The sequence below is a fragment of the Ferrimicrobium sp. genome (assembly GCF_027364955.1).
Lineage (GTDB): Bacteria > Actinomycetota > Acidimicrobiia > Acidimicrobiales > Acidimicrobiaceae > Ferrimicrobium.
The window spans coordinates 173,014-230,684 of record NZ_DAHXOI010000001.1; the positions used below are offsets into that span (position 1 = coordinate 173,014).

A 57,671-nucleotide genomic window follows, 5' to 3' on the forward strand; every position below is an offset into this window, starting at 1 on the left:
CCAACGAAACATCTGCAAGAAGTGTTCGCCTCGCGCGAGGTGATCCCGATGGTTGCCGCACTTGAAGGGGCAGGGTTGCGTCCGGGGGATCGAGTGACCGTGGAGACGCGAACCTCGCAGGAGGCGACGCTGGTCAACAGTTTTGGCCAATATCGCCAATCGATCCACGGGGCAACGCTCGTGGTTGATGTGAACGCGTTGCCCCCTTCTGAATTCGGTGACTTGGTTAGGCAGCGAAAAACAGTGGTGCGGAGTCCAGGAGTGTCGTTCCATGGATCGGTCGCGACGACGATGCTTGGATTGCGTAACGATGAGGGTAAGAGTCTTGTGCTGGCAGAGAGTTCGGTCGCTTTATGGAAGGCGTTTGTCGCTGATTGTGTCGATTGGGTACGCGCAGAATGCAAGGAAGATGTCGCCTTCGCTGCCTCCTCACCGGGGCTCGGCGCCAAACTACGCAGGGAAGTCGGCAGACAGATGCCCGAGGCGGTAGTCGGCCATATGGGTTCACGACCGTTGTTCCGGGGTGAGCCAGTGACGATGCCAGATGGCCGTAGCGGAAGAATCATCGCCGCCCAAGACCATCATCTCCAGGTCCTCATCGGTGAAACGACCGAGATGGTACCGATCCAGGAAGCGCGACCAGTGGGTTTTTCTGCAGAGTCCAACGATCGACGCCTGGTGGTGTTTGGCCCTCTCGGTGGGAAGGATATGGGAAGTATCGAGCGTGCCTATCTGTGCCAACAACAATTGAGCGAGCTGGTTCATCATTTGCGTCTCAGCACCGACGGCCATGGAGTGAGTTGGTTGGATGCACAACCCACGAGCACGATCTCACTGGCGCGACGCGCAGAACTCGCTAGGACAAATGGTCGTTTTCACGGAGAGAAGCTCTATCAGCTTCGTGCGGTCACCACGACGTTGAGTAGCATCTACGATCGGGCCCAAGAGCTCGGATTCGATGATCGCCGAGGGAGAGACCGTATCATGGATGAGCAGCTCGGATTGTATCGCGAACGGGATGCCTTGAGCCGCGGTCGCTCACGCTAGCGGAAACTCGAAACCTTGCAAAACGGTTGGTGGCGATGAAGCGAGGGGCTAGAGCGGCGAATTAGCATGTTTTGCATTGCGTAGCCGTTCCTTCTTGGTGGCGAGAAGATCAAAGGCATGAACAAGATGGGCCCTGGTTCGATTCGGCTCGATCACGTTGTCGACAAAACCCCGTTCCGCAGCAATCCAGGGGGTGAGGTACTCGTCCTCGTATTTTTGTTGATGGCGGAGTCGTTCTTCATTAGGCGCGCGCCGGTAGATGATCTCTACGGCTCCTTGTGCTCCCATGACAGCGATCTCTGCTGAAGGCCATGCGAAGGTGAGGTCGTTGCCGATCCCCTTGGAATCCATGACGATATATGCCCCTCCGTAGGCTTTGCGCGTAATGAGACAGATGCGTGGCACATTGCATGCGGCATAGGAGAACGCGAGTTCGGCACCGTGGCGAATCATGCCACGCCACTCAACGTCCTTGCCCGGCAAAAAGCCGGGTGTATCGACGAGCGTGATCATCGGGATATTGAAGGAGTCGCAGAAACGAACGAAACGAGCACCCTTCTGAGCCGCAGGAATGTCGAGGGTACCCGCCATTATTTTGGGCTGATTTGCCAGAATTCCAACGGTGCGACCCTCAAGACGGGCGAGTCCCGTTACGAGTTGGTTCGCCCAAGTGGACCGAAGTTCATAGAAGGTGTCGTGATCGACAATACCACTGACAAGGTCGCGGACATCGTAGGCCGCGGTTGGCTGTTCAGGGATAATCATATCAAGGTCGACATCGGCAGGGTCGTTGGAGTCTACTCTTGTTGGGAGTTCATTCGTGGAATCCGGGAGATAGCTCAGGAGTTTCAGGATTGACTCTTCGATATCACGTCGGTCGTTGGCGACGTCAAAAGCAACGCCTGAGCGGTTGAGCAGGACAGATGCACCGCCAAGTTCTTGATTTGTCACCGAGACGCCGGTGAATTCGACGACTGACTGGGGCCCACTGAGGAAGGCGAAGGAGTCCGGTGCCATGACGACGTAGTCGGCGAGTCCGAGGAGTAAAGCGGGGCCTGAGACTGCTGGCCCAGTGAGGCCGATCAGAATGGGCACTTGACCCGAACAGTGTGCGAGTGCGCGTGCGGCAATCCCCCAACCATGCAGCGCAGCGACCCCATCTTGGATTTTGGCACCTGAGGTTGAGAGTTCGCAGACGATCGGTACGCCAATGCTTGCAGCTGTAGAGGCGGCATGGGCGATGCGTTCTCCGTCGCGTTCAGAGAGCGCTCCCCGCCTTGTCGTTGCTCGGGATGAGATCCACATAACGCGACGCCCATCAAAGGTACGGAATTCCGATCGGGTGGAACCGGTCGAGGATGCCTTCAGTTCAAGATGGGGGCTTCTCCTAGCCATCGGTCTTTAGCTCCTTTGTTGGCCTTTGGGCGGTCCGTATGATGCGTTCGGCTGCTCTCCGGCCTGACTCGATAGCACTGTTGAGCGAAGGGGTCCCAAGATGGTCCCCGGCGAGAAGAACACGTTGACCTATCTCGTTGACGGTGTGTGTGCTCCGCGGAAGGGCAGCCTCGACAACGCCAAACTCGACGAAGTCTAGGTCTTGTTGATCACAGTTAAGGGCGAGTGCCAGCGCACTACGCACCTCGGCCGGGGGCGCCGTCGGATCGCAGGATGCGGTGATGAGGTGCCGTTCTGGATCGTGGCTCACGTAGCTGGGTGCGATGTCGCTCATGGGTGCAACGGTGTAGATAGGACTCCCAAGTGGTGGCAGCACGACGGCGGGTACGCCAAAGAGACGACGGTTGCTCAGCACATGGATAAAGCCAACAGAACGCATCGCTGGGAGATGGAGATCGAGTAGTGGGCCCAGCGCCGGCGCATCTACGGCCAAAATGATCCAGTCGGTGGACACCGTTGTTCCATTTTCAAAGGCCAGTTGTCCGCTGGCCACCGAGACTGCCCGGTGGTGGTAGTGAATTCCTCCCGGGAGAGTACGGGCGATGATGGCTGGCAATTGGGCCATTCCTTCGGTCGGCAAACTCGCGTAACCGTTCAAGAGGCGTCTCAAGACAAAACCGGCAAAACTTGCTGGCTCGACGAGATCGGGGTCGATGGTAATGCCGCGAAAGAGGGGAGCAAAAACGCTCTCATAGAGTGGGCGTGGTAGCAGCCCGCCGAGATCAGCGATCGTCGGATGTTGGGTGGTGATGAAGTGAAGGAGGGATTGCCAGTTCGGGAGCTGCAGGAGACGGGCCAGAGCGGAGAAGGTCGCTCGATAGGTGCCAGGGACGCGACGAGGGTCAGAGAGCAAAAGTGGCCCTTCTGAGCGTTGCAGATAGACACCCGGATAAAGATGCTGTAAGGGCAGCTCTGCGACTGAAACGAGTCGACGAAGTTCTGGATAGTCATCGAGGATGATCTGGAATCCTCGATCGAGGATCAGCCCGTCGACATGATCAGTCGCAACGCGGCCACCTGGGCGATCTGAGGCTTCGTAGACCTGGAAGTCAATGTGGTTGATCGCAAGGTAGTGTGCAGCCGCCAAGCCAGCCATGCCTGCGCCAACGATTGCGACCGTTGGAGATTCCGCCACTCGCCTCCCTCTCGTTATCGATGACCATCCCCACCCAAATCCCTCGCGAGCGCTAGGCAGCCGATGTCATCATTCACGCTAATGTCGGTGGGGCCGGCAAGCGTCCGGAGTTGGTAACGAGTCTTGCGAGATGAGTCGCTCCTGGCCAGGCTGCGAGCCGCTAGGGGCGTAATCGTTGGTGTCGGCCTCTAACCTGCTGAGAATAGAGACTGATGATGACCGGTGACGCGAGTAGGTAAGACGACGAAGTGCTATCAAAGGCCTGTAGTGCCTTGGCGATGAAGACCTCGACCCGCCGCGGGGTGCAGATAGTCATCGGTCTGGTTGCGCTTGTCGTGGCCGCTTTGGTGATCTACAGTGAGCGTGGGCAACTGAGCGGTACCGCCGCAGCGCTGTCGACCGCGGATTTTGGACTGATGGTGATCGGTTTCGCCCTCGAGGTTCTGTCGGACCTATCGTACTCGCTGATGACGTACTACCTCTTGCCAACCCGATTAGGCCGTTTGACACGACGGTGGTTTTTTGGAGCCTCTCTCGCGGCGATCGCCATGAATGATTCCATACCACTTGGTGCTGGTTTTTCTGTTGCGTATCTTTATCGCAAGCTTCGAGGCAGGGGTTGTAGCCCCCTTGAGGCGACGGCTGCGTTGCTCGCCGGGAATCTGCTCGCCATCGTTGCCCTTTTGGTCCTGCTTGGCCTGGTACTTGTCGCGCACACCCAGGCAACTGCTGTGCTAAGCAATGTCGATATTGCGATTTTGTTTGGATTGCTATTGCTAGCCGTCGCTGCGATCATCCGGATGGATCGAGTCCTCGTCGTGGCGATCCGGGTAGGCGCATATCTCCGTCGCATCGTACACGTGCAGGGTCAATCCAACCAGTCCAGTATTTTGATGGCGCAACAGCTCCGCTATCGGCCGCGCGCTATCGTGCAATCATCGCTTGGGGCACTTGGGAATTGGCTCTTTGACCTCGCCACCTTGGTTTTGAGTCTGGTCGCCGTCCATGCGCACGTTGGTCTTGTTGGAGTCACGGCCGCTTATGTGCTTGGGGCACTCGCTGCCAACCTTCCGATTACCCCAGGTGGGCTCGGAGTGGTTGAGGGGTCGATCACGGTTGCGTTGGTGGCCTTTGGTGGAGCCCCATCGTCGATGTTGGCTGCTGTCCTGCTCTACCGGGTAGTGAGCTATTGGTTGTGGATCCCCATCGGTTGGAGTAGTTATTTTCTGTTGGGAGGTCTGCGTGAGGATTAAGTGGTGGCGGCGGTGGCCGGTGGCACTCGTGTTGTCCGCGGTGGCACTCGCCTCCTGCGGAGGTGCTCGGTCGGTATCTGGCACCTCTGCAGCTAACTGCGTTGACGCGCTTCAGCGAGCACTGACGATGGCGCCTCATGACGATAGTTTTCGGGGACTGGCACAACTCAATGCTCGTGGGATGGCACACTTGGGGTTTGGAACGATTGCACCTGGCCAGTACTGCGTGATCATGTTTCTCAACAGGAACCTGTCGACTCGGAGGCGCTTTGTCCTCGAGCTCTATGGCTATACCGAGCGTCCTGTCTATTTAGTCGGTCATCTCCAGCACGTTCGAAAGGCTCCCAAATTACTCGATCTCGCCTGAGCGCTTTGGTGTTCAAGCCAAGAAGGCCTGTGTATGGTGGGGCTATCGCCCTGTCATAGGGAATCGGTTGAGCATCATCAACGGCGTGCGATGAGAAAACGCTCCGTGGTTGCGTGGGGATGGTGCTCAACGTCAGCGAGGGAACTCATGCGAGAAGTGCGGTACCATGCGTGACAAGCTTGACCTTTACAAAGTCGAGGACGATCACCCAGATGAGCGTTCCGATGAACACCAGGATGACAGCCTCGACGGGTACTGCGCTCATGAGCACTCCGGTCGTCGCGAAAAGACCGACGACGAGCGTGTCGACACCGGATGCTAACAAGAGGAAGGTCCCTGGTTTTGACGCCCACAGGTGTCCTCGCTCTCTGAGGAGGAGGACATTGGCGAGACCAGAGAAGACGAGCGCCACAAAGTCGAGGGTTTGTAGTTGCCGTTGAGACAGTCCGGCCAAGCTAGCGAAAGCGTAGGTGGCAAAAGAGAAGAGTAGCCATGCGAGCGCGATGATGCCACTGGTCCTCATCAGCGCTGCGACGCTCCAATGGTTGGGGTCTTTCGATGGGTGGACGTTGTCACTAGCCAGTGACATCGTTACGAGATCGTTTGCAAAGAGCAGCAGCAAGATGAGGAGAGGTGTCACCACGAGTTTCCCGAGCACGAGGACTCCAATACTGAGAAAGAGGGCCACTTGGAGGGTCTTTACGATCTTGTTGAGCGTGTACGTGAGCAGACGTTGGTAAACCGCCCGCCCCATATCGATGGCGTCAACCAGACCGGCAAGACCTGGAGTGGTAAGAACAAGACTGGCTGAGGCTTTGGCGACGTCGGTAGCGGTCGCTACAGCGATCCCAACCTCGGCCTGACGTAATGCGGGCGCGTCGTTGACCCCGTCTCCAGTCATGCCAACGATCGCTCGTTGCGTCTGATGCGCTGCGACCAGCTTGTACTTGTCCTCTGGGAAAACCCCCGCATAGACCGCACAAGTTGACTCACTGTTATCGGGTGAACAGACTTTGCCTGATAGGCCAAGTTGCGTTGCGATCGAAGCTGCCGTCTCCGGGGTATCGCCAGTGACCATTTTGACGGTGATGCCAAGCCCTGCAAGCTGTTGAAGAATCTCTACCGCATCATCGCGTAACGGATCGGCGAAAGCGATTAAGCCAAGCAATTTGAGGTCGGAGGCGACTCCCCCAGCGATGCCGAGGACTCTCGAGCCGCTGCGTGCAAGATCAACGAGTGTTCCCGTGAGCGTAGAGGGTTCTTCACCCCCCGTGATGAGCGTCTTGAGCACCTGAGGGGCACCCTTCAAGGCGTGGTGCTCCGATCCCGACGCATCGAGATAGGTTGACTCAGAACGTTTGGTCGCGGGGTCGAAGGGAGAAAAGGTTGCTCGAGGTACGGGTTTGATCCCAAGCTGCTGTGCCTTGGCCAGCGTGGCAAGATCGAGAGGATCTTGGGTGGATGCGTCCGATGCCATCGCTGCAGCAAAGAGCACATCAGCATCGGTGGCGTCCCCAAAGGTGACGATCGATTGAACCCTGAGTTCATTTTTGGTAAGCGTGCCAGTTTTGTCACTCAAGAGAACGGTCATCGACGCGGCCTCTTCAATAGCCGCGAGGCGAGTGACAAGGATGCCGCGACGCACGAGCTCCATCGCCGCGACCGCCGTGGCGAGCGTAAAAGTGGCTGGGAGCGCTATTGGAACCGAGGCGACGAGGAGGATGAGCGCGAACGGTGCTATGTGGGAGAGAGTGATTCCTCGTACGAGCGCATCCACGAGTACGAGGACGACGAGTACGATGTCGAAGGTGACGAGCCATTTCACGATGCCGAGCACCAGCACTTCAAGGTGACTGGCAGATCCCGCTGTCCTCACGAGGTCCGCGGTTTTGCCGAAGTAACTCTTCGCGCCCGTTGCGGTCACCTCGCCTGAGGCTTCGCCTCGTCGGATAATCGACGCAGAATAGACCGTGTCACCACAGTGATGTTCCACCGGGAGCGACTCGCCCGTCAGTGCGGATTGGTCAACCAGCAGTTCGCCATCGACGATTCGTAGATCGGCTGGCGCAAGATCGCCGATCCGTAGATGGATGAGGTCGCCAGGCACTAGATCGAGGGCCGGTACTTGTTGCCAAGATCCATCCCTAAAGACCCTGGCAGTGATCTGCAGTTTGGACTGGAGCAGTTCCAACGCTTTCTTGGCCCGACTTTCTTGCGAGAACGACAGCACTGAGTTCAACACGAGTAGCAAAGCAATAACAATGGCCTCGGCCGATTTGCCGAGCGCCAGTTCCAAGATGAGAGTCACCTCAAGCATCCAAGGAACAGGAGCCCAAAACTTCTTTAAGAATAGAGCAAAAGGATGTTCCTTGGGATGGACGATTGCGTTCGGACCATACTGTTTGCGTCGCTGTGCGACCTCGGCGGTGGTGAGCCCGTGAGTCTCGGAATCCGGTACGAAAGGTTCAGGCAACCGATCAGTGCCTCACAACCAGTACGGGAACTTCGGCATGGTGGATAAGCTGATCGCTGACGCTCCCGAGCAACAGTGCCGAGAAGCCACCCCTCCCTCGTGCCCCTACCACCACCATGTCGGCTTCCTTTGCAAGCTCGATGAGCGCGTAGGCAGGTTCTCCCTCCAAAAGATGCGTTTGAAACGCTACGTCTGGGTACTTGTCTCGCATGAACGCTGCGCCAGTCTCAAGGATGGCCTCGGCGGCGTGCGAAAGTGTCTTGAGGGTGCCCGCCGTTACGCCGAAGTCATAGCCACCGATCTCCCAGGCGATCGCGATCGCAACACTGGCCCCCCGTAGTTTTGCCTCTTGAGCGGCGTAGTCGAGCGCCTCCTGTGCATACTCCGATCCGTCGTAACCGACCAACACCACACCATTTTTGTCAAAGCTTGACGTCTCCATGTTCGGATCTCCGATCTTGTTACCCTGTCTCACAACCTAGGGCTGGTCAAGCCGTTTCACTAGGGGATAAGGTCCCTTGATGAGGAGACGAGGGATGGTGGGCGAGCTTACAGTGAGAAGGGAATCAGTTGAGTGATCGTTAGTCAAGCCGATTGCGGTCGCTGTTAGCAGCCATGGTTGGGGTAGCTGTCATCCAAGGCACGACGAGGCTCGCTACATCCATCCACAGACAGAATCCTTCGAATGTCTGTCAGTCCGTCGAGACGATCGGCTTTGTACAGAGCTAGTGGTCGGTAAAGTGAGGCTCCTGTGCTGCCGAGCTGCTCGCTGGTGGTGAGGTGCGCCTCACGGAAGACCTCGGGTAGCCAACCTCGCTGGAATGCAATTCGAGGGTGACTAGGGTTCGGTCACGACTAGAGGCTTCAATCATAACTAGGGTCGAACGGTTTGGTCGCTAAACGCTGTGGGCCATGGTACCCTAGGTCCGAACAGGGAGAGGAGCCTCTTGCCCGACTTGGCAAGAGGCTCCTCTGTGGTCGTTGATCGAGCCAGTTAGGAGTTCTCGTTTGCCTTCTCAAATGCTTGACGAAGGTTCTCGACTGTCTCCTCGGTGATGGAGTTACGAATCACCTTCGATGGGTGATAGGGTTCAAATGCGCGGGTCATCTGATCGGCATCTCCTGACACTCCAACCAGAAGAAGTGCTGATGTGCCCGGGGTGAGTTCGGACTTAACCTCGGCCACGAGCTTTTCGTCGATGCCTGATCGCTTCCACAGCTCTCCTATCGCAGCTCCTGCACCCATCCCCCCGAGCCAACCGCCGAAGAACCACGCCGGTGGAAACCACCAGAACAGCAAGATACCTGCGAGTCCACCCAAGAAGGCACCGCCAGCGACGGAGCCGTGAGGTGTTGAAAGCGTGGTGATGCCTGACTTGTGTTTCTCGACGACGGCGACGTTGTCAACCCAGGCATAACGCAACTCTTCGAGGGCGCGGACGGCGTCGAGCGCCTTTTGGGCGTCATATGAATGGTCGAACTTTAGCAAGATCAAATCCGGCATGTCGTTACCTCTTCTCTTTCTTTCTTAGTCACTCTAACTTCCTTCTCAGTTAGTCTAACTGCTTCCTCTACAGTTCTACTGTAGTTGGGTTTCCAGGAGTTGTGTTACCGATTTGTTTTGAGTATTCTCACAGTTGATTGTTCATTGTTTTGCTTGGTGCCGTTATGGCGAGTCACTATCTGAGCTATCAGGGCAGTAAAGTGCTCGATTGGACCGATGCTATCCTCGCGTGTGGGTGGTTGAAGGAAGCAGATTTGTGATGTTTCTGCGAGGGTTGGATACTACTTAGAAGTGGACCGACTGAAGCCTTTCATGGGCTCCATATGAAGCTACCGGTATTCGAAGGTCGATGCCGTGAGCCGCAAAATGTGTGACCAAGTTGACGAAGAGTTGGGTTGGCTGATCACGGATCTTGTGTTAGCTCATTCGATTCTCACGTGGTCTAGGCATCACCATCGCTTGCACGCGATGGTGGGCTTGTCACCCTGAGGTGATGGTACCTTCGTCGAGGATGCTGTTGGGATGAGCATAGGTCAGCAGTACCGTTGCCTGCCTGTGGCTGGTGATCATGATGGGAGGTTGGCGACATCTCCAGGTCGGTTATGGGGTAGTTGATGTTCGCAGTCGTAGGCGACGAATGAGCTGTCCGAGGGCCCTCGGGCCTACCCGGTTAGGGTACTTTGCCTCTTTGCTTTGGTTCTGAGCCACCTTAGTATGACCGACTGGATGGTTGGCAGTGAGAAGAACGAACAGCGTTGGTGAGCTGGACCATCATGAAGGGTTGGTGGCAGATGAAGATGAGGGAATGCGCGCGATAGCGCATAGTAGGCGTTAAGTGGACAGCGCGAAGCGATCTGTTCTCCGTTGAGCTACGAGTCGGTCTAGCTACGAGTGGATTCAGATGTTGAGGAGGAGTGAAGGATGGCCAAAGTCGTCGACAAGCCTATTGATCCAGTTGATCCAGCGATAGGAGGTGGCGGAGTCCATCCGCGGGGTATGGGTCTGACCTCGAGCACTGGAGTGGTTGTCGGTTCTATCGTTGGCGCTGGTGTATTTACCATGCCGGCGGTCATGGCAGGAGCGGGGACGAGTTCGATTCTTGTGTTAGCGGCGATTGCTGTTGGGGCAATGGTCTTGGCTACCCTTTTCGGTCAATTAACGCGCAAAGTACCGAGCTCGGATGGTGGTCTCTACGCCTATTCGCGCTTCGCCTTCGGTGATTTCGCGGGTTATATTATTGGTTGGGCTTACTGGATTCAAGCGTGGGCTGGCAATGCTGCCATTATTGCATCTTGGGTACTCTATGTTGAGGCTCTCCTCAGCATGACGCATCCGACACGATGGGATAACATCGTGATCGCACTGCTCGGTCTTTGGATTCCTGCGGCGATCAATATTGCCGGTATCCGGTCGATGGCGTGGGTACAGAATGTCACTGTTGTGTTGCGCTTCATGCCGTTACTCTTCGTCGGGGTGATTGGCTGGTTCTTCATTCATGGTAGTTACTTTGGTCGATTCAACGCTTCAGGCGGGAGCCTCTATTCTGCTATCGGCATTGCGAGCGGTGTAGCACTTTTCTCCTTCATCGGTATCGAAACCGCCGCAATCACTGCTCGTAGGGTTCGTAATCCAGAGAGAAATGTGGGGAGGGCATCGATACTTGGGACGGCGGCGAGTGCGATCGTCTATCTTCTTGTGAGTGCGGTGGTGATGGGATTGGTGCCTCATGGGCAACTCGTCAAGGATGGAGCCCCCTTCGTCACCGCCTTCCAGACAATGTTCGGACATGCGGCATGGGTTGGCAAGGCGGTCGCGGCGACGGCAGTGATCTCAGGATTTGGGGCTCTCGTTACTTGGACGCTTGTCACTGCTGAGGTCTCCTATGCAATGGCCAAGGATGATCTGTTCTTCCCGATCTTCAAAAAAGTTGATGCGCAACACACTGCGCGCATTGGTGTGCTGTTCGCGGCGTTCCTTCCAAGCGTTCTTCTGGTGTGGCGGTATCTCAACTCATCCGGTCTGACGGTCTTTGTCTACTTGGTGAACTTGAGCGTGGTGCTCGTTGCTATCCCCTATCTGTTCTCGGCGTCGGCGCAGTTGTATTTCCTGATCCATAGCCGACGCCCACTGCAGAAAATGCAGTTGTGGAGGGATGCGACACTCGGTATCGTCGGGTTTCTCTTCTCCATGTGGGTTACCTTTGCCTCAGGTTACTCAGCGGTATATCAGGCGATGGTATTGATACTTGTCGGAGTTCCTCTCTTTGGATTGCTCAAGAACGTTGGCAAGCGTGGCCAGGTCGCGGATGGGGCTACCGATGATCTCGTGATAACTGAAGGAAGCGAGGAGGAGGTGAGAGCATGAAAGAGGAGAGGGATTTTCGTCCGTACGTTGGCTCAGAGGTGGGCACGCTGCAGAGCGTGATTCTTCACCGCCCTGGTCTTGAGCTAGCTCGTTTGAGCCCTGAGAACATCAACGAACTGCTCTTTGACGATGTGATCTGGCTGAAAAAAGCGAAGGAAGAGCATGACGCGTTTGCCGAAGCCTTCCGTGATCGGGGAATCAACGTTCTCTACTTTCACGACCTTCTTGCCGGGGCGCTCGAGGTTGATGAGGGACGGGCATTTATGCTCGATCATATCTGCACTGAGGATCGGTTCGGATCAGTGCTCGTCGAGGTGGTCCGCGATTTTCTCGAGGAACTGAACGCAGAGGAGCTAGCGGCCACGGTCATCGGTGGTATTCTCAAGAGCGATCTTGGGCGAGTACGCCGACATAGTATCGTTTTGAGCGCTCTCAGCAACGACGATTTTGTTCTCCCACCTCTGCCAAATCATCTCTTTCAGCGCGATAACTCAGCGTGGATCTATGGAGGAGTCTCGATCCACCCGATGGCTAAGGAGGCGCGCCGTCGCGAGACGATCAATACCCGGGCGGTCTATGCCTACAATCCGGTGTTTGCGGGGAGTACGTTCATCACCTACCTCGGCGACGATGATCGCGACCATCAACCCGCCTCAATAGAGGGTGGGGATATCCATGTGATCGGGCATGGGTCGGTGCTAGTAGGCATGGGAGAGCGAACGACTCCGATGGCCGTTGAACAGCTTGCAACGCGGCTGCTCGCAACGGGTCAGGCGGAGCAGATTGTCGCCGTACAGATTCCGAAGTCGCACGCAACGATGCATCTCGACACCTTGATGACCATGGTTGATCATGATTGCTTTGTCGTCTATCCGTATCTCGACCATCACCTGCGGAGTTGGACGATCTCAGCTGACGAGAGTGGTAGGCCAGTCATTCACGAGAACCGCGATCTTTGGGCGACGCTGGCAGAGTTACTAGAGGTTGACCGTCTCCGTATCTTGAGGAGCGATGAGGATGTCCGAGCGGCAGAGCGTGAACAGTGGGATGATGGGAACAACTACCTGGCAGTGGCGCCGGGTGTGGTCATGGGCTATGAGCGAAACGTCGCGACAAATACCATGTTGCGTAGGAGTGGGATTGAGGTGATCACGATCGCAGGGAGCGAGCTTGGAAGGGGGCGTGGCGGTCCGCGTTGCATGGCTTGTCCTGTTGAGCGTGATGCGGTAGAGAGCTAAGGGAGTCCGAAGATGAATTTATATGGTCGTAGCTTGGTCAAGGTCGATGATCTAAAGGCGAACGAGTTTTTCTACCTCGTCAAGTTGGCCACCACCTTGAAGCACGCGAAGCAAAACGGTGTCGAGGTGCCAGAGCTTGTCGGCAAAAAGATCGCGCTGATCTTCGAGAAACCCTCTACTCGAACGCGATCGGCATTCGAAGTCGCTGCCCTTGACCAGGGTGCACATCCTGTCTACATCGGTCCTGGTGAGAGTCATCTCGGAGTCGAAGAGTCGCCAGCGGACACGGGAAAGGTCCTCAGCCGAATGTACGATGGAATCGAGTTTCGAGGGTTCACACAAGAGAGTGTCGAGAGGTTAGATCAGGCGGCTGACGTGCCGGTGTGGAATGGCCTGACTGATAGGTGGCATCCCACGCAGATGCTCGCAGATGTGCTGACCATGACGGAACATACCACCAAAGAGTTCGGGCGCGTTGTGTTGACCTACGTCGGCGATGGGCGCAATAACACTGCACGCTCGTTGCTGGTGACAGGTGCTCTGTTGGGTTTCGAGATCAGGATTGTGAGCCCAAAGGAGCTCACACTTGAGGACACCTCTGTGCTCCTCGCCAAGCAATTGGCCGAGAACTCCGGTGCGCGACTGGTCATGACGGAAAATATCGAGTGGGGACTGCACGGGACTGACTTTCTCTACACCGATGTCTGGTTATCCATGGGTGAGCCTGAGGAGGCATGGAAAGAACGCATTGACCTTCTCCGGGAGTATCAAGTGAACGAAGCCATGATACGCGCGACCCATAACCCAGAGGTCAAGTTTATGCATTGTCTTCCTTCGTTGCATGACCAGCATTCGGCGACAGGCGCCCGCCTGTCCAAGCTTGTGGGCACCGATGGGGTGGAGGTGACCGACGAGGTCTTCTCCTCTCAGGCTTCCATCGTCTTTGATCAGGCTGAGAATCGGCTCCACACCATCAAGGCGTTGATGCTGGCTTCGCTGCGTGGTCATTGATGCGGCTGGTGGTAGCGCTAGGAGGCAACGCGTTGCTTCGGCGCGGCGAGCGACCTGATGCGACCACCCAGTCGCATCACGTTGAGGAGGCTGCTGTCTCGCTCGGAAGATTGCGCGTCGGCAACCAGCTCGTCATTACCCACGGCAACGGCCCGCAGGTGGGGTTATTGGCGCTTGAGAGTCAGGAGGATTCCTCGCTCAGCTCTCCCTACCCACTCGACGTTCTTGGTGCACAGACCCAGGGGATGATCGGCTATTGGATTAGTAACGACCTTGACAGCACCGCTGGAGCCTCGGGTACCTGTACCTTGATCACTAGGGTGGTGATCGATCCGAACGATGCGGCCTTCACCGACCCCACCAAGTTTGTGGGTAGGACCTATGACGCTGAAGAGGCGAGAAGACTGGCCTCAGAATTTGGGTGGGAGGTCAAACGTGACGGTGATGCTTGGCGGCGGGTGGTTCCCTCTCCCTATCCGCTGCGCATCGTCGAGCTGCCGGTGATCGAGGGCTTGCTATCGATGGGCCTCACCGTCATCTGCGCCGGTGGGGGCGGGATCCCTGTCATGGAGGGACCCCAGGGAGGATTGCTTGGAGTTGAGGCGGTCATCGACAAGGATCTCACCAGTGCAAAGTTGGCCATCGCGTTGGAGGCGGATGTGTTGATGATCCTTACCGACGTCAATGCGATTTATCGTGACTATGGAACGGAACATGCCACAGCCTATCGAAGGCTATCACTTACCCAGCTTGCGGGGTTGGACTTCGCGGCTGGATCGATGGGCCCAAAAGTCCGTGCCGCCGAGGAGTTTGTGCGACACACTGGCCGTAGGGCCGTCGTCGGCGCGCTTGAGGATGCTGATACGCTTCTCGCTGGTGAGAAGGGAACCATGATCATCTCAGGCTGAGGGTGCCTCCTCACCAAGGCCCTAAGTCCCGCCCTTGCTGTGTCCAAGGCCACTGGGTATTGCCCCGTTCGATCCCTAAAACGAGTAGGTGAAGCCCGGGTGGGCCAGGGAGTGGAAGGAGTGATCATGACCAAGTTCATGCATCATCAGACAACGACACCAACCAAGACGGTCGATGTCACCAATATCGAGGAGCCACGAGCGGCTCGTTGGCTCTTTGCCAGCAAGGCCGCCTCATGGATCTGGCTGATCGTACGGCTCTGGTTGGGCTATGAGTGGATTAACGCAGGTGCCTCCAAGCTCTGGGGAGCAGAGTCGGCGGCGTTCTGGAGGAGTGGCCTTGGTGTCAAGGGCTTTACCCTTGGTGCTATCGCTGAGTCCAAGGGACCCCATGCACAGGTCTCCTATGGCTGGTGGGTCGCGATACTGCGTCATGGGGTGCTCCCACACTATCTGTTGGTAGCACGCGTCGATGCGATCGCAGAGTTGGTGATCGGGATCGCCTTGGTTCTTGGTGCCTTTAGTGCAATCGCTGCCTTCTTTGGCCTTGCATTGAACTTCACCTATGTCTTTTCCGGTGCTGTCTCAACGAACCCCGTCTTTATCATCCTTGGCATCGGCATCGTACTGGCCTGGAGGAACGCTGGGTGGCTAGGACTTGACCGTTACCTGCTTCCACGGATGGGAACCCCATGGCAGCACCAACGTGCTCTCCCAACTCAAGACCCAATCAGTCGAGACTCAACCAACTGAAGACCCACAAACCGTAATCCACATCCCCAAGGCACACACCAACTCCCCCTCATCTACGAGGGGGAGTTGGTGTATAGCGTTCTAAGAGGGACCGCAGATGGGCAATGATTGGGGGAAGCGTTTGGTGCCAGTCTCCGATGATGGTGAGATCCACTCCTGGGTCGCCCAGAGGAGGTGACTGTGTCAGGTTCACCGTTGTCCCGGCCTCGCTCACGCCAGTCAGATGGTTGTGGCTCCCACGCGTTCCCACCCCGATGTAGAGCCGTGGCGAGATGGAGCGTCCAGTGATGCCTATCTGGCGTGATCGTGGCAGCACTCCGCGGTCGGCAATCTTTCTTGTACAGCCTAACTCTGCGTTAACGGTGGCTGCCAGTTGGTAAATGTCGGCGAGTTCGTCGTTCGCGACGCCGGCACCAACGGCCAAGACGAGCGGTGCATTCGCGAATTGAGCGACGTCCTGGGTTTCGGGGGAACCAGTGAGGGAGACGCGGCCTCGTTCGGGGACGGTGAGTGCGGATCGCGTGGGTTCGGTGTGAACAAGCCGGTCGACGGGGGATACTCCCCGAGGGCGCAACAGCGCGATGCCTATCGTAGTGGTCGTTGAGACCTCGGCGACGGAGGCCACCGACCCAACAGACTTCCAGCCGGTGATGGTGGGAGGTTCGGTGATGGTCAATTGGTCCAGATCGGTGAGGACGCCGGCATTAAGGGTCGCACCAAGGCGGCCACCGAGTTCTCGGCCATAGGAGGTCGCCGGTGCCACCACCAGTTGCTGTGGGTGATTTTGCAGCCACGCAGCGATGACTGGTGCGAGATCGTCCTCCAGTCGGCTTCCGCTGAGGTCAATGAGGTGATGAGCACCGAGCAACGCGTGTGGCGTCGTCTGGGGAGTGGTGGCGAATGAGAGAACCGTGAGTTGAGCGTCGTTTGATGCACATCCATTGAGCAGGTAAGTGACCAGCTGCTCATTGAGTGCTGGCTGATCTGGGTCACAGAGATAGGCCACGCGTGCGAGTGATAAAGTTGTAGTTGGTTTGGGAGTCGGTGATTGATCGGTCGCAAGCAGTCGGTCGCCGAGCAACGCGAGTGCCTTATCGAGTTCGGTTGCCCCGTCGATGACAATATTCAATCGTTGCAGTGATACATGCTGGATGCGATTCACTCGTGTTCTTGAGCTGGGACTTCCGTGGGCAAATCCCAGGTTGTCGGCATCGAGCCGTTGGATGGCCGTAACGGAGACCGCTTCGATTGCCTCAGGGGACGCCTTAGCTGGTGCACAGATGCGTTCGGCGACGGCGACTACGGCAGGAAGGGTGACGCGTATCGACCGGACGCCATCATCGAGTTCGGTGCTCAGCAATAGGGAGTCGTCGTGGAGATCGAGCTGCTTGGCAGCCCCTGCATAGGGCACGCCGAGCAATTCGGCCAATTGAACTCCTACGAGACCGGTGTTTGCGTCGATCGCAAAACGGCCAGTCAGAATGAGGTCGTAGGGATGTGACCGCGTTTGAATGAATCGGGCGAGTACCTCCGCTGTCGCTAACGCGTCAGAACCAGCAAAACGCGGATCGCTGAGAAGATATGCGTCGTGTGCCCCGACGGCAAGTGCCTCTCGTAGAATCTGAGTCGCCGATGGCGGCCCCATGCTGACTACCGAGCAGGTGCCTCCGTGTTGGTTGGCAAGCGTCACTCCAGTGGCGATAGCTCGCCGACAAAAAGGATTCAATCCCTGATCTTCGGGGGGTCGGAGCATCCTGCCTGAGGCATCAAAGTCGGCAAAATCTGCCTGGGTCACCTGCTTGATCGCAACGAGGATACGCAGTCCATTCATCGATACAGCTCCTTCTGGCCGGGATGTCATGCGTTTAACGTCTTGTCAGTCGATGGTGGTGAAGTTATCGTGAGTGGCCGCGTCGTAGTACGAAGTTGGTAGCTATCATCGAGAGAACCGGTGACTCGCCTTCGAGACTCATCTCGATTTTGGTCTTGATGATGCCTCGATCAGACTTGGTGCGTGATGGCCTTGCGTCGACGACGCCACAGTGGAGCCACAGTTGATCGCCAGCTCGTACTGGCGCAAGCCACTGTAGGCTGTCAAGACCCGGCGAACCGAGGCTAGATTCGGGTGACAGGTAATTGGCGACGAGCTCTCTCATCGCCAAGACACAGGTGAACCAACCGCTAGCGATGATTCCTCCATAGATGCTCTGTTGTGCCGCTTGTGCATCGATATGAAATGGCTGTGGATCCCACTGGCGCGCGAACGTGATCATCTCTTCTTCGTCGACCGCAATGGGGCCATAGCGAACTTCGTCACCAATGGTGTAGTCCTCAAAGAAGTGTGTCGCCATGTGCTCTAGTCTAACCAGCTCGAGAGGAGGGGGGCTGGCGTGAGACGTCGCTAGTCTTGCTGAGGAGGGAGAAGAACCCCAAGCTTTGCAGCGAGTTCCTGATCGGTGGGTTCAACGAGAAAACTACCATCCTCGAAGACGATCGTGGGGATGTGGGGCTCACCACCCTGAAGTTCGCGGATGTGTGCTTTGCCAGCCTCATCAGCATCGGTATCTATCCAGGTGAAGGCCGTTCCCGTTTGCAACAAGAGCTCCTTGGAACGCCTGCAATCTGGACACCAGTCGGCGCCGTATACTACGAGGGCCATTGCTCATTACCTCCTTCGAGCGGAGCGCGAGGGCTTCGTCGGTAGTTCATTGCTTACTGTCATGGACTCAGTTGTTCGCTTAAGATGATTGCCCCGGTCGTCTCGCCTTTGCGCGTGCGGCACCCTCCAGGATAACCTTTCGTACCCGCACTTGCGTAGGCGTCACCTCGACGCACTCGTCATCGGTGATGAGTTCGAGAGCTGATTCGAGCGTGAGGGGAATGGGCGGGACGAGGCGGACGAGTTCATCTGCCGTCGAAGAGCGGACGTTGGTGAGCTTCTTCTCTTTGGTGGGGTTCACGTCCATGTCCCCAGGTCTTGCGTTGATCCCGATGACCATACCCTCGTAGACCTGATCCTGGGGAGAGACGAAGAGTTCGCCACGTTCTTGCAGGTTTAAAAGGGCGTAGGTCATTGCTACGCCAGTGCGGTCTGATACCAGACTTCCCTGACTTCTTGGCTTTATCTCGCCAACTACTGGTCCCCACTTCTCAAAGGTGTGATGGATGATTGCGCTGCCCCGGGTCGCGGAGAGGAGTTCACTACGGATACCGAGGAGCCCTCGAGACGGGATCAGGTAACTTGCACGCATCCACCCAGATGCCATTTGGTGCATCGAGTCGAGTGTCGCTCGCCGCATTGAGACGATCTGCGTGAGTGAGCCAAAGTACTCGTCGGGTACGTCGACCTCAAGCAACTCGAATGGTTCAAAGATTTGGCCATCGACCAGCATGGTGAGTGCTTTTGGTTTTGAAACGGTCAGTTCAAAGCCTTCTCGACGCATGAGCTCGATCAGGACTGCGAGTGCGAGTTCCCCTCTGCCCTGCACCTCAAAGGTGTCGTTGCGCTCAGTTGGGACGACTTTGATCGCAACATTTCCGATGGTCTCCTGTGCGAGTCGTGAGCTGATCAAACGAGCGGTGAGTTTTTTACCTTCCTTGCCTGCCAAGGGTGAGGTGTTGACGCCAATCGTCATTGAGATGGCTGGCTCTTCGATGGTGAGTGGTGGCAGTGCACTGGGTGCCTCAGAGTCAGCGATTGTCTCGCCGATATTGACGTCCTCAAGCCCAGCGACGATGGCGAGCTCACCCGCGGCAACCTCGTCAACGGCGATGCGTTCCAGGTAGTGAGTAATGAACAACTCACCCAGTCGTATCCGCGTCTGTGTCCCGTCGATGTGGATGCGCGTGACGTTAGCTCCGCGCTTCAACGAACCGGCAAAGACGCGGCAGATAGCGAGTCTACCGAGATATGGAGATGCATCGAGGTTGGTGACCTGGGCCTGCAACGGAGCGTCTGGTAGGGCAAGAGGGGCGGGAATGGTCTCGATGATGGCCCGAAACAAGGGGGTCAAATCCTCCTCGAGTTGATCTGCCGCGAGGCCGGCCACTCCTTGCTTCGCCGATGCGTAGATGACCGGGAACTCGATCTGGTCTTCATCGGCACCGAGTTCGATAAAGAGCCCCAAGATCTCGTCCAACACCTCGCTTGGACGCGAGTCCGGACGGTCAACTTTGTTGATGACCACGATGACAGGGAGCTTTCGCTCAAGGGCTTTGCGGAGGACGAAACGGGTCTGCGGTAGCGGACCCTCTGCAGCATCTACCAACATCAGCACTCCGTCGACCATGAAGAGCGCCCGCTCCACTTCGCCGCCGAAGTCAGCGTGCCCTGGCGTGTCCACGAGATTGATCTTGTAATCCTCGAAGAATACCGAGGTATTCTTGGCAAGAATCGTGATGCCCTTTTCTCGTTCTAGATCCATCGAGTCCATAATGCGATCCTCGATGGCTTGGTTCTCCCGGAATGCTCCCGATTGACGAAGGAGTTTGTCGACAAGGGTTGTCTTTCCGTGGTCGACGTGGGCGATGATAGCAACGTTACGTAACTCGTTGGGCACTGTGGTGAATACTCCTCTTAATTGGGCGTGTCGGTCTCGGGCATGGTGGAATGGGTCGGACGATGATCTAGGCGCCGGTGTTCTTCTGAGTTCTTTTGAACTCACGCTCGACATCGAGCCAGGTGATCGGCTCCGGGTCTGCACCCAGATCCTCTTGCTTTTGCGCCCTAACCATTATAGCGACAGCGACGGTCCAGAGAATCCCGAAGTCGATGAGCTTCGGTATTGCTCCAGCCAACTGCTGGTCCCCGACCTCTGATACGCCGAAGATGAGATGGATGTTGGTGGCAAAAATTGGGTAGAAGGAGTGGTGGGAGAAGATGAGTACAAAAGCGGGGAATGTGGGGAGAAGGCTTTGTGCGAACAGATACAACACTCGCCCACCGGTCGAGAGCTTGCGTGTTCCCGGATTGAGCCTGAGGGCAGGAATCCACATGAGCGCCCCGATGACCACAAAGGCCACTTGCAGATAGACGTAGACGATCAGCGAAGTGGCTTGCGCCTCGACGATGACCGCAAGCATAGAGAGGACGAAGAGGGCGGTATAGAGAATCGTGGTCAGGATCGGTGAGGTGAGTAACTCGAGGAGGGCATCCACTAAGGGAGTCTCTGTCAGTCGGTGGAACAACCAATGGGGAATGCCAAGGAGTAGGAGAGGAACGGCGACCAGCTCAATCAGCATGTTGTGCGTGAGGTAGGCGAGGCTCGAGACGTAGCGGGCAAGCTCAAGCGAGGGCCAACTCTCCATCAGTGCGAGTAGAACGAGGCCGCTCAGGAACAGCGCGTGTTGTCGTGGAGTCACTGCGTCACGAAGTCGAACATGGAGCGGTGAGTTGCTCAGCCGACTCGCTATCTTGGGGATCAGCCAATAGTAAAAGAGTCCTCCAAGCAAGAGGACAATAGCCCCTCCGTATGGAGGGGTGATGCGAAGTACGGCTTCGCCCGTGACGGTGCCTAGCACCTCATTCCTCCCAGCGACACACATCCCTTTTGCAAGGGTCCCTTACCTAAGGGTTACCCCGTAAGTTTAGGCTGATGTTGTGGCGAACGAGAACTTCGACGTTTCATCGTCGTGCCGGATCGATGGGTAGGGAGGAAGCGCCGATGTTGGGATGCCAAACGGCGGCGGGAATTTTGACGCAGAAAGGCTGGTGCGGATGGCCTCCGACCCCTTGATCAGGCTGGTCAATCTCTTTGAACTCCTGAGCACGACGCACGAACCGCTGACCCAAGAGATGATCACCGATCTCGTGCCGGGGTTTCCTGAGTCGCCCAGTGCTCGTGCACGCGCCTTTGAACGAGCCAAGGCAAGCTTGCGTGAGATTGGCATCCCCCTTCGGACCGTGACATTGCCCGGTCGGTCCCAGGTTGGTTATCAGATTGACGCTGAGGATATTCAGTTTGACCTCGATCTTACTCGGGCTGAATGGGCAGCGCTTGAGGCGGCACTTGGTTGTGCCGTCTTCGTCGGCCAGCACGGTCGACATTTTGAAACCCGTCTCGGCTTGCTGTATCGACAGGCAGCTCCAATCGTCTGGGGAATGGGAGAACTCGCCCATCTCAACCCCGATCTCGGTCGGGCTATCGCGGAGTCACGGCGTGTGCGCTTCTTCTATCGTGGTCGCGAGCGTGATGTCTTCCCCTTTGGGGTGCTCATGCGTTGGGGACACGCCTATCTGGTCGCCGATGAGGGAGGACACCAAAAGAGCTTTCGCACTGACCGCATCGAACCTCCTTACCTCCTTGGCCCCCTTGACGAACACCTCAGACCTGCCGATCTCCGGTCTGCATTGCCCGAACATCCGTGGCTGCTAGAGGTTGACCAAAGGGTTGCCGTCATGCTGGTTGGATCGCCAGCGCAGCTTGCGTCCCTTGGTGCCACGCTCGTTGGAGATGCTCCGATCATGACCACCGAAGGTCTGGTGCTAGATGCCCAAGCGTTGGTATATGGGCGTGTCGAGGTCTCAAATGTTGGCGCTCTCCTCTCCGACCTACTGATGGAGTCGTATCCGGTGATCCCGGTGGCCCCTGCCGAGATTCGTGAGCGCTTTGTGCAGCAAGTCCGGGCCGTCTGGGCCTCGCTGGATGTGGGATTGGTCGCCGGTGAGGTCCAGGCCATGGCACCGCGGGCGAACTCACGACAGCCTAGTCGCGTGAACCGTACCCTGGAGGATCGCTTTCTCGCGGTCCAGGGCCTACTCTCGTATCTGCGGGTCAATGGCGGGTCGGCGACGATCGTGAACTTGGCCGATGTCTCTGGCTTGGAGCCGAGTGAGGTGGTGGAGCTCTTGGAGACTGCTTCGCTGGCAGGACTGCCGCCCTACAGCCCCGACGTGCTCTTGGACGTGGTGGTCGACGAGGAGTTTGATCTTGTCGAGGTCTCTGTTGATACTGGTCTCGGTCGAAGTCAGCGGATCGATGTGGTCGAGGCGATGACCGTCCTCGCGACACTCGAGGCGGTGACGAGCATCATGGATGGGGAGGTTCCCGAACTCCAGCGCGCTTCAGAGAAGCTCCGGTATGCTATTCGAGGACAACTATTGCGATCAGGAGAGGTGGCGAACTCTGATGACCCACCGGAAGCGGTGGCACTTCTCCGACGGGCTATCGCTGAACCTGAATGTGTCGAGCTCGACTACACCGATGCCGAAGGCCGCATGAGTCATCGACACCTACTCGCCATCAGCCTGTTTGTGCTGGCGGGTCGATGGTATCTCTACGGCCTCTCCGATGGTCAGCAGCGTCACTTTCGGCTGGATCGGATGCGCAATATTAGGTTGATAGAGTTTGACGGATGCCATGAGGTTGCCGCCATTCGCCTTGCGCAACGCTCGCTCGATCGCCTTGATCCTTTGGGTCTGCGATCCTCGGGAACGCCGATTTGGCTGCATCTTGAACCAGATCAACTCGCCAAGCTTGAGGCGCTGACCCAGGGTATCTTTGACCGAGAGGGGAATGGCTATGTTGTCTACCGGTTCCGTGATGAATGGTTGGTGCGTCTTTTGTTGGCAATCGGCCCCGGAACGAGTGGTGTCATTCCGGCCTCGGTACTAGCCAGCCTTCGTCACCGCGCATCTGTTATCTTGACGATGGTTGAGGAGTGGGTCTCCTCAACGACGGAGCGGTCCGAGTTGTGACGATGCAGTTGAGGTGGTTTGGTGGCGGTTCAGGAAGGTCGAGGCGGTTCATTGGAGAGAACTGAGGTTGTGCAGGCGATCGCAAGCACGCGACACGGGCTACTCGCGACGATCACTCCAAAGGGGGCAGTGCACACGGTCCTTGTGAATCCCTTTTGGTTAGAAAGCCGAGAATGCATTGCGGTGTTTTCGCGACGGAGGAGCCAAAAGGTGGTCAATCTGGAGAATCGATCAACGGCGACCATCACCTTGATCGAGGGTGCGAAGTACTTTGCCATGCTTGGGGTTGCGACAGTCGTGGATGATGGAGATGAAGTGGAGCGTTGCTTGCCCGCTTTTTACGCTAAGTATCAGCGATTCCCTGCGGAAGCAGCCGACAGAGTCGTGATCTATCTGAACGTCGAACGTACGCTTGGTGGTCTCTCGTTGCGGTGATCGAAAAGCGGGACTTGGTTTTCTTGCTGATCGCGAGCTAAGAATTGGCTGGAGACGACGGGGTGGCTGGAGGCGAGTCATGGTTCTATGCTTACCAGGTATAAACAGTTTACAGTGATTGGTTTTTAGGGTGATTGTGTTTTGATAGCGGGTGATACGGCGCGCGTGACCAGAGGAAGACCATGGAGCTAGTGAAGACAGGGGCAGCGGATGCTACGGCTGGCAGTCCTGCGGGGCATGAGCAGTTGCGTGATGCGGTATCGCTTATCCTCGCCATGATGCCGGTCGTGAGGACGATCAAGGCGCGAGCCGGCAGCTGTCAAGTCCAGGGCGTGTCGATTACCCCTCGCCACATGCAAGTGTTGATGCAAATTCTCTTGGTGGGAGAGGTTACCGTGAGCGAACTGGCAGAACAGCTGAGAATGAGCCTTGCAAGCATCTCTTTGATCGTCTCACAACTGGCCGCAATAGGTCTTTTGGAACGCCATGAGGACCCTCTTGATCACCGACGAACCGTGGTGCATGCAGGCCCAGAGTATGTTCGGTTCGTCACCGAGGTGCTGATCGAACGGTTCCAGCCACTGATCAACGCGCTCGACACCCTTGCCCCCGAGGAACGGAACAACCTCGAGCGCCTCGCACATCTTTTGTCGTCTCACCTTGTTGCAGCGCTCGATGGAATGACGCTCGATGGGTGAGGCGCACCCACGATCAACCGGAATATGGTTTGGGCACTTGCGGTTGGCAAGTATCGCAACATCGTCCACTATGACAGGAGCTTCTTTTGAGTCGGTTTTTTGAGCGCCTCGGTGTTTTTGCGGTCAGGTTCAAGTATGCCATCGTGGTGGTATGGATTGCGGGCCTGATAGCTGCGCTCGCGTTTTTGCCTTCGATTGGCTCGGTGGTGCAAAACAACTTCTCTAACTTCCTGCCAACCAACTCACCGTCGATCAAAGCAGCACAGTTAGCCGATGTGTTTCAAAAGAGCACGGACTCGACGGTTGTCGTTGTCGCGGATAATCCGCACGCCGCACTCACGACAGCCGACACCACGTATCTCAATAGCCTGTCACAGACGTTGAAGTCCGTGCCGAGTGTGGTCAAGTCGAATGTGGCGGCGATCTCGGCCAATGGTAAGGCAGAGCAGATCGAGGTCGTTTCTTCGACCTCACAGTTCAACGATTTGGGCATCAAATCCCTCGTCAACGACCTGCAGGCCAAGCTGCAGAGCAACCCTGCTCCGGCTGATCTTCAGATTCATTTAGCCGGGACGGTGGCGACAGCGGTCGCTCAGGCTGACCAGAATAATTCGAGTGCAAGTGCCACGCAGGGCTTCTCGGTACTGTTCATTCTCGTGCTTCTCTTCATTGTTTTCCGCTCGGTGCTGGCGCCCTTCTTGACTCTTTTGCCTGCGCTCATCGTCACGTTGTTAGCTGGACCGGTGGTGGCCCGGTTGACCTCGGTCCTGCACTATCAGGTCTCTAGCGTCACCCAGCTACTCATGATCGTCCTCGTGTTGGGTGCGGGGACCGACTATGGACTCTTCCTTGTGTTCCGAACCCGGGAAGAGCTCAACCGTGGGCGTTCTCCACAGGAGGCAGTTGAGTTTGCCCTCTCTAAGGTCGGAGAGTCGATTACCTTCTCGGCTCTCACCGTGATCGCAGCGGTCCTTATGCTCATCACCGCTACCTTTGGCTTCTACCGAGGGCTCGGTTATCCCCTCGCTATCGCTGTGTTCTTGATGCTCCTTGCCGGTCTGACCCTTCAGCCTGCACTACTGGCTATCTTTGGTAAGGCTGCGTTCTGGCCACGACGTAAGTCGGAGAAGCGACAGGAGGCCAAGTATGGGCTGTGGGGCAGGATAGCAGGTCGCCTGGTGATGCGCCCGGTGGTCACACTCTTGATTGGAGTTGCCTTTTTCGGTGTTCTTGCCTTCTTCGCCCCGCTGAATCGTCCCTCAGGGTTCGCAAGCAACGCCGCGGCTCCTACTGGCACCAACGCCTATTATGGGAACCAGGACCTTACCCGTTACTTCCCAAAGGCATCCTTTAACCCCACTGAGTTAATCTTTCGTTTCTCCTCTCCAATCTGGAACCATATTGGCACGTTAGAGACCTTGGATACCGATATCTCGCACTCCTCGCTCTTTACACAAGTCGATGGGGCACTCAACCCCGCCGGAGTTGCTCTTCCGGTTGCTCAGCTCCAGCGTCTCCACGCCCTTCTTGGACCCGCATCGACGCTTCCCCAGGTGAGCACCGGTCATCTCGTTCCAGCTGGGGTGTATCAGCTGTACCGGGCGACCGGTAACTATATCAGCAGTAATGGTGACGAGGTGTTGTTTGAGACGACCCTTACGGCGGGATCGCCAGGCCAAAATCCTGCGATCAATGCGGTACCGGCGATTCGGTCTTTCACGACCACGTTGGCCAAGCAAGTCGGGGCAACGAAGTCGGGTGTTGCCGGCGAGGCACCGGCTTCCTACGATGTCTCGTCGGCCTCGAATCACGATCTTGTCCATATTGTTCCGCTCGTGATCTTGATCATCGCTATTTTGTTGGCCCTCGTTCTCCGCTCCGTCGTAGCTCCTGTGTTTCTTGTCGTGAGTGTCGGACTCTCTTTCTTCGCCGCCTTGGGTGTCGCGGTGCTACTCTTTATGAAAATCGGCAGTCACAGCGGTCTGATCTTCATTTTGCCGTTCATGCTCTTCCTCTTCCTGTTAGCACTCGGAGAGGACTACAACATCCTGGTGATGACCCGAATACGGGAGGAGTCTCATCATCACACCATCCGCGAGGCAGTGGTTGCCGCAATCGGTGCAACCGGGCCGGCAGTGACCTCGGCCGGCATGGTGCTCGCAGGCACCTTCCTTGTCCTGGGTCTTGCATCAGCAGGTCAGGCAGAGGTCGAGGAGATCGGGATTTCGCTGGCGTTGGGTATCTTGATGGATACTTTTTTGGTGAGGACGCTCTTAGTTCCCTCAGCGGTGGTGCTGCTCGGTCGTTGGAGCTGGTGGCCTTCGAAGCTTAGCGACGTAGAGCCAGACCCGGATTCGCCACATCGGCACGGCGGTCAACAAACGTCGTCGCTCTCCGCGACAGGGGAGAGCAATCGAGAGCCTGAGGGGCAGCTTACCTAGCGTGCAAGGGAACGTCTTTGCAGAGGTTGACGCCGGTACTAAGGTTGCGACGGTTTGGATCGACAACCCTGAGCGCGTGAACGCGATGTCGATTCAGATGTGGGAACGGTTGGCGGAGGTGCTCGGTGCACTTGCACAGGACCGAGACGTCTGGGTCGTAGCGATCCGAGGGGTGAACGGCAACTTTTGCGCCGGTGCCGATCTGAGTGAGTTTGGCGATCATCGGCAAGGGGCTGATACGTTTGTCTATGACCAACGCACGGAATCCGCGCTCGTCATTCCTCGCCAGATGCCTATGCCAGTCGTGGCCGTTGTCGAGGGTTACTGCTTGGGTGGGGGTGTCAGCATCGCCGTGGCCTGCGACATTGTCTATGCTGTGGAAGACGCCAGATTTCAAATTCCTGCTGCGAAGGTTGGTACCGCGTATCCCGATGGGGCCCTCCATCGATTGCGTGATCGGGTAGGCTATGCCAATGCTCTGGAGCTGATCGCAACGGCGAGGAGAGTTACTGCCGTTGATGCCGTCGCGCTTGGCCTTGCGACCCAGACTTTTGCTTCGAGCGAGGAGGTTGTGGACCAGCTGCGGCGAATCGCTACACTGGCACCACGGTCGATCGCAGCGGCGAAGGCGAGCATGGATGGCCGCATAAGCGAGGATGAGCGAATCGCGATCTTCTCGAGCCAAGACTATCAAGAAGGGCTTCGCGCATTCGCGGAGCGACGCAGTCCCCGATTCACTGGTCTTTGAATTTCGCGATCGTAGGTGACGTGCTACCATAGACGTAGACCACGGCTTAGCACATCAAAAGGGGGGCAAATGAAAGTTGAACTCAACGTCTTGGATTTCCTGTATCGCGCCGTCGAGGTATACCCCGATCGTTTGGCGCTGGTGGATGATCCTGGTGTTCCTGGTGCGCTGGGCCGGTTGACCTATGGTGAGATTGGCCAGCGCGTGAAGGGCATGGCTTCCACGCTCGAGGCGATGGGTTATGAGGTAGGGGACCGGATTGGCATCGTGTCACCGAACGCCGGGAAATTCTTGATCTCGTACTTTGGTATCTCTGGCTACGGACGCATTCTGGTGCCGATCAACTATCGATTGAACGTCGATGAAGTACAGTACATCGTCAACCATTCGGGCACGCGACTCCTCTTGATCGACCCAGAGTATGCCGATGTCTTCGGTAACGTCAAGGTCGAGAAGTCGATCATCCTTGACGGCGTGGAGGATGCCCAGCTCTTTGCACCCCTGGCAGAGGGCGCATCGGTTCCAGTCTGGGCAGGTGATGAGGAGTTTGCCTGTTCGATCAACTACACCTCTGGCACAACGTCTCGTCCTAAAGGGGTCCAGATGACCCATAGAAATGCCTGGCTGAACGCATCGACGCTTGGTTGGCACACGACGGTGACGGATCGGGATGTGCTTTTGCACACGCTGCCCATGTTCCACTGCAACGGTTGGGGTATGCCCTATGCAGTAACTGGTATGGGCGGCACCCATGTGATCCAACGAAAGATCGATGGGGAGAGCATCCTTGCCAACGTCGAAAACGAGGGTGTGACCATCGCCTGTGGTGCACCGGCCGTCTGGGCTGCCACGTTGCAGGGTGCGGAGCGTCGGGTCAGTGAGGGTCGCCAAATCCCAGGGCGCGATCTCATGCGCGTGGTCGCGGCAGGCGCGCCCCCTCCGTCGCGGACGATCGAGAGTATTCAGGAGGTGCTGGGCTGGGAATTTATCCAGATCTATGGCTTGACGGAGACCTCACCACTGCTGACGGTGAACCGTCGGCCACAGGAGTGGGATGCGTTGGAGCCGGCGGAGCTCGCGCGTCGTCTATCAATGGCTGGGACTCCGAGTATTGGCGTTCGTATCGCTGAAGATGTCGACGGTGAGGTGCTCGCCCAAGGGAACCAGGTATTCAAAGGCTATTGGGAGCAGCCTGAAGAGACGGCGAAGGCACTTGCTGGCGGATGGTTCCATACCGGTGACGGTGGTGTCTACCGGGATGGATTTCTCCGGATTCTCGATCGGAAGAAAGACGTCATCATCACCGGTGGAGAGAACGTCTCTTCCATCGAAGTAGAGGATGCACTATTTGCGCATCCGGCCGTCGCGGAGGTAGCGGTGATTGGCGTGCCTGATGCCAAGTGGGGCGAGACGGTGAAGGCTCTGGTTGTGCCGAAGCAGGGCACGGATCCAACCGAGAAGGAGTTGCAAGAGTTCTGCCGAGAGCGTTTAGCGCATTTCAAGTGCCCGACTTCGATCGAGTTTCGTGAGGAGCTAGCCCGAACCGCCACGGGCAAGTTGCAGAAATTTAAATTGCGAGCACCCTATTGGGAGGGCAAGGACCGTCTAGTTAACTGAGTCCAGTAGCTCTAGCGCAGCTGGTGGTTCGAGGGTTCCCGTCTTTGCGCAGAGGTTCCCGCTACTAGAGGTCGGTGATGAGCTTGAAGCGCTCGCTGAGGTGGGCGCTGTCAGGTTGAGAGGCTGCCTCGATGAGATGAGGCAGGAGGTGGTCCGTTGCGTCCGCCGTCTCAGGTGCGAGGCCATAGCTCGAGGGGTACTGGCTGCGGTGGCACGCCAGAGCCCGAGCCTTGGCCTTGAGGTGTCGTTGTTCTACGGTCTCGCTGTGGTCCTCGATATCTGCCTCAAAGAGTAGAAGGGCGTCAGGCCGCGATGCCGGTAGCGATAGTTCTCGCCAGAAGCTCTGGTCGCGTGCTTGTACGAGCGCTTCGACTACGATCTCACCGGTAACGCGGTGATCTGGGTGAAGACGATAGCGTTTCCATGGGTCATGCGTGATGACGACCGAGGGGCGGATCGATCGGAGCAGCGTTACGAGACGAAGAACGATATCGGAGGTGGAGCGGAGCTCTCCATCGATCTGTTGAAAGAAGAGGGGTGCCTGAGCACCTAATGCTAAGGCTGCCGACTGGGCCTCTGCTTGGCGTGAGACCGCCAGTGCGAGCAGGTCTTGTGTTGGATTCCAGGTACCACGTCGCCCATCGGTCAGAATGGCGACATGAATGGCGCATGAGCGTTCCGCCCATTTGGCGAGGGTGGCACCGCAGCCGAACTCGATGTCATCGGGGTGCGCGCCGATGGCGAGGACCGTTGCGGGGACCTCAAGATCCTTGGTGATCCTCTGGGGAGAGGTGGTAAAGTAGGTCGCGAATCCCTCACGTTGTGTGTTCATAAGAGGTCCCAGAGTTCTGAATCAGGGAAGATCTCTCGAGCAAGGATGAGATCCTCTGGTGTATCGATGTCGAAAGCGGAAGGACAGGGGGTGACTGCAACAGCGAGCTCCCGAGCTTTTGCACCTTGGATGTGATGGAAAAACGAGTCTTGACCATAGGCGAAGATGGGGTCTTGGACTGAGGTAGGGACGCGAAGAAGATTGGTCCCCGATAGGTGAGAGTCTGGGGTGACCAGAGAGACCCTCGCCGTTGGCCTCTGCCGGTACGCCTCCAGGCTTGTGAGAAACGGTAGGTCATTGGGCAAGATAGTCACACAACGATAGGCCCCAAGCGCGGAGGAAGTGACGATCGCATGAATGGCGACGTTGAGGTCAGCCCCCTGTTGGAGGATAGGGGTGATGTCGAGGCGAAGGCCTTCGTTCGCGGCCTGTTCGTTCGCGGCCAACAGGTAGAGGGTGTCTGGCTCAGTGAGGTCGGTGATGCGTTGCAGGCAGAAACGGGTGAGCACCGTTCGTTGCTCTGGAGAAAGGACAGCGCTCAGCCGCGATTTCGATGTCGCAGGATCGCCTTGAAGAACCACGAAGGCAACATCATTGGGTTCTGACACGGGCATCATCCTAGCCATGTGCCGCTACTCATCACGACACCTTTGGGGAGCGCGGACCTCCGAGCCGACCAGATCGCCTGGTGTAGACGGATTCGCAGGTGTTTGACCCTTAGGGTGGGCTAGCCTGTCCATGATGTCGGTGGGTATTGATGAGGTGGGACGGGGTGCCTGGGCTGGTCCACTGGCGGTCGGTGTCGCTTTGGGCGATGAGAGGATTGCAGGGCATATTCTTAGGCGCCGTCAAACGGATTCGTATTATGACTCGAAGGCACTCTCGCCACAGCGACGGCGCGCGTTGCATGAGCAGCTCCAAAGTGCAGGGCTAGCTTTTGGTGTTGGGTACGCGACGGCATTGGAGATCGATACCCTCGGGTTAACAGCGGCTCTTGTCGTGGCGGCTGAGCGAGGGTTGGTCGAGCTGGAGAGGAAGACGACGGCGACCATTGGCGACCACCGTTTGCTGCTCGATGGAAAACACAACTATCTTCAACGCTCCAACGTGCAGATGATCGTGGGTGGCGATCGTTTGCATCCACTGATCGGGGCGGCCTCGATTGCAGCCAAGTTGGCCCGTGATGCGGTGATGGCTAGCCTTGACCAGGAGTTGCCCTATTGGGATTTTCTCGCATCGAAGGGGTATGGCTCCAAACGGCACCGATTTGGTCTCCATTGGCAAGGACCTTCAGTTGAGCACCGCCGTTCGTTTCGGCCGGTGCAAGCGTTGAGTGCGCCCCTGCCCACTCGGTTTTTCTCCCCCCAAGAGGCAAAGTAGACTAAAGGATGTGAAAACTAGCAACACGGGAGCCCGGCGTGCCGATTGGGTGTGTGATTAGTGATCGAGTCACAGTCGCATGCAAACGCTGGTCTGCCGCTCTGGGCCCAGCTAGCTGAGGCGCTGCGCGAGGGGATCGAAGCTGGGCGATACTATCGCCATTTCCCCTCCGAACCTGAACTGGTGGAACGCTACAAGGTGTCACGGTCAACGGTGCGTGAAGCGATACGCTATCTGCGCTCCGAGGGGTACCTTGAATCGAGACAGGGTAAAGGCACTTTCGTGGTTGCGCGAGAGAGTTTTGAGTCACTCCACAATCACCGATTTTCCTTAGCTGGTAGGATCGCAGAGTCTGGACTTGAGGAGGTCGCAGAACTCCTCTGGAAGGGGCTGATCTCCGAACCAGCGCTGGCGCATCGACTCGGGCTGGAGTCTGAGGAGTTTTATTTGATCGAGCGATTGCGCGGATCCCAACATGAGCGCTTGGCCCTTGAGCGAGCCTACTTGCCACGAGCGAACGCCGATAGTTTCGAGGATGTTGACCTGACGCAGGTGGGGTCACTCTACGCCGTGCTGCAGTCAGGAACTGGTATCACGGTCACGGCTGGAGCTGACGAGGTTTCCGCTGCGATGCCCTCGGCGAACGAAGCTGAATTACTTGGCATTGCCGAGACAGAGCCGGTGTTGGTGGTCGAACGGACGGCCTACTCGCACCAGGAGCTGGTAGAGTTTCGACGAACGATCCTTGTCCCGGCCCGGGTACGCTTCCGCAGCGAGTGGGGGAGGTAGTGCCTACCACGAAAAGCGGGCGACTAGCATAATAGTTGCAACTGCAACGGAAGATGAGGTGTGCCGTGGTATCCAGCGGGCTCGAACAGGCGACCATCGTAACAACTACCGTAGGAGGGGGTGCTCGTGAGCGACTCCCGCGGAGGCTTATTAAGGCGCCAAGCGGTCTAGAGGGTGAGGGCTTTCCGGTGAAACGAGCCTTCGCTGGGGTGCCGATGTCAGAGCTTGATCCCTTTGTCCACATGGATGAGATGGGTGAGGTGGAGTATGGACCAGGCGAGCCAAAAGGCACGCCATGGCATCCCCACCGTGGGTTTGAGACGGTCACCTACCTGATGGAGGGTCAGTTCGTCCATCAGGACTCAATCGGGGGTGGTGGCAGCCTTGGTCAAGGTGATACGCAGTGGATGACGGCAGGTGCTGGCATTCTCCATATTGAGCGCCCCCCAGAGGAACTGGTAGTGCAAGGAGGCCTCTTTCACGGACTGCAACTGTGGGTCAATCTACCGTCTCGGCAGAAGTGGGTGGAGCCTCGCTATCAGGACATCGGACATCGGAAGGTGGCGGTGGGGACAAGTCCATACCGTGATGTTCGCCTGCGGGTGATCGCGGGTGGTCTCGGCCCTGATCTGCGTGGACCCGGTGTTGCCTATACCCCGATCAACATGGTGCATGCGACGCTGCATCCGGGTGCACGCCTTTCACTTGACTGGCCAGCTGCCTTCAATCTTCTTATCTACGTGATGGAGGGCGCCGTCCAGTTTGGATCGACGCGCGTGGCTGCACAGGCATCGCAGCTAGCAGTCTTTGGCGATGGTGACTTCTTCGAACTGGTCAACCCTGGTGTCGGTAAAGCGGAGGTGGTTCTCCTGGGTGGCCAGCCTATCGGCGAGCCGGTCGCTCACTATGGACCGTTTGTGATGAATACCCGTGCCGAGCTTGAACAGGCGATCGCCGACTTCCAGGCAGGGAGAATGGGTCAGGTCCCTGTCACGCATCTGTGATTCCTTGATAGGTTTGGCGTCGAACTAGGCTGGATGGAGCATAGCTGAGCGGACGATAATAGCAGAGGTGGTTGGAGATTGAAGAAAGGGTGGATGGCTCAACTCGTTGGAGTGGTGCTCACACAGCGGAAGGAGCTATTCATTGCTCTTGCCACTGCCATCCTCGGAACAGTAGCAACGCTGTTCGTGCCCATCTTTGAGGAGGCCTTTGTCGATTCGCTGCACGGCCATCACGAACAGGTTGGTTGGCTCGTGGGGCTTATCGTGCTGGCGGTGGCCGCCTTTGGTCTTGCCTTCCTGCGGCGTTTCTTTGGTGGACGTTTGGCCCTTGGTGTCCAACACTACCTGAGAACTCGGATCTTCAATCACCTACAGCGCATCGACTTCGCAGCTCACGATACGTTGCAGACCGGTCAGTTGGTCTCCGAGGCGAACGCTGACGTCTCCTTGATTCAAGGGTTACTTTCGTTTCTGCCGCGACTGTTTGGTAATGCGCTGCTCGCGCTGCTCTCCATCGTCGTGATGGCGGTGGTGTACTGGCCTCTTGCACTCTTGGTAGCGTTGTCCCTTGTGCTGATCGGAGCAGCCTCGATACGGTTGCGGAAGCAGATTTTTCCGGTGAGTCTGATCGCGCAGCAGGAGAAGGGGGCGGTCAACGAGGTTGTTGAGGAGACGGTACGAGGGATCGCCGTCGTCAAGGGATCTGCTCTCGAGGATGTGCTGCTGGATCGTCTTCATGCGAGGGCTCGACGCCTCTATCGGGCAAGAGTGGCTACGATCTGGCGTCAGGCAAAGCTGCAGGCTTTTCTCCAACTCGTCCCGTTACTCACTGAGGCGCTGGTGATCGGCATTGGGGGCTATGCGGCCATCAACGGTCATCTTTCGGTTGGCGCCTTTCTTCTTTTTACCACCTACATCGTTGAGTTGATTTTGCCAGTGCGTCAACTCTCGGTCTTGGTTGCCCTCTCCGAACAGGCGAGGGCTGGCGTGGAGCGCATTTTTGGACTGCTCGAGATCAACCCTGCAATCGTGCAGCCAGCGGATCCCTATATTCCCGTAGCAGTACAGGGCGCTATCGAGTTCAGCGATGTCCACTTCGCCTATAAGCCAGGGGTGTCGGTCCTCGATGGCTTGAACCTTAGCATCACACCCGGCGAAACCGTCGCTGTTGTCGGTTCATCTGGCTCTGGCAAGTCGTCGCTCGCCCTTCTCATTCCCCGTTTCTATGAGCCCCAGACGGGGGCGATCACTATCGATGGTGTGCCAGTAAATCAGTGGGATCTTGGATCCTTGCGCCAATCGATCGGCATCGTCTTCGAGGAGAGCTTTCTGTTCTCTGATACCGTGCGGGCCAACATCGCCCTTGGCCGATCAGATATCGGCGAGGATGAGTTGATGCGGGCAGCGCGGGCAGCGCGGGTCCATGAGTTTGTGATGGATCTTCCGCAAGGTTACGAGACCGTGGTTGGAGAGCGGGGGGTCCGTCTATCCGGTGGCCAACGACAACGCATTGCACTCGCTCGCGCTCTCCTTGGATCGCCACCCATACTCATCCTCGACGATGCGACCTCTTCGGTTGATCCGGCAACCGAGGCGGAAATTCTTGACGCGATTGGTTCAGCCGGCGCCGGGCGGACGATGATTCTTATCGCTCATCGGCGATCGACCTTACATCTGGCTGACCGTATCGTGCTGATGGATCACGGCCGTATCATCGCGATTGGCACCCACGAGGAACTGTTGGCAACGGAGCCAGCCTATGTCGAACTCATGAGCGGTGAGTCCGAGGCGCTCGTCGAGACCCCAAGGATGGCTCTTGTGGAGAGTGGCGCCGAACCCGTCGTCAAACAAGAGGTTCCGGTAGTGGTTCCACGGTTGATCGACCGTTGGGTTGATCTTGGTTGGGTTGATGAGCGCTTTCGATTTGGGAGTCTTTTTAAGCTCATCCGGGTTGGCGTGATCGTTGGTGCGATATTGGTCGCCCTTGATGCGCTGTTGAGCCTTGCCTCCCCACTTGTGCTGCGCTCGGGTATCGATGTCGGTGTGCTGCGTCACGCGCGGCCACTGGTCGTCGATGCGGCCCTTGCCCTCGGTATCATCTCCGTGGTCGATCTGATCGTTGTGATCCTCGAACAGGTGATTGCAGGACTTGCGGCAGAGAAGTTCTTGCTGCTGTTGCGCTCGCGGATCTTCCAAAAAATCCTTCGCCTCGACATGGACTACTATGAGTCAGAGATGTCGGGTCGTATTATGACCCGCATGATCAGCGATGTCGATGCCTTTTCAAATCTTGTTCAAAATGGCTTGATCACGGCGCTGGTCTCGGTGGTCTCCTTTGGTCTTGTGCTGGTGGTGGTGGTGATCATCGCGCCAAGCATCGCGCTCGTCTTGGTCGCTAGCCTGCCGCTGACCATCCTGGCGAGCATCATCTTCCAGCGGTACTCTAATCGTGCCTATACCACGGCACGAGAACGTATTGCGGCGGTCAACGCCAACTTCCAGGAACAGGTCTCTGGGGTGCGAGCTTCTCGGGCAAAAAATCGTGGCCGTGAAGCGATCAATCGCTTTGATTCTTTGAGTAGTGGATATCGCGATGCACGCATGGACGCGCAGAAGGCGATCTCCATCTACTTCCCATTTTTGTTGATGCTGGCAGACGTCACCACCGCGCTGACGCTGCTCTATGGTGGGAGTCAGGTGTTGAGCCATACGCTAGCGGTTGGGACGTTGTTGGCAGCCACGCTCTATGTCAATCAGTTTTTCTCTCCGATCCAACAACTTTCGCAGACCTTTGACCAGTTCCAGCAGGCCCGGGTGGCTGCCCGTCAAATTCGGCGTTTGATGGCGCGTGATATCTCCATCCATCCCATTGACCATCCCGTCCAACTCGATCAAATCCAGGGCGCAATCGCGTTCCGGGATGTCACCTTCCAGTATCCCCAAGCAGAGCACCCCTCTCTCGATGCAGTCTCCTTTGATGTCGCCCCAGGTGCGCGTGTTGCGTTCGTTGGCGAGACCGGGGCGGGGAAATCGACGATCGCCAAACTGTTGGTGCGATTCTACGATGCGACAGCAGGGCTGGTGATGGTCGACGGAGTCCCGTTGGTCGATCTCGATCTGCATCAGTACCGCCGCCAGGTCGCCTATCTCCCGCAGGAGCCCTTTCTTTTCACTGGCAGCATCTCCGAAAACGTCTCCTTTGTCCGTCCGGATGCCTCAGCTGCTGAAATCGAGCGCGCTTGTCGGATGGTTGGGTTGGGTGGCTTCCTTGATCGAAATGATGAGGGGATCAACTACGAGATCGGTGATCGGGGCGTGCGACTTTCAGCTGGACAAAAGCAGTCAGTCGTGTTGGCCCGGCTCATCATTCAGGACCCGCGGATCGTCATCCTCGACGAGGTCTCTTCCTCACTCGATCTCGTTGCAGAGGCACAGATGCAGACGGCACTCGATGAGGTCCTGGCTGGCCGGACGACTTTGGTGATTGCGCACCGACTCTCCACCTTGTTAAAGGCGGATCAGATCTACGTGCTGTCGAATGGCGCGATCACCGAACAGGGAACACATGCTGACCTCATTGGCCAGGGTGGCCACTACGCATCGCTCTGGGAACTCTCGGCCTAAGCGGCGGCGGATCAGGACTCTCTGATCACCCGCACATGGACCTCCATCGTCGAGGTGCCGCCACCACGGTAGATACCGATCAAGGGAGGGACGTCAGCGTAGTCACGACCACGACCGATCACGACGTACCTCTCGGGTTCGAAGACTTGATTCGTTGGATCGAGCGGCAGCCATGAACCGATCCATGCCTCAACCCATGCGTGGCTTTCAGCATCAATGACCTCGCCGATCGATTCCTCCTGGTCTGGATAGTAATAGCCAGAGACATAGCGAGCTGGTATGCCGAGACGTCTGAGAAAGGCGATACACAGGTGGGCGAAGTCCTGACAGACGCCTTTGCGTATCGACCAAGCCTCGCTTGCTGACGTGGAGACCGCGGTTGATCCAGCCTCGTAGGTGAGACGTTCGTGGACCAGGTCTGAGGCCCACTGCGCCGCCTCAGCTGGGTTCGGACGCTCAAGTAGGAGCTCGAGCGCGTTGACAACTTCATCGGAATCCTCGACCAGTGTCAGGGCAGTAGGATCCAGAAACTCGGCAAAGGTGTCATCGAAGACGGGGTCCCGATAGTGTTGCCAGGGTGGCGAAGGATCTCGTGGGAGCGTGGCTGTTCCCGTCTGTACGCGGGAACGAGCGATGATCGAGAGCTCTCGGTGGGGTTGATGGACCTCAAATACGTGTGCGAGCGTCCCCCAGTAGTCTTGATAACCCAGTACATGAGCCGACGGCGTCACGATCAGACTGCGTTCGAGAACGAACTGCGTCCGATCGGACTGGGGGAGCATTCTTGCTTCGTTCAGAGATCCATCTGATGCGAGAGAATAGCGATAGTGCGACGAGTGTTCGATGGAGAGAATCCAACTCATCGCCCACTCCGTGGCAGCGTGGTGGCTACTTCGCGTTGCCACGATTGTCCGCGGACGTCTCCGAAGTATTGCTGGGTGATGGCATCTGAGGCGAGAGAGCAGGCAAGGCTCAAGTCTTCAAGCAGTGTCTCGATTCGTGTGGTGAGGTCCTCCCTCGTCAAGAAGGATATCGTGGCTCTTGCCTGGCCGAGGATTCGTTGGGCTGGCGCGGGCGGAGCACTCCGATGGGTGTCGGGTGCGATGTGTTCCAAGCAGCGCTCGGCCGTCAGTAGGCCAAACTGGACGCTGCGCGGGAACAGGCGGTCGACGAGTAGAAATTCGAGCACATACTCAGGCTCTACTTGACCATGGTAGGTGCGAATATAGAACTCATACGCAGAACAGTACTTCAACGTCGTGACCCAATCTCGACTTTCTGGTGCGAAGACGAGGCGAAACTTGAGGAGTCGAAGCGTCATGTCGACACGCTCGATAAAGGTCCCAAGTTGGAGGAATTGCCAACCATCATCGCGTGGGAAGCTCTCGTTGAGGAGGCCGACGGTGATGGCAACCCGCTCATGGGCAAGGCGGACGTAGCGGAAAAATTCGGAGAGGGAAGTACTTCTGCGAGGCATTTTGACGAGGAGGCGATCAGCGATGTTGATGGCTTCGTAGACTTCGCTTGGTAACAGTTCCCTTAGCCCTCCAGCGTTTCTTCTGGCAGCAACAATTGAGGATGCGATCGAGTTTGGATGGTCGAGCGAGAAGCCCAGTGTGGCAAAGAGTGTCGCCGAGTCGGCTTCGTCGCCGTCAAACTTGTCAAAACCGAGGGTAGAGAGGAAGGAACTCTGTGGAGCTGTTGATCCAGACTCGAGCTCATGGTTGAGGTGTACCTCAAGGATGCGAGCGGTATCATCGGCGCGCTCCAAGTAACGACCTAGCCAGAACAGTGATGCTGCGATGCGGACCAACATCTCATTGCTCCTGTTGTTTCGTGCTTTGTAGCGGGTGATCTGGCTCAGGAACAGTCGCCTGATGGGCAAGATGTTCGCCAGCTGCGACGCCGTTGGTGGGATGGAGATCGACCTTGTCTGCGGTGGCATCGAGTACCCAGGTGTCCTTGGAACCGCCTCCCTGGGAGGAGTTGACGATCAGTGAGCCCTTCGGCAAGGCCACCCGTGTGAGCCCTCCAGGAAGCACCCAGATGCGATCCCCTTGGTTGATGACAAACGGACGTAGGTCGATATGTCGGGGTTCGATACCTTCAGGAACTCTGGTTGGACAGGTCGACAGCCGGACCACCTCTTGGGCAATCCAGCCACGAGGGTTCGCAAGTATCGCTGCTCTCGCCGCAATGAGCGTCGCCTCGTCGGCATCAGGTCCGATCACGATCCCGGCACCACCCGAGGCATCGACTGGCTTGAGCACGAGTTGGTCGAGCCTGTCGATGACCCATGAACGGACATCGGGGTCCTCAAGCCGATAGGTTGGAACGTTTGCGAGAATCGGCTCCTCACCAAGATAATAACGAATCATATCGGGAACATAGGTATAGGTGAGTTTGTCGTCGGCGACGCCATTGCCGATTGCATTCGCGACGGTGAGGTTACCCGCACGGATACAGGTGACGAGGCCAGGTACGCCAAGCAACGAGGAGGGCTCAAAGTAGAGCGGGTCGAGGTAATCGTCACTGATGCGTCGGTAGATGACATCGACTCGCTGGTCCCCCTCAGTGGTATGGAGATAACAGATACCGTCCCGACAGGCTAGATCGCCTCCTTCAACGAGATCCACACCCATCTGCCGAGCAAGAAAGGTGTGCTCGAAGTAGGCGGCGTTGTGGATGCCAGGTGTGAGGAGGACCACTTTTGGATCCGAAGTCGCGCTTTGAGGGGCCGCCGCCACGAGGGCGCGGAGGAGCTCTGTCGGGTAGTTTGCTACTGGTCGCACTCGGTTTCCACGAAAGAACTCTGGAAAGATGCGCGTCATACTCCGCCGATTTTCGAGTACGTAGGAGACTCCCGACGGGGTTCGCAGGTTGTCCTCAAGCACCATCAGTTTCCCATCATGGCCCCTCACAATGTCCATGCCCGAGATGTGGATGCGAACACCGTTGGCTGGTGCCAGTCCGTAGGCCTGTCGAATGAAGAGTGGGGAGGAGAGAACGAGCCGGTGAGGGATGATTCGATCTCGGAAGATCCGCTGTTGAGTGAAGACGTCGTCGAGGAAGGCCTCGAGTGCACGGACTCGTTGGATGACACCGCTCTCGAGATAGGCCCACTCCTGTGAGGAGATGATCCTCGGGATCGGGTCAAGCGGGAAGGGTGCCTCCAGTCCTGCGAAGGAGTAGGTGACACCACGGTCACGGAACGAGAGGTCTCGCTCTTGGCATCGCTGCTCGAACTCGGTCTCGCTGAGCTCCTGCAGTGCGCTGTAGAGCTCCATGCAACCTGGCCGTGGAAGTCCTGGCGCAGTGAGCACCTCGTCGAAGGTGTTCGAGATCACGTATGCGTCAAGGAGGGTATTCTCCATAGCGCAACCTTAGCAGATCTGGTTCGACGATTTTCCCAAGCAACATGTTGTTCATCGTTGTTATGAGAGTATGTGCGGTCGAACCTACGCCAGAAAAGCGAACAAATGTACTACTATGTCGCTATGGAGCTGTTGCCTACCTCATCGTTGCTTGACGCGACCTCGCATCAACCACCGACAACGTTACCGCTCAAGGCCGAGTACGCGGCGTTGCTTCCAAAGGGGGGATTGCTGGCAGGCGCCGTTACCAGCGTCCGTGGACCAGGGTCCTATACCGCCATGATTGAGATGCTCAGTGTCACCTCTCAAGCGGGTTGCAACATCGCCCTTGCTGGCCTCCACGATCTTGGTGTGGTGGCGCTAGCACGAGCCGGTTGGGATCTTTCTCGTGTCCTATTGGTCGATCATGAATCTGAGATGACCCAGGTCATTGCGCTGCTTGTTGCAGCCTTTGATGTGGTCGTGTTGGATGTGGCCGTCCTCGACCGTTCTTGGTACCGACTTGTCGCGCGGGCTAGGGAGCGCAGGAGCGCACTGGTAATGCTTGATCGTATGGTGACGATCGAGCATCACCAGCTCCGACGACCTCTGCCTGGAGTGACGCTCGTCGTCGAGGAACTCGGTTGGGGTGTCCCAACGCCGGAGTGCCCCTTGGGATCTCCAATCCTGCGTATGACAGCAGAAGAGCACGGGCTCACGCTCGGTAATGCAACAACGGTGGCGCAATGATGCTGACCACTCCTCGACGTATGGTTGCTCTCGATCTCACTGGGCTTTCGGCGCTGGCGCTCGATCTTGCAGTACGTGATTGCGCTGCAGTGGTGTACCGAGGTCAGATCGTGGAGGTAGCTGAGGCAGCCAAACACCATGGTGTTGTGGTCGGCATGCGTGCATCGGAGGCGATGGCACGCTGTCCCATGCTGGAGGTGCGAGAGCGCGATCAGTATCGAGAAGAGCAGTGGCTTGCACGATTGTTGCGGATGTTTGACTCGGTCTCTCCTCACTTTCGTCGCTACCGACATTCGTTGATAGCCCCATTGGGCTCGATGACTCGCTACTTTGGGTCCGAACCACAGGTATTTGCGGCTATCGAGTCGGTCATTGCATCGCTGACCCAGACCTACCCCCAGGTGCGTGCCACGCTTGGTGCGGCGGATTCTGCCTTTGCTGCATTGGTAGCAGCACGCATGGGGTGTCGAATACGTCCAGGGGAGTCGGTGTCGTTTGTGGGCGAGCGCAGAGTCACTGAACTCCTTCCAACGCCAGTGGCGGCGGTGTTGTGTGAGGTGGGGATGGAGCGAGTTGCTGATTTTCAACGACTCGATGGTGCTGTTGTGGCGGCACGTTTTGGCGGCACCGGACTGCACTGGCATCGTCTCTGTCGCCTTGAAGCCGATCTTGTTGTCGGGGATGATGATCCCTCCGAGATCGTGATGTGTGCCACGACTGTCTTCGATGGCGACACCATCGAACGGATCTCATTCCGCCTGATGCGACCACTCGATCGACTTGTTCACACCGCCGAACAGGGTGGACTGATACTTGTGAAGGCGAACATGGTCCTCGTTACGACGACGGGTGAGCTCACCAAAGTGGTGGAGGTGCTTGATGGAGCAAGTACTACGGAACTGATCGCTCGACTTCGATGGTTCGAGCAGGCGACGCGGTCGCGTCGTGATCGGTTGGTTGAGGTGCGTATCGAACCATTGGGGTGGTCCCCATTGCGTCGACGCCAGCTGACACTCGATCGTCAGGAGCTCAAGGAGTCGGCGATTCTTGCGACACTGACTCGATTGACGACACTCTATGGTGACGATAGTGTGCGCGTACCGGTGATACAGGGTGGTCGGTCCCTAGGCGAGCAGGGCGTTTGGGTCCCTTGGAGTGGGCGATGGCCATCTCCGATGCCCTCAGATGATACTGGGGCTCCGTGGCCAGGTCGTCTGCACGGTGCTGCCCCAAGCCTGGTCTATCAACACCCCCGTGAGATCGGTCTCTTTGATGTCGCTGGCGTTCCTGTGGGGGTGTACGGGGACGGAGTCATTCTTCCTCAACCCGCGGTGCTCGTTCTCGGCCGTGAGCAGCTCGTGATTTTGGCTTTTCATGGCCCTTGGGTCGTCGTTGAGCGCTGGTGGGAACACCGTCGCCGACGGTATGTGCGGCTGATGGTGATCACCCCCAAAGGGGTCAGTCTCGTGATTCGAGAGGCACAACGTTGGTGGCTCGAGGGGGAGTTTGCCTGACGCATGTCTCGCCACCGACAGCGACCGATCTGGCGCGTTCAAGATGTCGCTAGTGTGCGATCGGAGTATGCGGTACCCGACCCTTTGATATCGGGTTACGCAGAACTCCACGCGCATAGCTACTTTAGCTTCCTTGACGGTGTCGTCTCACCCGAGGATCTTGTCGCCGCGGCGAGCCATGCAGGTCTCGCTGGGATTGCACTGACCGACCACAATGGTCTCTATGGGATCCCTCGCTTTTTGGCGGCTGCTCACTCCGTTGGAATTCAACCGATTATCGGGGCTGAAGTAACCCTTGGTAAGGAAGAGACGCGCACCGGGACATTCGATCCGCCCGGAGAGCATCTCGTGATTCTTGCGGCCTCGATCGAGGGGTATCAAGCACTCTCTCGAACGATTGCTGAAGGACATCTTCGGGGGGGATCGAAGGGCGTCTTTTCGTTGTCCCTCGATCAGTTGGCCGCCAACCAACCACAGGATGGCTGGATTGTATTAACTGGATGTCGGAAAGGGCCCCTCTCGCGTGCGTTCATGGAGGAAGGTCCCAACGCGACTCGACGTCGATTGAGTGAATTGGAGGAGCGTTTCGGCCATGATGCGTTGGTGATTGAGATCCACGATCATGGTGATCCATTGGATGCGGTCCGAGCGGATTTCTTCGCTGCACTTGCGACCGAGCGGGCGTTACCGCTCGTCGGTACGCAAAATGTGCACGCTCTCGATGGCCATGGTCAGCGATTAGCGACGATTGCGGCTGCGATCAGGTCAAACTCTCGGCTTGCGCAACTCGACGGATACCTGCCGAGTGCGGGGGTGCCGCGACTGCGCACCCCCAAGGAGCAGCAACAGCATTTTGGACGTTATCCGGGTATCGTAGCCCAGACGTTGGAGGTGATGGAACGCTGTCGTTTCCCACTCCAGCTCATCGCTCCGGGTCTGCCTCGCTCGCTTGCCCCTGCGGGTGCGACGGATAGCTCCTGGCTTCGCAACCTCACTTTTGAGCGAGCGCCACAGCGCTATGGAGTTGCAGCTGCCGAACGGGTTCCAGGAGCCTATCGTCAGCTCGGCTACGAGCTTGATATCATCGAGTCATTGGGTTTTGCTGGCTACTTCCTTGTGGTGACCGATCTGGTCGATTTTTGCCGCAGAGAAGGGATCTACTGCCAGGGTCGGGGATCGGCAGCGAACTCCGCCGTCTGTTACGCCCTCGGGATTACCAACGCTGACCCGGTCGCCCTTGGTCTGCTCTTTGAACGTTTCCTCTCTCCTGAGCGTGACGGTCCTCCGGATATCGATATCGATATCGAGAGTGGGCGACGCGAGGAGGTGTTGCAGTATGTCTTTCGTCGCTATGGCAGGGAACACGCCGCTCAAGTCGCTAGCCTGATCACCTATCGGGCTCGTTCTGTGCTCCGAGATACCGCACGCGTCTACGGTGTGCCAACCACACAGATCGACCGATGGTCTCGCCAGATCGAACGGCGCGGTTCATTACGTGCTTCACTGGATGCGCGTGATCATCACGGACACCCACTGCTGGAAGTTCCTGCCGACATGGCTCAGATCGCACTCGGTCTCGAAGATGTCCCCCGACACCTTGGTCTTCATGTGGGGGGGATGGTGATCTGTGATCGACCGATCATTGAGGTTTGTCCAGTTGAGTGGGCGCGTAAGGCAGAACGAAGTGTGCTGCAATGGGACAAGGATGATTGCGCACAGATGGGACTCGTCAAGTTCGATCTCCTTGGCCTCGGGATGCTAGGCGCGATCCATGAGATGGTCGACCTGGTCAAGGAGGCCTGGGGCGTTACTGTCGACATTGCACTTTTGCCCCAAGAAGAGCAGGTCTACGAGATGTTACAGCACGCTGACTCGATCGGTCTTTTCCAGGTGGAGTCGCGGGCGCAGATGGCGACATTGCCACGGTTGAAACCGACCTGTTTTTATGACCTTGTCGTCGAGGTCGCACTCATTCGCCCGGGCCCAATCCAGGGAGGGTCGGTCCACCCCTACCTCCGACGCCGGAGCGGGGAGGAGGCGGTGACGTACTCGCATCCACTGCTCGAACGGTCGCTCGCCAAGACCCTCGGGGTGCCACTCTTTCAAGAACAACTCATGCAGATGGCGATGGATGTTGCTGGGTTCTCGCCAGCACAGGCTGACGAACTGCGACAGGCGATGAGTTCTCGACGATCAACGGAGCGCATGGAGCGACTCAAAAGGCGTCTTTTTGCCGGTATGGAGGCGAACGGGGTCGATGACCGTGCAAAGGAGGAGATCTACCAGAAGCTCTCTGCTTTTGCAAACTTTGGGTTCCCGGAGAGTCATGCTGCCTCCTTTGCCTACCTTGTCTATGTCAGTGCGTGGTTTAAACGCTATTACCCGGCAGCGTTTTATGCAGGTATCTTGCGTTCGCAGCCGATGGGGTTTTGGTCACCGCAGACCTTGCTGCGTGACGCCACTCGTCATGGGGTTGAGATTATGCCTCCTGATGTCAACCGTGGGTCAGCTATCACCACCTTGGAGGCGCATGATGGTGAGATCCGGCTTCGGGTGGGACTCAACACCATCCGTGGCATTGGAGACGAGAAAGCTCACGCCATCATCGGGGCCAGACCGTACGACGCTTGGCGAGCGCTTCTCGACCGTGTCGAACTCAACGAGTCGCAGATGATCAATCTCGCCAAAGCAGGGGCATTCGATAGCTTTGGTGAACATCGTCATGCGGTGATCTGGCAGAGTGGTGAGTTGGTGCGGGATCAAGGAGGGCTCTCGGGTATCGTGGCGATGGGTACACAACCTTCCTTCCCGCCCCTCAATGAGCAGGAGCGACAGCGCATGGAGTCTCGCGCTCTCGGATTTGTGACCGGTGGGCACCCACTGGAGTTGCTCCGCACCTCACTAGAAGGATCTGGCGTCGTGCGCTCCGATCGGCTAAGAGAGTTAGGCGATGGGGCCAAGGTAGTGGTGGCGGGCATCATTACCCATCGACAGCGTCCAGGTACGGCAAAGGGTGTGGTCTTCCTCAACCTTGAGGATGAGGCTGGGTTGGTGAATGTCCTCCTACGCCCTGGCGTTTGGGTTCGTTTTCGCGAAGCAGCCCTTTCATCTGCCGTGCTCGTGACAGGGAGGTTGCAGTGTAATGGGGAGGTGCGCTCGGTGATCGCATCCAAGGTGACACCGCTTGACAGTATCCCTGTATTTGGAGCGCGTAATTTTCAATAAGGGTAGCTCCGCGCTAGGGATAGTGACACAGATCACGACCACGACCTTAAGTGAGGTAGAACCAAAGGCGGATGAAGACGTGCTAGGGTAGTGGCCGATGCGATACCAGACGATCAGTATGTCATTAGTGGTCGCCTTGGGTGGTCTCGTGCTGGCGAGTTGTGGAAGTCGGACGACGAGCCTGACGACGCCGCTTGCCTCGGCCCCAGGGATTACCGCTTCGAGCGTGCTGTTTGCGAGCGAGGTCGACACCGATGGGGTTTCTCGTCAGTACGCCGCTGATGAGGTGGCTGGCATCCGTGCGGTCCTTCGACTATTTGACGAACACCACGGTATCTATGGTCGTCAGCTGAGCGTTGTTGTGAAAGATGACGCGGGACAGACCGCGATTGCGGCTGACGAGACACGGTATTTGAGCATGACGGTTGGTGCTTTTGCCCTGATAGGCGATAGCCCGTCCTCGGTGCTGAATCCTATCTCGGCCCAGGCCTCGAATTCGGGCATCCTTCAGCTCTATCCGATTGGACAGGCGACGGGGGCGAATACGGTCAATGCCGTTCCTCCGGTCACTACCTCAGCCTCCAATCTTGGGACGCTTCTGAACTATCTCGATTTAGCCAATGGCACCATCGCTGTCCTCTCACCAACTGGTATTCCAACGATCGCTCGTGATCTTGGCGTCAAGACGACACCGGAACAGCTCACGTATACCACCAGTGGACAACTGCAAGGGTTGACCCAGCTCACCACAACGGTCCCGGACCTCGTGTTGAGCTTCGCTCCAGCGTCGGTGACGATCAAACTGCTTGCAGAGCTCAGTAGCTTGAATGAGGCGCCGACGGTGATCGCCGTCGAGGACTCCACATCGCGTCAACGGTTGCATGCCGGAGCACCAACGTTTCATGGCGATCTCCTGCGCCTTGGAACTTGGGTGCCTCAAGAAGCCCTTGATCAGGCATGGAGTGGGTATCTGTCCAAGGTTGATCACCTCCTCGGTCCAAAAGTCCCCCTGAACTCTGCGACCCTTAACGGCATCTACAGCGCTACGATGTCGGTAGAACTCCTCCGTTCAGTGGGGCTCAATCCGAGTCGTCGCGCGATATTGACGAGCTTGGCTCAGCACCGCTTCAGTCCGGCCATACCAGCTTTGGGTCCGTGGAGTGCGACTTCGGGATTTCAAGGGGGTGTACTGACGGGGACCGCACACCCCGTATACGTTGATGGCACCCGAGTAACGCTGACGCCGCCCAGCCTGGCATCACCTCCGAGGGTCTAGGCCGGCGGTTTGCCTGACCCTTTGAGTCGCCTGGGTGGTGCTAGAGTCGGTGCATGCGCGAGAGAAGGAGGCGATGATGGCGTGGGACTTTGCTACTGACCCCGCATTTGCAGCGCAACTGGTATGGATCGAGGAGTTGGTCCGGGAGGAGATTTTTCCGCTTGAAACGCTCGATCTTGCTACTCCAGGGCTGAAGCAGATCATCAAGCCTTTGCAGGAGGAGGTGAAGGAGCGTGGACTTTTCGCTGCCCATCTGCCTCCAGGTCTTGGTGGTCAAGGTTTTGGTCAGGTCAAGCTAGGACTGATGAATGAGATTTTGGGGATGTCACCAATTGCCCCACTCGTCTTTGGCAACAACGCTCCCGACTCGGGAAATGCTGAACTTCTTGCTCTTGGTATCGAGGCAAATGGTGCCGAGTTCCAGCGCGAACGCTATCTTGAACCCCTGTTACGCGGTGAACTCGCGAGCGGGTTTTCGATGACTGAGCCCGATGCAGGTGCTGATCCGACGCGCATTAGCGCGACGGCGTTAAGGGATGGTGATGAGTGGGTCATCAACGGGCATAAATGGTACACCACCAATGGATCGGTGGCAGATTTTCTCATTGTGATGGTCCGGACGATTCCTGATGTGCCTGCTCGCCAGGGTATGTCGATGCTACTTGTCCCGAAGGGGACGCCTGGGGTGCGTGTGGTGCGAGATATCCCCACCATGGAAGACCCTGTCGTACGCCCAGGCTCTTACGGCAATCACGCGGAGATCATCTACGAGGATGTTCGCGTACCCCTTGATCATCTCATTGGACATGAAGGGATGGGATTTTCCCTCGCTCAGAGTCGGCTCGGTCCTGGTCGGATCCACCACTGCATGCGATGGCTTGGGCAGTCACGCCGGGCCTTTGCGATGATGTGTGAGCGAGCTGTCTCCAGGGAGGTTTTTGGCGAGCCACTCGCTGCCAAGCAGACGGTGCAAAACTGGATCGCCGATTCAGCTGCTGAGATGTCGGCTGCTCGTTTAATGACCCTGCAGGCGGCGTGGTTGATCGACCTGAAGGGACAGAAGGCAGCTCGCAAGGAGATCTCGATGATCAAGTACTTTGGGGCCCAGGTGCTCTACAACGTGATCGATCGGGCGATCCAAGTCCACGGTGGTCTCGGGTTCTCCTCCGACCTTCCGCTGGAACAGATGTACCGTGCTGCACGGGCAGCCCGCATCTATGATGGTCCCGATGAGGTGCACCGCATGACGGTTGCTCGCCAGATACTGCGTGATTACGAGCCTGTCGAAGAACCCACTGAACTCATCGCCACCCGGCGAGTGGCAGCCAAGGAGCACTTTGCGGCGCAGCTTGAGCTGTTAAGCATCGACCGTTGAGCGAGTAGGGCGAACGCATCGGTCCTGTAGCTTGCCTTTGGCAGTTAGCCTATTGAGAGCACAACATGTGAGATCGATGGAGGAGATGTGTCGAGAGACCCGCGGACGATTGTGAGCGTTCATGCCCACCCCGATGATGAAGCATCCAAGGGTGCTGCTACGATCGCGAAGTACGCCCAGCTGGGTGTTCGTGCGGTGCTGGTCACCGCCACGGGCGGCGAGGAGGGCGAGTACCTGAATCCAGCCTTCAAGGAGCGGGACCCAGGCGAGTTGCCGGAGCTGAGGATGAAGGAGCTGGCACGTTCTGCTGAGATCATCGGCTATGAGCAGGTCGAGCTGCTTGGTTTTCGTGACTCAGGCATGCCTGGCAGTGAGGCTAATGGCCATGTGAACTGCTTTGGCGCGGTCTCGCTGGAGACGGCGGTGCGACCTCTAGTCGCAGTCCTCCGACGAGAGCGGCCTCAGGTGATGATCAGTTATGGAGAACGACAGGATGGGTATCCGCATCCCGATCACCTGCGTGTCTACGAGGTAGCAAAGGTCGCCCGCGATTGGGCGGGTGATCCAGACTTCGCCCCTGAACTTGGCCCGGCACACCGGGTCGCAAAGTGGTATTGGTCACTTTGGGTGCGTGCTCGTTTCGAGGCGCTAGGCAAGGCTATCGCTGCGAAGGGGATCGAGCTTCCTTTCCGTATGGGAGAACGTGCGGGTGATGATGATCTCGTCACCACTCGTATCGACGTACGGGAGACCATTGGGGTGGGTCCTCGGGCCTTGCTGGCCCACGAGACCCAGGTGGATCCGAATTCGCCATTCTGGTTTGCGCTCTCCCCTGAGGAACTCGCTGAGGTCTATCCCTACGAGGAGTATCACCTTGTCGGCGCGCCCGAAGGCTATATCGAGCATGACCTCTTCGCTGGATTAGAGGGGGACTGAGATGGCTGCATGGCTCTCAGAGGGATGGATTGCGGATACTCTCGAGCTCGGTGCGGTGATGCCGTATCAGGCGGGGGTATCGGCGACGCTTCAGTACTTTCTGACCGATACCCACGGCACCGAGTACGCCTACTACTGGACGATTCGAGATGGTCAACTTGCCGCTGCTGGACTCGGTGAACACGGGGCTCCTGATGTCGAACTCTCCGTCGCACTCGATGATGCGCGTAGCATGCAGACGGGTTTGACAGATGCAACGAGCGCATTTATGGAGGGCAAGTTACGAGTTGACGGTGATCTCGATCTGCTGATGACATTACTCCCGATCACCGGTTCGAAGGAGTATCAGGAACTCGAGCGCGAGCTTGCTCGCCGTACAGATTTCGACCGCCTGGGATCCTAGTTGCTCGATCCTCGACTGGTTCTTGCACTCGTCGATGCGACGATTGAAGCGACCAACGGGATCGACTCGTCACCGTGGGAAAAATCCCCTGGCGAGTGGGTGACTGAGCGGGATGTTGCGATCGAGTCCATGATGAAGATGCGGCTTGCGCCTCTCATCCCTGGGAGTCGAGTCCTTGGGGAGGAGTGGGCAGCGCACGATGGGGAGTGGCCCAGCTGGATCGGTTGTGGGCCGGTATGGGTGATCGACCCAATCGATGGTACCGCGAACTATGTGGCTGGTGTTGGACCAGTCGCTACCATGGTAGGGCTTGTACTGGATGGGTCACCATGCCTGAGCTGCATTCGGCTGCATAATGGCCCGGCGCTTATCGCTGATTCGTCGAGGGTGATGGTTATCGACCAACCGATTCAGTCCACAGAGCGACGAGCACGAAGTCGGGGAATGGTCTCCTCGCGATTCCTACCCAGAACTGTTGCCGAACAGTTTCTGGGTGTGCTGAGTGACGACTTTGATATCGTCGAGGGTTCTGGTTGCGCAGGGAGCGACTATCTCGAGCTGGTGAGCGGTACCTTTGACTTTCTCATCTACGAACGGGTTCTACCTTGGGATCACGTCCCAGGAGCTCATGCCGCGACCGTCTGGGGCGCTTCGGCACGCATGGGGGACGGCTGCCTGTATCAGGCGCAACCGGAAGGGGCTGGCCTGGTCGTTAGTCGGGAAGAGGTCCTTACTCAGCACTTGTTAGGACTTCGGCGATCAGCACTCCGGGCGGAGTCATAAGGTCAAGGTTGCCTGAGTCGCAATGTCGTCGATGAGCTGCGAGGGCGTCGGTATCGTCATCGATGGAGTACTGTGACGGTGCCGACCCAGTGACGGCGGTCGGTCACCTTGACCCGATTGGGTTGTTGGTGTGTCGAACGCAACTAGTGGAGGTTTGTGTTCCAGGGTCGGATTGTGATGCGAACTCCCACCCCTGTCGTCAGGCTGGCTCAGGTGGTGTGGTGTAGATCTGGGTGTCGATGCGGTTCTGTCTCGCGATACCCGTCTTGGGTGATAGCGAACTTGGCGAGGAGTCGGGTGAGCCTGGTGGTCGCTTGCGGTAGCTCTTCTGCGTCAATAAGAAGGGTCGTCCTCGTCCCGTAGGTTTGGAGCTCAGGGGTATCCGCACCAAAGGTCACCGATACTTCCGTGACGCCTGCGGTCTGGGCGCCAAGTTCATCCTCCAAGAAGTTCAGAAGTCGTGCGATCGAGGTGATCTCGTCTCGGGGGATCACCAGGATCTTGTCGATGGTCCTAATCCCGCGCTGACGAGCCAATGTATAGGCATCGTAGCCGAGATGATTTTCGTCGCTCATCGAGGTCAGACGAAGGGGAATGCAGAACTCTTCAGCCAGACCGAAGAGGACATCAGCAAGATCGGCTCTGGGCCAGATGGAGTCCTCAAGGACCGCCAGGTGCGAGACGCTGATGCCCCAGAGAATCGCGCGCTCAAGTTGGGCGCGCAGCTCATGGTAAACCTCTACTGCGTCGGCATGTTCAAGCAGGTCTTCGACGGTCGTAGGGAACGTTCCATCGCCTCCCATCAGTGTTGGTGCATAGGTGAGCGGACGATAGCCAAGGATTGGGTGAGGCGATGTGAGCACGAGCTCTACGCCAAGATCCTCGCCTCGGTAACGCTTGACCACTTCGCGAGCCCAAGCGCCGACGACGTTGAGCCGTCCGCTGGTAGCAAAACCACTCTTCATTGCGAGGAACCCGGCTGAGGTCGTCGCTTCAGTCACGCCGAGACTATCGGCAACGAGAATGAGTTGTTTGGCCACCTAGGGGCTCTCCTTTAGTCGTTGGGAGTGGCGGTGGAGTGGTTAGTGTTTTCAGCGATTGCAAGTCCAGCCGTTGGGCGAAAGTCCTCAAGTTTGGCGATCGAGGCGTTCTTTTTGCCCTCAGGGTGCACAGGCTTGCCAAAGGCTTTATCAACCAATTCAGCGACATCGGCACCGGAGATCGTTTCGCGTTCAAGGAGTGCATTTGCGACGTTGACGAGGCCCGGGAGATGGGTCTTGAGTATCTTCGAAGCTCGCTCCTCTTGCTCGCGGAGGATGCGCTCCACCTCCTCATCCACCAGCCTGGCGGTTCTATCGGAGTAGTCCGATGAGTGCAGCAGGTCTTCACCTAGGAAGACGACGTTTTGCGAGCCCCAAGCCATCGGGCCGATCCGTTCGCTCATGCCCCATTCGCGCACCATCCTTCGTGCGAGCTCGGTATTTCCTTGAAGATCGTTGCTCGCACCCGTGGAGAGGTCCCCATACACCAGGAGTTCTGCAACACGTCCACCCATACGAACAACCAGCGAGTCCTCAATGTACTCTTTCGGGTACAGATGGCGCTCCTCAAGCGGTAGCTGTTGAGTTACACCCAGTGCCATGCCGGTTGGTAGGATCGTCACTTTGTGTACAGGATCCGAGTACTGGAGTACGTAGGCGAGCACGGCATGTCCACCTTCGTGAAAGGCGACACGCTCTTTCTCTTCGTCTGAGAGGATGGTCGACTCTCGACGCTGTCCCATGAGGACGCGATCACGAGAATACTCGAAGTCTTCCATGTCGATTTCGGAAGAACTGCGACGGACCGCACTCAATGCCGCCTCATTGACGAGATTGGCAAGATCAGCACCGCTCATGCCTGGCGTGCCGCGCGCGACGACGGTCAGGTCGACATCGTCGGCGAGCTTTTTGGATCGGGTATGTACCTCAAGAATTGCTGTCCGCTCGTCGAGGTCGGGGAGTGGTACCACTACCTGCCGGTCGAAACGACCAGGGCGCAAAAGTGCAGGATCAAGAATATCAGGACGGTTGGTTGCCGCCATCACGACGATCCCCTCCGCTGGGTCGAAGCCGTCCATCTCGGAGAGCATCTGGTTCAAGGTCTGCTCACGCTCGTCGTGCCCTCCTCCGAGGCCGGTACCGCGCTTACGACCGATGGAGTCAATCTCATCGATGAAGATAATAGAGGGCGCTTGCTTGCGGGCGGTTTGGAAGAGGTCGCGAACGCGGCTAGCCCCGACACCGACGAACATCTCCATAAAATCTGAGCCACTGACGGACATAAACGGCACACCAGCCTCACCGGCCACGGCCCTTGCGAGCAGTGTCTTGCCGGTGCCAGGAGGCCCAACGAGAAGGATGCCCTTGGGGATACGTGCGCCGAGGTTGGTGAAACGGGTGGGGTCGCTGAGAAACTCGACGATCTCCTTCACCTCTCCCTTCACTCCTTGATAGCCAGCGATGTCATCAAAGGTCGTGCGCGGGCGTTCAGGAGAGTAGACGCGCGCCTTTGACCGTCCAATCGACATAATCCCCGACATCGAACCCTGGGTCCGGCGGCTGATGAATATCCACACGAGGGCGAAGCCGCCGATCAGAATCGCATACTCAATGATGGTGCCAAGAATGCTGGGAGTTGTTGTCTGGAAGTTGTAGCTGACGCCAGCCTTCTTCAGCGCCGTGATCTCGCTCTGGAAGGCGGGGAGTGGCCCATAGAGGCTGTAACTCTTGCCGTTTGTCAAGGTACCCGTAATTTGCCCAGACGAGTTGTCAATCAGGGCAGTTTTGATGTGATGGGAACTCACATTCGAGAGAAACTGACTGTAGGTCAGTGTCTTGGCGGTCGGTCCATGATTGAAGAGAGACACGAGAAGAACGACGACCACGAGCCCGATCAGGAGCCCAAAGGTTATTCGCGCACGGCGATCGTTGCCTTGTTGTTGACCGCTGTTACCGGGTCGCATATTTTGAGGAGTGCGGCTCATTGCTACTATGCTAGGCGGTTTGGCACCAATTGAGAAACCTAGTGCGCCAAGTCTCGTAGTGCATATCGGTGGCTGTTCCTCAGGTTGAGATGCCCGAGCGTTGATGGCGCGGCAACTTCGGTGGAATGCGTGAGGAAGGAGCGATGCGTGGAGGTGACAAAGGGCCGACCGGCTCCACTCTGGTTTCCTCCGGTCGTCCTCGGCTTGGCGTTGGTGTCGAGCACGATTTTTCTCTCTGTCGGGATCTCGGTCTCCCACTTCTCAGGGCCGGCAACCCTCTCTCGCCTAACCCCATTCTTGTTGCTTATGGACGAAATTGGGTTGTGGGTCTTCTTTGTGGGTGGCGCAGCTTTTGCCGCGCATACCTACTGGCGTGAACCCTTCTTCGCGTTGATTGGATGGCACCTTCGACCACTCGTTGACGTGCCAGTAGGGATAGTCGCCGGTGTCGTCTCCCAGTTGGTGATTGTCCCCCTGCTGTACCTCCCTTTCGAGGCGATCAATCCCTCACTCTCACGGTCCCTATCGAAACCTGCACAGTCCATCGTTGGTATTGGTCATGGCGAGGGGCTCATCGTGATCGCCTTTGTTTTGGTGATCGGGGCACCCGTGTGTGAGGAGATTTTCTTTCGTGGACTCACTTTGGCGGTGCTCCGTGACCGGTTGGGGCGATTTGGACCAGTGCTTCGGGCGACATTGGCGATCCTTGGTAGCGCCTTGCTCTTTGCCCTCGCACACTTCGAACCGTTGCAGTTCGCTGGCCTCTTTGCCGTCGGTTGTGTGTTCGGGGGCCTTATGTGGCGGACGAAGCGACTCGGCACGTCGATCATCGCTCATGCAACCTTCAACCTGGTGGCATTGCTTGCGCTCGTGCACGTACACTGATGCGTATAAGAGCGAGTGCCGATGCGATGCATCAGGTTAATTATCGTTATTGAAGCTGGCCACACGCCAACACGAGCGTGGGAAGCGAGACAAACGAAGCTGGGTCTGGGTCAACGCCGGTCATGGCTGCGAGATAGCGTCCCGCCAGCGACCCACCCAAACCCACTGGGGTAAAAGCGGCGATGCTGGGCTCGCTGACACCCACCGCCGCGAGCAGTTCGCACAGGCGCAGGCCGATGTCTGGGTTCGCAATCTCGTCGGTCCCAACGCTGAGCGGGTGACCCTCGACTCTTCCGGTTGACGTAATTGGCTCCATCAAGACGAGGTGGCCACTTGGTCGCACCCACTGTCGCATCCGCTCTACGGCTGCGAGAGGTGTTGCGAGGTTGAGGAGTAGGAAGCGGCAAAAGAGCACATCAACTTCGGTCGGTAACGTGAGCTCGTTCACCTCCTGGACGAGAGTCGTGATGGTGCAGTGTGCTCTCGTGTGTTCGCCAAACGGTGGGTCGAAAACGGTTGGATCGTGGTCAATGGCGTAGAGGGTGGTGTCGTAGGGGAGCACTTGGGCAACGTCGAAGGTGACACCCGCGTCACCGCATCCCACATCAGCGACCAGGTGTGGGTTCAAGCTCACGAGGAGATCGAGCAGATAATCGGTGGCTTGCGAATAAGGGTCACCGATGTCATCGTCGGTATTTGTCTGTCCACAATTGGATTTTGTCGGTATAAGGTGGCGATCTCCCACATTTCTACGCTAGCGTTATGGGTCGTGAATGCAACGTTAATACTCTGCGATTCTGCGCAGGTCAGTGAAGGTAAGCTCTTTCTCCTTGGCGGTGGGTGGTCGGTGACCGGCCCAGGTATGTCGCCGATGGCGATTGCAATGAAGGTCGATGTTGGGTGGAGCGAGGCTCCTGAGGCACATCACTGGGAGTTGTTTCTACAGGATAATGATGGCGGTGCCATCACGGTGGAGACGCCGGAGGGTCCACAACCGGTCGAAGTGCGTGGTGATTTTCAAATCGGCACACCGCAAGGGGTACCTCTTGGCAGCGATATACCGGTGAATCTTGCGATTAACCTCGGTCCACTCCCGCTACCACCAGGGGGTCGCTATCGCTGGATACTCACCATCGATGGTGAGTCTCAACCGGACTGGAATGCAACCTTCTCCACAATGGCGCTTCCGCAGGGCGACGTCGCTGAAGGCGGGGAACCAAGCGAGGCCCCGCGTCCAATCTCAGAGGACTAACCCTCCATGGGCGTGAGTGACCGACCCTTTGGTCGAGCGTTCGAAGATTTCGTCGTCGGTGATGTCTATCGTCATTGGCCTGGCAAGACCATCACCGAGGCGGACGACCACCTCTTTTGTATGATCACCATGAATCATCATCCCTTGCACACGGATGCGTACTTCGCTGAGCACTCGACGGTGCACCAGCGGAATGTTGTAGTTGGCAACCTTGTCTACTCGATCGTCTTGGGAATGAGCGTTCCGGATATCTCCGGTTCTGCCATCGCGAATCTCGAAGTCGAGTCGCTCATCCATCGTAAGCCCACCTTCCACGGCGATACCATCTATGCGGAGTCGCGGGTACTCGCGGCCGAACCCTCAAAATCGAAGCCTGACCGCGGTATCGTGACGGTCGAGACCTTTGGTTATAATCAGGATGGCGACGAGGTGGTGTACTTCCGTCGCAAGGTTATGGTTTGGCGCAAAGATTCGGTGCCGACGAGAAAATTCCCCTACGCTGAACCTCGCTGACGCGTTCACCATCTCATCGGACAGGTTTGACTAGCCTGCCTCGCCTGAGGCATCGTTCATGCTGCGGTTTGGCGATATTCCATTATTTTCTCAAGGTCTGAGGGCGCAAGACGATGTTGTTCTGAGAGGAGATGAGCCGCTGACCTAGACCTCCCCCTCTCTGTCATGTGGCCTCTCCTCTCTCACAATGCACCGACATTGACGAACGTGATCGTGGCCGGCAATCGCAGGTTTGTTACACTCGGATAACGGCTGGAGTGAAGGACGGCTGTTGGCAGGTGCCCCGCAGTTGGACTGATGCTGGTGAAGCGTGTCTGCTCATTTAGCTTGCGGGTTTGTCCTGGGCTTGGCGACGGAGAGGAAATTCTCTCTCGAGTGCGATGGGTCTTTGGGGCTTGACAAGCTCAGAACATCACGCGTTGTTTGTAGCCCATTATCAAGGCATTCCAGGCGCCTGGTTGACGCCAGGGTCGCTCTTCGAAGAGGTGCCTTCGAATTGCGCTACCTTCCGGACCTTCGCGATGAGTCTTGACGGCAGCCCTCCCTCTGTTCTGAATAGATGCTGTTGTGTAAAAGGGGGCTCCTTTGAAGGAAGCTCCTTTGTGTCATTCGCGAGATGAGGTGCCGTTTGGCGCTCTGCTGAGCAAGTTCCCGTACGAAGCACTTGTCATACTGGACAACTCGTCATACTGTCTCTTGCGATGATCAATCAGCACTATTGGCCTGGTGTGCGAATGTAATCGTCTCCTATGATGCCGGCCAGTGGATCGATAGACGACGGGTGCCACCTCTTTGTTCCCTGCGCATCGTGGTGGGTGGGGGCAATGTCCACGGTGGAAACGGTGTCGTGGGATGAGTTTGTCATAACCACCTTGTCATGCGATCCCTACGTCATGCTCGGTAGAACGATGCGGAATCGGCGCGATGTTGTTCGCTGTTTGGTGCCGGCCGAGGTGGCGAGTCAACGGAACTGTCCAATGGTTGCAGTAACACGAGACGTTATCTGGACATAAAAGAGATATAACCTAATGGCCACGCAGGGGGTATCGATGACAGAGGAGCGGCAGGAACGTTTTGACGCGCTGTACCGCTCAACACGAGCCAAAATACTTGCCTATGCACTGCGACGGGTCCCTTCAACTGAGGATGCCGCGGATGTCTTGGCGGAGACATTCACCGTGGCTTGGCGAAGGTTGGAGCAGGCCCCTGCTGGTGACGCCGCGCTCCTATGGCTCTACGGCATTGCTCACAATGTCGTTCGCAACGACGGTCGCAGTCGTAGGCGACGTTCGCAGCTCGTGGGGCGGATTGCTCAGCAGATACCTGAAACTCAATGGTGGAGTGTCGCTCGCGACGAAGACCGTCTGGTCGCGCTCATGTGCTTGGCGAGACTTCCCCGGGATGACCGAGAAGTACTGATGTTGGTGGCCTGGGAAGGACTTACACCGTCGGCGATTGCTACGGTCCTGGGATGCTCTCCTGGGGCAGCGAGGGCGCGTATCCATCGCGCTCGCCGGCGTCTTGAACTGGCGATCCATACGGCGGGAGTAGAGGAAAAGCATCGAAACGATGTCAGTACGCATGGGTCGACAACGCCCGTAGTAGATCT

48 protein-coding genes (2 of these 48 only partly in view) are annotated in these 57,671 nt (G+C 57.4%); 30 read left to right on the forward strand and 18 right to left on the reverse strand.

Translation table 11 applies throughout. From position 1 onward, the window contains the following. A protein-coding gene (gene mobF / locus M7Q83_RS00790; RefSeq protein WP_298334371.1) for a MobF family relaxase crosses the window boundary here: on the forward strand, window positions 1-1,047 show its 3' end. 1,050 nt of this gene lie to the left of the window's left edge; the window shows 1,047 of its 2,097 coding nt (coding positions 1,051-2,097); the start codon falls outside the window, past its left edge; the stop codon is at window positions 1,045-1,047. Between the two features lie 48 nt (window positions 1,048-1,095). Here mobF and M7Q83_RS00795 read toward each other — a convergent pair whose 3' ends face one another. Beyond that, a complete protein-coding gene (locus M7Q83_RS00795; RefSeq protein ID WP_298334373.1) occupies window positions 1,096-2,442 on the reverse strand; it encodes a carboxyl transferase domain-containing protein in 1,347 nt (448 codons plus the stop codon). After that, on the reverse strand, window positions 2,435-3,637 hold the full coding sequence (locus M7Q83_RS00800; RefSeq protein ID WP_298334375.1) for an FAD-dependent oxidoreductase: 1,203 nt from the start codon (window positions 3,635-3,637) through the stop codon (window positions 2,435-2,437). The genes M7Q83_RS00795 and M7Q83_RS00800 overlap by 8 nt, the downstream gene beginning before the upstream one ends. 278 nt (window positions 3,638-3,915) lie before the next feature. On the opposite strand from M7Q83_RS00800, the gene M7Q83_RS00805 reads away from it, so the two are divergent. Continuing rightward, window positions 3,916-4,890 carry a YbhN family protein gene (locus M7Q83_RS00805; protein ID WP_298334377.1) on the forward strand — a complete coding sequence of 325 codons (975 nt, stop codon included), beginning with the start codon at window positions 3,916-3,918 and terminating at the stop codon, window positions 4,888-4,890. Further along, window positions 4,880-5,257 carry a hypothetical protein gene (locus M7Q83_RS00810; RefSeq protein ID WP_298334379.1) on the forward strand — a complete coding sequence of 126 codons (378 nt, stop codon included), beginning with the start codon at window positions 4,880-4,882 and terminating at the stop codon, window positions 5,255-5,257. Before M7Q83_RS00805 ends, M7Q83_RS00810 begins: the two co-directional genes overlap by 11 nt. Window positions 5,258-5,402: 145 nt before the next feature. Here M7Q83_RS00810 and M7Q83_RS00815 read toward each other — a convergent pair whose 3' ends face one another. The 3 genes from M7Q83_RS00815 to M7Q83_RS00825 all read right to left on the reverse strand — a co-directional run bounded on the left by M7Q83_RS00815 (window position 5,403) and on the right by M7Q83_RS00825 (window position 9,234). Continuing rightward, window positions 5,403-7,730, reverse strand: a complete 2,328-nt coding sequence (locus M7Q83_RS00815) for a plasma-membrane proton-efflux P-type ATPase (RefSeq protein WP_298334381.1) — start codon at window positions 7,728-7,730, stop codon at window positions 5,403-5,405. Between the two features lie 4 nt (window positions 7,731-7,734). Then, window positions 7,735-8,205, reverse strand: a complete 471-nt coding sequence (locus M7Q83_RS00820) for a universal stress protein (RefSeq protein ID WP_298334383.1) — start codon at window positions 8,203-8,205, stop codon at window positions 7,735-7,737. A gap of 519 nt (window positions 8,206-8,724) precedes the next feature. Beyond that, window positions 8,725-9,234 (reverse strand): DUF1269 domain-containing protein, encoded by a 510-nt coding sequence (locus M7Q83_RS00825; RefSeq protein WP_298334385.1) that lies wholly within the window; start codon window positions 9,232-9,234, stop codon window positions 8,725-8,727. A gap of 921 nt (window positions 9,235-10,155) precedes the next feature. Here M7Q83_RS00825 and M7Q83_RS00830 point away from each other — a divergent pair. From M7Q83_RS00830 to M7Q83_RS00850, 5 genes are all read left to right on the forward strand, one after another. Continuing rightward, a complete protein-coding gene (locus M7Q83_RS00830; protein WP_298334387.1) occupies window positions 10,156-11,598 on the forward strand; it encodes an amino acid permease in 1,443 nt (480 codons plus the stop codon). Further along, a complete protein-coding gene (locus M7Q83_RS00835; protein ID WP_298334389.1) occupies window positions 11,595-12,836 on the forward strand; it encodes an arginine deiminase in 1,242 nt (413 codons plus the stop codon). Before M7Q83_RS00830 ends, M7Q83_RS00835 begins: the two co-directional genes overlap by 4 nt. Before the next feature lie 12 nt (window positions 12,837-12,848). Next, a complete protein-coding gene (argF, locus tag M7Q83_RS00840; RefSeq protein ID WP_298334391.1) occupies window positions 12,849-13,847 on the forward strand; it encodes an ornithine carbamoyltransferase in 999 nt (332 codons plus the stop codon). Continuing rightward, window positions 13,847-14,755, forward strand: a complete 909-nt coding sequence (gene arcC / locus M7Q83_RS00845) for a carbamate kinase (protein ID WP_298334393.1) — start codon at window positions 13,847-13,849, stop codon at window positions 14,753-14,755. The genes argF and arcC overlap by 1 nt, the downstream gene beginning before the upstream one ends. Before the next feature lie 126 nt (window positions 14,756-14,881). Further along, complete coding sequence (locus M7Q83_RS00850; RefSeq protein WP_298334395.1) at window positions 14,882-15,508, forward strand: DoxX family protein; 627 nt, start codon at window positions 14,882-14,884, stop codon at window positions 15,506-15,508. 49 nt (window positions 15,509-15,557) lie between these two features. Here the strand turns inward: M7Q83_RS00850 and M7Q83_RS00855 are convergent, their stop codons facing one another. From M7Q83_RS00855 to M7Q83_RS00875, 5 genes are all read right to left on the reverse strand, one after another. Then, window positions 15,558-17,339, reverse strand: a complete 1,782-nt coding sequence (locus tag M7Q83_RS00855; protein ID WP_298334396.1) for an FAD-binding protein — start codon at window positions 17,337-17,339, stop codon at window positions 15,558-15,560. Window positions 17,340-17,403: 64 nt separating this feature from the next. Further along, window positions 17,404-17,859, reverse strand: coding sequence for a MaoC family dehydratase (locus M7Q83_RS00860; protein WP_298334399.1), 456 nt, complete (start codon window positions 17,857-17,859; stop codon window positions 17,404-17,406). Window positions 17,860-17,909: 50 nt separating this feature from the next. Beyond that, window positions 17,910-18,167, reverse strand: coding sequence for a glutaredoxin domain-containing protein (locus tag M7Q83_RS00865; RefSeq protein WP_298334401.1), 258 nt, complete (start codon window positions 18,165-18,167; stop codon window positions 17,910-17,912). Window positions 18,168-18,246: 79 nt separating this feature from the next. Then, window positions 18,247-20,067, reverse strand: a complete 1,821-nt coding sequence (typA, locus tag M7Q83_RS00870; RefSeq protein WP_298334403.1) for a translational GTPase TypA — start codon at window positions 20,065-20,067, stop codon at window positions 18,247-18,249. A 67-nt stretch (window positions 20,068-20,134) separates the two neighbouring features. After that, window positions 20,135-21,028 carry a cytochrome c oxidase assembly protein gene (locus M7Q83_RS00875; RefSeq protein WP_298334405.1) on the reverse strand — a complete coding sequence of 298 codons (894 nt, stop codon included), beginning with the start codon at window positions 21,026-21,028 and terminating at the stop codon, window positions 20,135-20,137. 196 nt (window positions 21,029-21,224) lie between these two features. On the opposite strand from M7Q83_RS00875, the gene M7Q83_RS00880 reads away from it, so the two are divergent. From M7Q83_RS00880 to M7Q83_RS00905, 6 genes are all read left to right on the forward strand, one after another. Next, complete coding sequence (locus tag M7Q83_RS00880; RefSeq protein WP_298334407.1) at window positions 21,225-23,204, forward strand: WYL domain-containing protein; 1,980 nt, start codon at window positions 21,225-21,227, stop codon at window positions 23,202-23,204. 21 nt (window positions 23,205-23,225) lie between these two features. Beyond that, window positions 23,226-23,639 (forward strand): pyridoxamine 5'-phosphate oxidase family protein, encoded by a 414-nt coding sequence (locus tag M7Q83_RS00885; RefSeq protein WP_298334409.1) that lies wholly within the window; start codon window positions 23,226-23,228, stop codon window positions 23,637-23,639. 182 nt (window positions 23,640-23,821) lie between these two features. Next, window positions 23,822-24,337, forward strand: a complete 516-nt coding sequence (locus M7Q83_RS00890) for a MarR family transcriptional regulator (RefSeq protein WP_298334411.1) — start codon at window positions 23,822-23,824, stop codon at window positions 24,335-24,337. An 86-nt stretch (window positions 24,338-24,423) separates the two neighbouring features. Then, window positions 24,424-26,778, forward strand: a complete 2,355-nt coding sequence (locus M7Q83_RS00895; protein WP_298334413.1) for an MMPL family transporter — start codon at window positions 24,424-24,426, stop codon at window positions 26,776-26,778. Window position 26,779: 1 nt separating this feature from the next. Further along, window positions 26,780-27,526 carry an enoyl-CoA hydratase-related protein gene (locus tag M7Q83_RS00900; RefSeq protein WP_298334415.1) on the forward strand — a complete coding sequence of 249 codons (747 nt, stop codon included), beginning with the start codon at window positions 26,780-26,782 and terminating at the stop codon, window positions 27,524-27,526. A 69-nt stretch (window positions 27,527-27,595) separates the two neighbouring features. Next, entirely contained in the window at window positions 27,596-29,143 is a 1,548-nt protein-coding gene (locus M7Q83_RS00905) for an AMP-binding protein (protein ID WP_298334417.1), read from the forward strand. 64 nt (window positions 29,144-29,207) lie between these two features. Here the strand turns inward: M7Q83_RS00905 and M7Q83_RS00910 are convergent, their stop codons facing one another. Both M7Q83_RS00910 and M7Q83_RS00915 read right to left on the reverse strand, forming a co-directional pair. Continuing rightward, window positions 29,208-29,975 carry a PIG-L deacetylase family protein gene (locus M7Q83_RS00910; RefSeq protein ID WP_298334419.1) on the reverse strand — a complete coding sequence of 256 codons (768 nt, stop codon included), beginning with the start codon at window positions 29,973-29,975 and terminating at the stop codon, window positions 29,208-29,210. Then, window positions 29,972-30,583, reverse strand: a complete 612-nt coding sequence (locus M7Q83_RS00915) for a hypothetical protein (RefSeq protein WP_298334421.1) — start codon at window positions 30,581-30,583, stop codon at window positions 29,972-29,974. Before M7Q83_RS00915 ends, M7Q83_RS00910 begins: the two co-directional genes overlap by 4 nt. 133 nt (window positions 30,584-30,716) lie before the next feature. On the opposite strand from M7Q83_RS00915, the gene M7Q83_RS00920 reads away from it, so the two are divergent. The 4 genes from M7Q83_RS00920 (at window position 30,717) to M7Q83_RS00935 (ending at window position 36,772) form a co-directional block, all read left to right on the forward strand. After that, window positions 30,717-31,355, forward strand: coding sequence for a ribonuclease HII (locus M7Q83_RS00920; RefSeq protein ID WP_298334423.1), 639 nt, complete (start codon window positions 30,717-30,719; stop codon window positions 31,353-31,355). 60 nt (window positions 31,356-31,415) lie between these two features. Then, the gene (locus M7Q83_RS00925; protein WP_298334425.1) at window positions 31,416-32,144 is read left to right on the forward strand and encodes a GntR family transcriptional regulator; all 729 of its coding nucleotides are present in this window, start codon (window positions 31,416-31,418) and stop codon (window positions 32,142-32,144) included. A gap of 95 nt (window positions 32,145-32,239) precedes the next feature. Beyond that, the gene (locus M7Q83_RS00930; protein WP_366526349.1) at window positions 32,240-33,148 is read left to right on the forward strand and encodes a pirin family protein; all 909 of its coding nucleotides are present in this window, start codon (window positions 32,240-32,242) and stop codon (window positions 33,146-33,148) included. 93 nt (window positions 33,149-33,241) lie between these two features. Next, window positions 33,242-36,772 carry an ABC transporter ATP-binding protein gene (locus tag M7Q83_RS00935; protein ID WP_298334429.1) on the forward strand — a complete coding sequence of 1,177 codons (3,531 nt, stop codon included), beginning with the start codon at window positions 33,242-33,244 and terminating at the stop codon, window positions 36,770-36,772. Between the two features lie 11 nt (window positions 36,773-36,783). Here the strand turns inward: M7Q83_RS00935 and M7Q83_RS00940 are convergent, their stop codons facing one another. The 3 genes from M7Q83_RS00940 to M7Q83_RS00950 are packed head-to-tail and all read right to left on the reverse strand — an operon-like array spanning window position 36,784 to window position 40,146. Further along, entirely contained in the window at window positions 36,784-37,635 is an 852-nt protein-coding gene (locus M7Q83_RS00940) for a transglutaminase family protein (RefSeq protein WP_298334431.1), read from the reverse strand. Continuing rightward, on the reverse strand, window positions 37,632-38,588 hold the full coding sequence (locus tag M7Q83_RS00945) for an alpha-E domain-containing protein (RefSeq protein WP_298334433.1): 957 nt from the start codon (window positions 38,586-38,588) through the stop codon (window positions 37,632-37,634). Before M7Q83_RS00945 ends, M7Q83_RS00940 begins: the two co-directional genes overlap by 4 nt. Window position 38,589: 1 nt before the next feature. Beyond that, window positions 38,590-40,146, reverse strand: a complete 1,557-nt coding sequence (locus M7Q83_RS00950) for a circularly permuted type 2 ATP-grasp protein (RefSeq protein ID WP_298334435.1) — start codon at window positions 40,144-40,146, stop codon at window positions 38,590-38,592. A gap of 105 nt (window positions 40,147-40,251) precedes the next feature. Between M7Q83_RS00950 and M7Q83_RS00955 the strand changes: the two genes are divergently transcribed. From M7Q83_RS00955 to M7Q83_RS00990, 8 genes are all read left to right on the forward strand, one after another. Next, window positions 40,252-40,875: a hypothetical protein gene (locus tag M7Q83_RS00955; protein WP_298334437.1), complete on the forward strand. Its 624-nt coding sequence runs from the start codon at window positions 40,252-40,254 to the stop codon at window positions 40,873-40,875. Next, the gene (locus M7Q83_RS00960; RefSeq protein ID WP_298334438.1) at window positions 40,872-42,389 is read left to right on the forward strand and encodes a hypothetical protein; all 1,518 of its coding nucleotides are present in this window, start codon (window positions 40,872-40,874) and stop codon (window positions 42,387-42,389) included. Before M7Q83_RS00955 ends, M7Q83_RS00960 begins: the two co-directional genes overlap by 4 nt. 54 nt (window positions 42,390-42,443) lie before the next feature. Continuing rightward, entirely contained in the window at window positions 42,444-45,614 is a 3,171-nt protein-coding gene (locus M7Q83_RS00965) for an error-prone DNA polymerase (protein ID WP_298334441.1), read from the forward strand. 97 nt (window positions 45,615-45,711) lie between these two features. After that, window positions 45,712-46,890 (forward strand): ABC transporter substrate-binding protein, encoded by a 1,179-nt coding sequence (locus M7Q83_RS00970; RefSeq protein ID WP_298334443.1) that lies wholly within the window; start codon window positions 45,712-45,714, stop codon window positions 46,888-46,890. Window positions 46,891-46,966: 76 nt separating this feature from the next. Then, window positions 46,967-48,265 (forward strand): acyl-CoA dehydrogenase family protein, encoded by a 1,299-nt coding sequence (locus M7Q83_RS00975; protein ID WP_298334445.1) that lies wholly within the window; start codon window positions 46,967-46,969, stop codon window positions 48,263-48,265. A gap of 87 nt (window positions 48,266-48,352) precedes the next feature. Next, complete coding sequence (locus M7Q83_RS00980; protein ID WP_298334447.1) at window positions 48,353-49,201, forward strand: PIG-L family deacetylase; 849 nt, start codon at window positions 48,353-48,355, stop codon at window positions 49,199-49,201. A gap of 1 nt (window position 49,202) precedes the next feature. Next, a complete protein-coding gene (locus M7Q83_RS00985) occupies window positions 49,203-49,604 on the forward strand; it encodes an SCP2 sterol-binding domain-containing protein (RefSeq protein ID WP_298334449.1) in 402 nt (133 codons plus the stop codon). After that, a complete protein-coding gene (locus tag M7Q83_RS00990; RefSeq protein ID WP_298334451.1) occupies window positions 49,605-50,387 on the forward strand; it encodes an inositol monophosphatase family protein in 783 nt (260 codons plus the stop codon). Window positions 50,388-50,596: 209 nt separating this feature from the next. On the opposite strand, the gene M7Q83_RS00995 is transcribed toward M7Q83_RS00990, so the two are convergent. Together M7Q83_RS00995 and ftsH are read right to left on the reverse strand one after the other, a co-directional pair. Continuing rightward, the gene (locus M7Q83_RS00995) at window positions 50,597-51,427 is read right to left on the reverse strand and encodes a ChbG/HpnK family deacetylase (protein ID WP_298334453.1); all 831 of its coding nucleotides are present in this window, start codon (window positions 51,425-51,427) and stop codon (window positions 50,597-50,599) included. 14 nt (window positions 51,428-51,441) lie between these two features. Further along, window positions 51,442-53,412: an ATP-dependent zinc metalloprotease FtsH gene (ftsH, locus tag M7Q83_RS01000; protein WP_298334454.1), complete on the reverse strand. Its 1,971-nt coding sequence runs from the start codon at window positions 53,410-53,412 to the stop codon at window positions 51,442-51,444. A 147-nt stretch (window positions 53,413-53,559) separates the two neighbouring features. Between ftsH and M7Q83_RS01005 the strand changes: the two genes are divergently transcribed. Next, window positions 53,560-54,297 (forward strand): type II CAAX endopeptidase family protein, encoded by a 738-nt coding sequence (locus M7Q83_RS01005; RefSeq protein ID WP_298334455.1) that lies wholly within the window; start codon window positions 53,560-53,562, stop codon window positions 54,295-54,297. Window positions 54,298-54,343: 46 nt separating this feature from the next. Here M7Q83_RS01005 and M7Q83_RS01010 read toward each other — a convergent pair whose 3' ends face one another. After that, a complete protein-coding gene (locus M7Q83_RS01010; RefSeq protein ID WP_298334456.1) occupies window positions 54,344-55,042 on the reverse strand; it encodes a class I SAM-dependent methyltransferase in 699 nt (232 codons plus the stop codon). Window positions 55,043-55,066: 24 nt separating this feature from the next. Here M7Q83_RS01010 and M7Q83_RS01015 point away from each other — a divergent pair, with 24 nt between their 5' ends. From M7Q83_RS01015 to M7Q83_RS01025, 3 genes are all read left to right on the forward strand, one after another. Continuing rightward, window positions 55,067-55,549: a hypothetical protein gene (locus tag M7Q83_RS01015; protein ID WP_298334457.1), complete on the forward strand. Its 483-nt coding sequence runs from the start codon at window positions 55,067-55,069 to the stop codon at window positions 55,547-55,549. A gap of 6 nt (window positions 55,550-55,555) precedes the next feature. Then, entirely contained in the window at window positions 55,556-56,062 is a 507-nt protein-coding gene (locus M7Q83_RS01020; RefSeq protein ID WP_298334458.1) for a MaoC family dehydratase, read from the forward strand. Window positions 56,063-57,111: 1,049 nt separating this feature from the next. Further along, window positions 57,112-57,671, forward strand: the 5' portion of a protein-coding gene (locus tag M7Q83_RS01025; protein ID WP_298334459.1) for an RNA polymerase sigma factor. The gene runs 37 nt beyond the window's last position; the window shows 560 of its 597 coding nt (coding positions 1-560); the start codon lies at window positions 57,112-57,114; the stop codon falls past the right edge of the window.

Coding starts and splice junctions, on each gene's coding strand:
- M7Q83_RS00795 (WP_298334373.1), bottom strand. CDS start 2,442: ATGGCTAGGAGAAGCCCCCATCTTGAACTGAAGGCATCCTCGACCGGT.
- M7Q83_RS00805 (WP_298334377.1), top strand. CDS start 3,916: ATGAAGACCTCGACCCGCCGCGGGGTGCAGATAGTCATCGGTCTGGTT.
- M7Q83_RS00825 (WP_298334385.1), bottom strand. CDS start 9,234: ATGCCGGATTTGATCTTGCTAAAGTTCGACCATTCATATGACGCCCAA.
- M7Q83_RS00830 (WP_298334387.1), top strand. CDS start 10,156: ATGGCCAAAGTCGTCGACAAGCCTATTGATCCAGTTGATCCAGCGATA.
- M7Q83_RS00835 (WP_298334389.1), top strand. CDS start 11,595: ATGAAAGAGGAGAGGGATTTTCGTCCGTACGTTGGCTCAGAGGTGGGC.
- argF (WP_298334391.1), top strand. CDS start 12,849: ATGAATTTATATGGTCGTAGCTTGGTCAAGGTCGATGATCTAAAGGCG.
- arcC (WP_298334393.1), top strand. CDS start 13,847: ATGCGGCTGGTGGTAGCGCTAGGAGGCAACGCGTTGCTTCGGCGCGGC.
- M7Q83_RS00850 (WP_298334395.1), top strand. CDS start 14,882: ATGACCAAGTTCATGCATCATCAGACAACGACACCAACCAAGACGGTC.
- M7Q83_RS00855 (WP_298334396.1), bottom strand. CDS start 17,339: ATGAATGGACTGCGTATCCTCGTTGCGATCAAGCAGGTGACCCAGGCA.
- M7Q83_RS00860 (WP_298334399.1), bottom strand. CDS start 17,859: ATGGCGACACACTTCTTTGAGGACTACACCATTGGTGACGAAGTTCGC.
- M7Q83_RS00865 (WP_298334401.1), bottom strand. CDS start 18,167: ATGGCCCTCGTAGTATACGGCGCCGACTGGTGTCCAGATTGCAGGCGT.
- M7Q83_RS00880 (WP_298334407.1), top strand. CDS start 21,225: ATGGCCTCCGACCCCTTGATCAGGCTGGTCAATCTCTTTGAACTCCTG.
- M7Q83_RS00890 (WP_298334411.1), top strand. CDS start 23,822: ATGGAGCTAGTGAAGACAGGGGCAGCGGATGCTACGGCTGGCAGTCCT.
- M7Q83_RS00905 (WP_298334417.1), top strand. CDS start 27,596: ATGAAAGTTGAACTCAACGTCTTGGATTTCCTGTATCGCGCCGTCGAG.
- M7Q83_RS00910 (WP_298334419.1), bottom strand. CDS start 29,975: ATGAACACACAACGTGAGGGATTCGCGACCTACTTTACCACCTCTCCC.
- M7Q83_RS00920 (WP_298334423.1), top strand. CDS start 30,717: ATGTCGGTGGGTATTGATGAGGTGGGACGGGGTGCCTGGGCTGGTCCA.
- M7Q83_RS00935 (WP_298334429.1), top strand. CDS start 33,242: ATGGCTCAACTCGTTGGAGTGGTGCTCACACAGCGGAAGGAGCTATTC.
- M7Q83_RS00940 (WP_298334431.1), bottom strand. CDS start 37,635: ATGAGTTGGATTCTCTCCATCGAACACTCGTCGCACTATCGCTATTCT.
- M7Q83_RS00945 (WP_298334433.1), bottom strand. CDS start 38,588: ATGTTGGTCCGCATCGCAGCATCACTGTTCTGGCTAGGTCGTTACTTG.
- M7Q83_RS00950 (WP_298334435.1), bottom strand. CDS start 40,146: ATGGAGAATACCCTCCTTGACGCATACGTGATCTCGAACACCTTCGAC.
- M7Q83_RS00955 (WP_298334437.1), top strand. CDS start 40,252: ATGTACTACTATGTCGCTATGGAGCTGTTGCCTACCTCATCGTTGCTT.
- M7Q83_RS00960 (WP_298334438.1), top strand. CDS start 40,872: ATGATGCTGACCACTCCTCGACGTATGGTTGCTCTCGATCTCACTGGG.
- M7Q83_RS00970 (WP_298334443.1), top strand. CDS start 45,712: ATGCGATACCAGACGATCAGTATGTCATTAGTGGTCGCCTTGGGTGGT.
- M7Q83_RS00975 (WP_298334445.1), top strand. CDS start 46,967: ATGGCGTGGGACTTTGCTACTGACCCCGCATTTGCAGCGCAACTGGTA.
- M7Q83_RS00985 (WP_298334449.1), top strand. CDS start 49,203: ATGGCTGCATGGCTCTCAGAGGGATGGATTGCGGATACTCTCGAGCTC.
- ftsH (WP_298334454.1), bottom strand. CDS start 53,412: ATGAGCCGCACTCCTCAAAATATGCGACCCGGTAACAGCGGTCAACAA.
- M7Q83_RS01020 (WP_298334458.1), top strand. CDS start 55,556: ATGGGCGTGAGTGACCGACCCTTTGGTCGAGCGTTCGAAGATTTCGTC.